43 protein-coding genes and 1 tRNA gene are annotated in these 45,760 nt (G+C 42.1%); 30 read left to right on the forward strand and 14 right to left on the reverse strand.

Going from position 1 to position 45,760, the window contains the following annotated elements; all coding sequences use genetic code 11:
- Window positions 1-241: 241 nt before the first annotated feature.
- Entirely contained in the window at window positions 242-2,908 is a 2,667-nt protein-coding gene (locus KXD93_RS29475; RefSeq protein WP_258141151.1) for an outer membrane beta-barrel protein, read from the reverse strand.
- Between the two features lie 250 nt (window positions 2,909-3,158).
- Between KXD93_RS29475 and KXD93_RS29480 the strand changes: the two genes are divergently transcribed.
- Window positions 3,159-3,710 carry a pyridoxamine 5'-phosphate oxidase family protein gene (locus tag KXD93_RS29480; RefSeq protein WP_258141152.1) on the forward strand — a complete coding sequence of 184 codons (552 nt, stop codon included), beginning with the start codon at window positions 3,159-3,161 and terminating at the stop codon, window positions 3,708-3,710.
- Between the two features lie 11 nt (window positions 3,711-3,721).
- Here KXD93_RS29480 and purU read toward each other — a convergent pair whose 3' ends face one another.
- On the reverse strand, window positions 3,722-4,549 hold the full coding sequence (purU, locus tag KXD93_RS29485) for a formyltetrahydrofolate deformylase (protein ID WP_258141153.1): 828 nt from the start codon (window positions 4,547-4,549) through the stop codon (window positions 3,722-3,724).
- Between the two features lie 188 nt (window positions 4,550-4,737).
- On the opposite strand from purU, the gene KXD93_RS29490 reads away from it, so the two are divergent.
- The 8 genes from KXD93_RS29490 (at window position 4,738) to KXD93_RS29525 (ending at window position 12,558) form a co-directional block, all read left to right on the forward strand.
- Window positions 4,738-4,938 carry a YqaE/Pmp3 family membrane protein gene (locus KXD93_RS29490; protein ID WP_258141154.1) on the forward strand — a complete coding sequence of 67 codons (201 nt, stop codon included), beginning with the start codon at window positions 4,738-4,740 and terminating at the stop codon, window positions 4,936-4,938.
- 121 nt (window positions 4,939-5,059) lie between these two features.
- Window positions 5,060-6,157, forward strand: coding sequence for a sensor histidine kinase (locus KXD93_RS29495; RefSeq protein WP_258141155.1), 1,098 nt, complete (start codon window positions 5,060-5,062; stop codon window positions 6,155-6,157).
- A gap of 205 nt (window positions 6,158-6,362) precedes the next feature.
- Window positions 6,363-6,713 carry a DHCW motif cupin fold protein gene (locus KXD93_RS29500; protein ID WP_258141156.1) on the forward strand — a complete coding sequence of 117 codons (351 nt, stop codon included), beginning with the start codon at window positions 6,363-6,365 and terminating at the stop codon, window positions 6,711-6,713.
- A gap of 141 nt (window positions 6,714-6,854) precedes the next feature.
- Window positions 6,855-8,186 carry a Gfo/Idh/MocA family protein gene (locus KXD93_RS29505; RefSeq protein WP_258141157.1) on the forward strand — a complete coding sequence of 444 codons (1,332 nt, stop codon included), beginning with the start codon at window positions 6,855-6,857 and terminating at the stop codon, window positions 8,184-8,186.
- Between the two features lie 173 nt (window positions 8,187-8,359).
- Window positions 8,360-9,709 carry a sigma-54-dependent transcriptional regulator gene (locus tag KXD93_RS29510; RefSeq protein ID WP_258141158.1) on the forward strand — a complete coding sequence of 450 codons (1,350 nt, stop codon included), beginning with the start codon at window positions 8,360-8,362 and terminating at the stop codon, window positions 9,707-9,709.
- Window positions 9,710-9,779: 70 nt separating this feature from the next.
- A complete protein-coding gene (locus KXD93_RS29515) occupies window positions 9,780-10,883 on the forward strand; it encodes an acyltransferase family protein (RefSeq protein WP_258141159.1) in 1,104 nt (367 codons plus the stop codon).
- Between the two features lie 62 nt (window positions 10,884-10,945).
- Complete coding sequence (locus KXD93_RS29520) at window positions 10,946-11,452, forward strand: hypothetical protein (RefSeq protein ID WP_258141160.1); 507 nt, start codon at window positions 10,946-10,948, stop codon at window positions 11,450-11,452.
- 149 nt (window positions 11,453-11,601) lie between these two features.
- Entirely contained in the window at window positions 11,602-12,558 is a 957-nt protein-coding gene (locus KXD93_RS29525; RefSeq protein ID WP_258141161.1) for an acetyl-CoA carboxylase carboxyltransferase subunit alpha, read from the forward strand.
- A gap of 203 nt (window positions 12,559-12,761) precedes the next feature.
- Here KXD93_RS29525 and KXD93_RS29530 read toward each other — a convergent pair whose 3' ends face one another.
- Together KXD93_RS29530 and KXD93_RS29535 are read right to left on the reverse strand one after the other, a co-directional pair.
- Entirely contained in the window at window positions 12,762-13,418 is a 657-nt protein-coding gene (locus KXD93_RS29530; RefSeq protein ID WP_258141162.1) for a hypothetical protein, read from the reverse strand.
- A gap of 60 nt (window positions 13,419-13,478) precedes the next feature.
- Window positions 13,479-14,648: a helix-turn-helix domain-containing protein gene (locus KXD93_RS29535; protein ID WP_258141163.1), complete on the reverse strand. Its 1,170-nt coding sequence runs from the start codon at window positions 14,646-14,648 to the stop codon at window positions 13,479-13,481.
- Between the two features lie 175 nt (window positions 14,649-14,823).
- On the opposite strand from KXD93_RS29535, the gene KXD93_RS29540 reads away from it, so the two are divergent.
- The 10 genes from KXD93_RS29540 to KXD93_RS29585 all read left to right on the forward strand — a co-directional run bounded on the left by KXD93_RS29540 (window position 14,824) and on the right by KXD93_RS29585 (window position 26,737).
- Window positions 14,824-14,894: transfer RNA gene (locus KXD93_RS29540), tRNA-Gln, on the forward strand.
- Between the two features lie 146 nt (window positions 14,895-15,040).
- Window positions 15,041-15,985 (forward strand): ribose-phosphate pyrophosphokinase, encoded by a 945-nt coding sequence (locus KXD93_RS29545; RefSeq protein ID WP_258141164.1) that lies wholly within the window; start codon window positions 15,041-15,043, stop codon window positions 15,983-15,985.
- Between the two features lie 146 nt (window positions 15,986-16,131).
- Window positions 16,132-16,716: a 50S ribosomal protein L25/general stress protein Ctc gene (locus KXD93_RS29550; protein WP_258141165.1), complete on the forward strand. Its 585-nt coding sequence runs from the start codon at window positions 16,132-16,134 to the stop codon at window positions 16,714-16,716.
- A 176-nt stretch (window positions 16,717-16,892) separates the two neighbouring features.
- Window positions 16,893-17,453: an aminoacyl-tRNA hydrolase gene (gene pth / locus KXD93_RS29555; protein WP_258141191.1), complete on the forward strand. Its 561-nt coding sequence runs from the start codon at window positions 16,893-16,895 to the stop codon at window positions 17,451-17,453.
- Between the two features lie 164 nt (window positions 17,454-17,617).
- Window positions 17,618-18,040: a DoxX family protein gene (locus KXD93_RS29560; protein WP_258141166.1), complete on the forward strand. Its 423-nt coding sequence runs from the start codon at window positions 17,618-17,620 to the stop codon at window positions 18,038-18,040.
- Between the two features lie 154 nt (window positions 18,041-18,194).
- The gene (locus KXD93_RS29565) at window positions 18,195-20,657 is read left to right on the forward strand and encodes a TonB-dependent receptor domain-containing protein (RefSeq protein ID WP_258141167.1); all 2,463 of its coding nucleotides are present in this window, start codon (window positions 18,195-18,197) and stop codon (window positions 20,655-20,657) included.
- A gap of 148 nt (window positions 20,658-20,805) precedes the next feature.
- A complete protein-coding gene (locus KXD93_RS29570) occupies window positions 20,806-23,238 on the forward strand; it encodes an outer membrane beta-barrel family protein (RefSeq protein ID WP_258141168.1) in 2,433 nt (810 codons plus the stop codon).
- Window positions 23,239-23,250: 12 nt separating this feature from the next.
- Complete coding sequence (locus tag KXD93_RS29575; protein ID WP_258141169.1) at window positions 23,251-23,601, forward strand: Spx/MgsR family RNA polymerase-binding regulatory protein; 351 nt, start codon at window positions 23,251-23,253, stop codon at window positions 23,599-23,601.
- Between the two features lie 219 nt (window positions 23,602-23,820).
- On the forward strand, window positions 23,821-25,872 hold the full coding sequence (locus tag KXD93_RS29580) for a M1 family metallopeptidase (protein WP_258141170.1): 2,052 nt from the start codon (window positions 23,821-23,823) through the stop codon (window positions 25,870-25,872).
- Window positions 25,873-26,038: 166 nt separating this feature from the next.
- Window positions 26,039-26,737, forward strand: coding sequence for a peptidase associated/transthyretin-like domain-containing protein (locus KXD93_RS29585; RefSeq protein ID WP_258141171.1), 699 nt, complete (start codon window positions 26,039-26,041; stop codon window positions 26,735-26,737).
- Window positions 26,738-27,081: 344 nt separating this feature from the next.
- On the opposite strand, the gene KXD93_RS29590 is transcribed toward KXD93_RS29585, so the two are convergent.
- The 3 genes from KXD93_RS29590 to KXD93_RS29600 form a co-directional block, all read right to left on the reverse strand.
- On the reverse strand, window positions 27,082-28,836 hold the full coding sequence (locus tag KXD93_RS29590) for a DUF885 domain-containing protein (protein WP_258141172.1): 1,755 nt from the start codon (window positions 28,834-28,836) through the stop codon (window positions 27,082-27,084).
- An 11-nt stretch (window positions 28,837-28,847) separates the two neighbouring features.
- On the reverse strand, window positions 28,848-29,390 hold the full coding sequence (locus KXD93_RS29595; RefSeq protein ID WP_258141173.1) for a hypothetical protein: 543 nt from the start codon (window positions 29,388-29,390) through the stop codon (window positions 28,848-28,850).
- 96 nt (window positions 29,391-29,486) lie between these two features.
- Complete coding sequence (locus tag KXD93_RS29600) at window positions 29,487-30,011, reverse strand: hypothetical protein (RefSeq protein ID WP_258141174.1); 525 nt, start codon at window positions 30,009-30,011, stop codon at window positions 29,487-29,489.
- 422 nt (window positions 30,012-30,433) lie between these two features.
- Here KXD93_RS29600 and KXD93_RS29605 point away from each other — a divergent pair, with 422 nt between their 5' ends.
- Window positions 30,434-31,276 (forward strand): oxidoreductase, encoded by an 843-nt coding sequence (locus KXD93_RS29605; protein ID WP_258141175.1) that lies wholly within the window; start codon window positions 30,434-30,436, stop codon window positions 31,274-31,276.
- A 267-nt stretch (window positions 31,277-31,543) separates the two neighbouring features.
- A complete protein-coding gene (locus KXD93_RS29610; protein ID WP_258141176.1) occupies window positions 31,544-31,669 on the forward strand; it encodes a hypothetical protein in 126 nt (41 codons plus the stop codon).
- A 148-nt stretch (window positions 31,670-31,817) separates the two neighbouring features.
- On the opposite strand, the gene KXD93_RS29615 is transcribed toward KXD93_RS29610, so the two are convergent.
- Window positions 31,818-32,267 carry a lipocalin family protein gene (locus KXD93_RS29615; protein ID WP_258141177.1) on the reverse strand — a complete coding sequence of 150 codons (450 nt, stop codon included), beginning with the start codon at window positions 32,265-32,267 and terminating at the stop codon, window positions 31,818-31,820.
- Between the two features lie 315 nt (window positions 32,268-32,582).
- On the opposite strand from KXD93_RS29615, the gene rpsL reads away from it, so the two are divergent.
- The 4 genes from rpsL (at window position 32,583) to rpsJ (ending at window position 36,230) form a co-directional block, all read left to right on the forward strand.
- Entirely contained in the window at window positions 32,583-32,996 is a 414-nt protein-coding gene (gene rpsL / locus KXD93_RS29620; RefSeq protein WP_073405808.1) for a 30S ribosomal protein S12, read from the forward strand.
- A gap of 19 nt (window positions 32,997-33,015) precedes the next feature.
- Window positions 33,016-33,483: a 30S ribosomal protein S7 gene (gene rpsG, locus KXD93_RS29625; protein ID WP_258141178.1), complete on the forward strand. Its 468-nt coding sequence runs from the start codon at window positions 33,016-33,018 to the stop codon at window positions 33,481-33,483.
- Window positions 33,484-33,628: 145 nt separating this feature from the next.
- A complete protein-coding gene (fusA, locus tag KXD93_RS29630; protein ID WP_258141179.1) occupies window positions 33,629-35,740 on the forward strand; it encodes an elongation factor G in 2,112 nt (703 codons plus the stop codon).
- A gap of 184 nt (window positions 35,741-35,924) precedes the next feature.
- Complete coding sequence (rpsJ, locus tag KXD93_RS29635; protein ID WP_022830652.1) at window positions 35,925-36,230, forward strand: 30S ribosomal protein S10; 306 nt, start codon at window positions 35,925-35,927, stop codon at window positions 36,228-36,230.
- Between the two features lie 275 nt (window positions 36,231-36,505).
- Here the strand turns inward: rpsJ and KXD93_RS29640 are convergent, their stop codons facing one another.
- Complete coding sequence (locus KXD93_RS29640) at window positions 36,506-36,802, reverse strand: hypothetical protein (RefSeq protein ID WP_258141180.1); 297 nt, start codon at window positions 36,800-36,802, stop codon at window positions 36,506-36,508.
- A 152-nt stretch (window positions 36,803-36,954) separates the two neighbouring features.
- Between KXD93_RS29640 and KXD93_RS29645 the strand changes: the two genes are divergently transcribed.
- Complete coding sequence (locus KXD93_RS29645; RefSeq protein WP_258141181.1) at window positions 36,955-38,373, forward strand: S41 family peptidase; 1,419 nt, start codon at window positions 36,955-36,957, stop codon at window positions 38,371-38,373.
- A 75-nt stretch (window positions 38,374-38,448) separates the two neighbouring features.
- Window positions 38,449-39,597: an acyltransferase family protein gene (locus KXD93_RS29650; RefSeq protein WP_258141182.1), complete on the forward strand. Its 1,149-nt coding sequence runs from the start codon at window positions 38,449-38,451 to the stop codon at window positions 39,595-39,597.
- Here KXD93_RS29650 and KXD93_RS29655 read toward each other — a convergent pair.
- The 4 genes from KXD93_RS29655 to KXD93_RS29670 all read right to left on the reverse strand — a co-directional run bounded on the left by KXD93_RS29655 (window position 39,584) and on the right by KXD93_RS29670 (window position 42,115).
- Window positions 39,584-40,180 (reverse strand): pepsin/retropepsin-like aspartic protease family protein, encoded by a 597-nt coding sequence (locus tag KXD93_RS29655; protein ID WP_258141183.1) that lies wholly within the window; start codon window positions 40,178-40,180, stop codon window positions 39,584-39,586. The genes KXD93_RS29650 and KXD93_RS29655 overlap by 14 nt on opposite strands.
- Window positions 40,181-40,248: 68 nt before the next feature.
- Window positions 40,249-40,872, reverse strand: a complete 624-nt coding sequence (locus KXD93_RS29660; protein WP_258141184.1) for a hypothetical protein — start codon at window positions 40,870-40,872, stop codon at window positions 40,249-40,251.
- A 64-nt stretch (window positions 40,873-40,936) separates the two neighbouring features.
- Window positions 40,937-41,383 carry a hypothetical protein gene (locus KXD93_RS29665; RefSeq protein ID WP_258141185.1) on the reverse strand — a complete coding sequence of 149 codons (447 nt, stop codon included), beginning with the start codon at window positions 41,381-41,383 and terminating at the stop codon, window positions 40,937-40,939.
- 12 nt (window positions 41,384-41,395) lie between these two features.
- A complete protein-coding gene (locus KXD93_RS29670; RefSeq protein ID WP_258141186.1) occupies window positions 41,396-42,115 on the reverse strand; it encodes a hypothetical protein in 720 nt (239 codons plus the stop codon).
- 130 nt (window positions 42,116-42,245) lie between these two features.
- On the opposite strand from KXD93_RS29670, the gene KXD93_RS29675 reads away from it, so the two are divergent.
- The 3 genes from KXD93_RS29675 (at window position 42,246) to KXD93_RS29685 (ending at window position 44,176) form a co-directional block, all read left to right on the forward strand.
- A complete protein-coding gene (locus tag KXD93_RS29675; RefSeq protein WP_258141187.1) occupies window positions 42,246-43,505 on the forward strand; it encodes a prephenate dehydrogenase in 1,260 nt (419 codons plus the stop codon).
- Between the two features lie 118 nt (window positions 43,506-43,623).
- Window positions 43,624-43,878 (forward strand): type II toxin-antitoxin system Phd/YefM family antitoxin, encoded by a 255-nt coding sequence (locus tag KXD93_RS29680; protein ID WP_258141188.1) that lies wholly within the window; start codon window positions 43,624-43,626, stop codon window positions 43,876-43,878.
- Between the two features lie 19 nt (window positions 43,879-43,897).
- A complete protein-coding gene (locus KXD93_RS29685) occupies window positions 43,898-44,176 on the forward strand; it encodes a Txe/YoeB family addiction module toxin (RefSeq protein WP_258141189.1) in 279 nt (92 codons plus the stop codon).
- 29 nt (window positions 44,177-44,205) lie between these two features.
- Here KXD93_RS29685 and KXD93_RS29690 read toward each other — a convergent pair whose 3' ends face one another.
- Entirely contained in the window at window positions 44,206-45,621 is a 1,416-nt protein-coding gene (locus tag KXD93_RS29690) for a C45 family autoproteolytic acyltransferase/hydrolase (RefSeq protein WP_258141190.1), read from the reverse strand.
- Window positions 45,622-45,760: the final 139 nt, after the last annotated feature.

The following is a 45,760-nucleotide window of genomic DNA, read 5'->3' on the forward strand; positions in this document are numbered from 1 at the left end:
GAAAAATAAACAATCTAAAAGCAAATATCGAACCTTTTCTAACTTTAAACCAGCGTATTAGGCCCTTAACTTAATGACATTGACCTCCGGCACGCTAAATAATTCGTATTGGTTTTTTCTACCAATATTTTGCTCTTAAAGGAGCAGAGGAAAATATTTTTCGTCAGTCAGTTTGCTTGGCTGTTTTCCCCGATAATCAGAAATTATCTAAAAAAATCCTTTTAATCCCTAAATCCCGGTCTTATTTAAACTGCTTCAAATGATACGTATACGTAAGCAAAATATACCGCTTCAATACCTGGTTTTGAATATCGGTTATGGTATTGCCTACAACGTAATGGGCTGCTGATACATTTTGATTCAACAGATCGTAACATACAATTCCAATCTCGCCACGCCCTTTTTCCTGGATCCGCTTTGCGAACGTGAAATTAAGCAGGTTTGAATTTTTGTCGAATCCCGGAGCTACTATCGGGTTATATTTATACATGTAATTTGCCCGCCATGTAAAGCTTTCGGGCAATCTTATGGTTACATCCAAGCCGGCTCCCTGGGTGGTGTAGTTGGTGTTGGGATAATTAACCTGCTTAAATTGCGTAGTAGCAAAATTAATGTTGTAATAAGGCCGGATATTAACCGCATCGTTCCAGTCAAAATCAATGTCCTGTGTTATGTTGACATTTTGCGTGTTTTGATAACCGTCCTGCCGGTTTACTATAAAAAAGTTATGCCCTACCGATCCGTTTAGCTGGGTGGTCAAATAGACCTGGAATTTGTTGTGCTTTTTAAAGCCCTTACTAAAATAGCTGTTTAAATAAGAAGTAAACCTGCCGTTCCTGTTTATGGGCGAGGTTATGGTGGCACCCTCTGCATTAATGGTTTGCTCGCTCACCACGGTATTCTTTTCAATTATTACCCGGCCGTTTACATTAAAGTTTAAGCCCTTCTGAAAATTGTATTTATGATAACTCAAAGTGATATTATGTAAATAAGTAGGCTTCAGGTTCGGGTTGCCGATAAAAGTATGCAGCGGGTCGTAAATAATGGTGATTGGCTGCAGGTTGTTTATGGATGGCTGTTGCACCGTCTCGTTATAGCTTAACGTAAGGTCCTTTACGTGCACCTCTGCCGACGGGAGCACATAAAAGAAATCCTGGTTAAGGTCATTAACAGTACTGCTGAAGTGGTTGCCGATTTGTTGCGTCATGGCAGTTAATCCACCCTTGATATAAATGTTATCCGTAAAATTATAGGTAAGCTGCGGGGTTGCGCTTTCGCCCCATAAATTGCGGATAAGGTTATTGCTCTGATCCGCTAAAAATATGGTGTACAAACCGGTTTTAAAATCTTCATCATAGGTAAGCAATTGGCCACGGTTATGATCATGAAGGCCTATGACAGAAAAATCAGCCGACCAGTGTTCACTGAGCGGATAATGATACGCCGCATTTAAAACCCCGGATACATCCCTGCTTGTATTTCTCGACGAACGCCGTAAAGTATCAGAAGCAAGCGTTGCGACGTACGAGATCAGATCGCTGGAATTGAAGTCAAGGCTATTGCTGGGTTGAATTCCTATTGTGTTCCCAATACTGATTGAAGCCCCTTTTTTATTAAGCCTGCGGTAATAGCTAAAATTATGGTGATAATCCAGGGAGTTATCGTGGCCGTGGTCGCTGCCGGCAATGGTGTTTACCAGCGGGACGTAGGTGTTTGACGTAGTGCTGTTATTACTGTTGTTGCTGTCATGATAATTATAACCTGCGTCAGGGTTAAATTTAATATCGGTAACCGAGTCAGGTTTCCATTCGGCCTCTACGTGAAGATCCTGCGTGTTTACGTGTGAATGCCTGATAGCCGTATTGAGTGTGCTGATGATGGTATCGCTTATGTTTTGTTGTACTTTGGAGGTGGTATTATCGTCATTAATGCCGTTGGTGAAGCGATATTCGATATGAAGTTTTGATTTTTTAGACAGGTCTTTGGTAAAGTCGAAATTGCCCGAGCTTGATTTCCTGATCCCGTATGTTGGAAAATTATAGTTTATAAATCCACCTGAGTTTCCCGAAAAAAGGCCCGTATTGCTGAGGTTATCTACACCCACTTTTGCGCTCAGTTGAAGATCGTCCTGGAACTTGGCTGCAAAGGCATCGCCTGCGTACCTGTCTTGTGTACCCGCAGCTCCCGCTAATGTGCTCAAAAAACCCTTGGCAAAGTTCTTTTTAAATTTCAAGTTGATGATCTTATTAACTTCACTTTCAGGCACCAGGTGGTCCGGGTCGTTGTCGCGGTCGTCATACACCTGTACTTTTGAGATCATATTAGCCTCCAATTGCCGGGTAGCAATGGTGGGGTCACTAATAAAAAAGTCCTTGCCATTCACTCTTATCTTCGAAATATTCTTGCCGTTTACAGTGATTTTTCCATTAAAATCTACCTGTATGCCCGGGAGCTTTTTCAACAGGTCCTCCACCAATGCATTTGGTCGTGTTTTAAAGGCTTCCGCATCAAATTCAATGGTATCCTTTTTTATGAGGATGGGAACGCGTTCGCCCTTTACCACAATTTCGTTCAGCATTTTGGCCGACATGTAGATCTTACCTAAATCAACACTGCCGTCCTTTTTAAATTTCAGGTTGATATGCAAAGTCTGGTAACCAACGTGCGAGATTAGTAAACGTGACGGCTCTTCATGTACATTGTGCAAAGTAAACGCCCCGTTTTTATCGGTAATAGTATAGGATACCAGCGATGAATCCTGTTGCTTTAAAATAGAAACGGTTGCTAAGGAAATAGGCTGATTAGTTAAAGTATCAAGGATCACAGCTTTAACGGTTCCGTGATTTTGCGCTCTTGCACCAATGGTTATGGTCGCCAGCAAAAAGAATAAGGCAGATAATTTTCGCATGTAAAAAGACAAGGTTAATGGTACTTCTCAACCGCCTAAAACCACTATTAGGCTCTTTGAAAGTACTGAAACGCTAACTTACTAAAAATGTAGTTAATCAACTATAATTATAGTTATGTAATAAGAAAATTACATATCCTATTGACATCGCATAATATCAGTTTGACGACGAAATAAACACTTGTAATTCATATAATATCCCGATGAAAATTAATTTAAATTTGTTCATTGTTAATTAGTTCAAATTATTATGGGGAAGTTTTTTAACGATATTTCAGATCAGCATAAATCATTTATTGAAAAGCAAAAGATCTTTTTTGTAGGCACATCACCACTCACAGCCAATGGCCACGTTAACTTGTCGCCAAAGGGGATGGATAGTTTCCATGTACTTTCGCCCAACAAGGTTGCTTATATGGATATAATTGGCAGCGGTAATGAAACATCCGCCCATTTATTAGAGAATGGCCGCATCACCATTATGTTTTGTGCCTTTGATGGCCCGCCAAATATTTTACGATTATATGGAAAAGGGTATACGGTGTTACCGGGTGATGCCGAATGGCAATCGTTAACCGCCCATTTTAAACTGGTGCTGGCAACAAGACAAATTATAGTTGCAACCATTAACGAAGTGCAAACATCATGTGGTTTTAGTGTACCTTATTATAGCTATGAAGGTGAAAGAGACCAGGCAGAAAAATGGGCATTAAATAAAGGAGAGCAAGGCCTGGAAGCATACAAAAAAGAAAAAAACCTGGTAAGCCTGGATGGCTTGCCAACGGCCCTGCATAAAAAATAATCCCGGACGGGTTATTCAAACACCACCGTTTTATTTTTATAAACAAACACCCTGTCTTCAAATACCAGCTTTAATGCCCGTGCCAGCACCGAAGTTTCGATTTCCTTGCCCGCTTTCACCATATCAGCGGCGGTAAAGGAGTGACTTACCGGGATGATCTGCTGCGCGATGATCGGGCCCTCGTCCAGTTCGTTTGATACAAAATGGGCTGTAGCGCCAATAAGTTTTACGCCACGTTCAAATGCCTGCCTGTAAGGGTTGGCCCCAATAAATGCCGGTAAAAAGGAGTGATGAATATTGATGATCCGCATCGGGAACTTTGCCACCAGCTTTGGCGACAGGATACGCATAAATTTGGCTAATACGATGTAGTCGGGGCTGTATTGATCGACGGTTTCCGCTATTTTATTCTCAAAATCCTCCTTCGTTATACCCTCGTGCGATATGGCATAAAAGGGCATATCAAAACGGTTACAAATATCCTGTAACACAGTATGGTTGCCAATAACGCATTGCACCGTGGCGCCCAGTGTGCCGAAATAGTTCCTGATCAATATATCAGCCAGGCAATGGTATTCCTTAGTTACCATTACCACCAGCTTTTTATCGGGGATGGGGTTTATTAAAACAATAGCATCCTCAGGTAATACCTTGCGTAATTGTTTTTCCAGCGTGGTTTCGTCGCCACCGATAGTAACCTGCAGGCGCATAAAAAAAAGATTATCTGCCTGGTCCACATGTTCGCGCAGTGAAACGATATTAAAAAGATTTTTTGCCAATATGGCGGATACGGATGCTACCAGCCCTGCACGGTCGGTACACTGAATTACGATGATCATACCCTGTAAATATATTGAATATGTCCGAAAATCGATGAGGTCTAAAAGCAGGAAAGAAGAAATTGTTTTTTTTGCGACGATTGCTTTGTAACAAAATGCAACGCTGATAATCAAATAATAAAACTTTGAGCAGCCAACAATTTCTGCTTTAAGCTGTTTGCTTTCACCTTTTAGCTTACAAAATGATTATGCGCTACTTTTTATGTTTTTTATGCCCCCCGATAGCCATATTAACTACCGGTAAGATTGGTGCCTTTATATTAAATATCCTGCTGACATTGTTTTTTTGGGTGCCCGGAATCATCCATGCCATATTGGTTACTACAAAATATTACGATGATAAACGTCATCGCCAATTAATGCGCGCAACAAGAAGAAGTTTTTATTAATTTTAACCAGCCAAAAATAAACGGGTAGTTGGTAACAAATTAGGTAAGTGTATTGGCATACTTACCCAAATTTCCTATTTTCACCCTCGATTTAAACGTGACTTACCCTAAGGTTTGATAAATGCTTATTAACAAGTTTTTTAGCCGGTATAGCTTTATGCTGGGCCTGATATTTCTCCTTTCACCAGGCTTTGCACAAACGGCAAATGACACCTCGTTACACAAATTGCAGCATCAAAAAAAATCAAGCGGTATCACTTCCAATAGCAATGGGCAAGCAAATTTGAGTCAGCAGCAGGCGGATAATATCCGGCTTGTTAACGAACTGAAGATTAAAGAACAGTCAATAGCATTTAGCAGGAAATTATTTTGGATCAGGAATGTGGCTGCTGTTATTGTAATTATCATTATAGTGCTGATCGTCAGGAACAACAGGCAAAAAACTGCGTTTAACAAGGTGCTGCAAAAGCAAAATGCCGACATAGCTTCTCAAAAAGCCGAGATCTTACAACAAAAGGAAACCCTGCATAAGCTAAATAATACCAAGGACAGGCTGTTTTCCGTGATTAGTCATGATCTGCGAAGCCCGTTTGCTGCTATTTTGCAGACCATGGACAGCTTTCGCGCCGGTGAGATCACGGCTGAGGAACAAAAGGAGATCATGAACAGCTTTTACCAGCAGGTAGGCCTGGTTAACCTTATGGTAAACAATATGCTGGTTTGGGCCAATGAACAGCAAACCGGGATTAAAACAGATGTGGTGGCGCTTGATATAGCTGCAGCTATGGAAGAGATAATTACCATATCAAATTTCCTTGCAAAAAATAAGCGCATCCGGCTTAATCATAGTTTTGACACTGACCGGTATGTGCTGGCGGATTTAAACCACGTTAAAATTATCTTTCAGAACCTAATCGGAAATGCCATAAAATTCACTCCTCATGGCGGCACCATCGAGGTGTTTTATGGTGGCGATGAGGATTACCAGGTAATTCATGTTAAGGATAACGGGATTGGAATATTGCCTCAAAAAATGGAAAAGCTATTTAAAATAACTGGCAAGGATATTTCAGGAAGTGGTACGAATAACGAGGCAGGAGCGGGAATAGGGTTAGGGTTGATCAAACAATTTGTGGATACCAACAATGGAAAACTGGAGGTGAAGAGCAAACCGGGCGAGGGTTCGGAGTTCATAGTTTACCTGGAGAAAGCCGGATAATAATAATCTCCGTTTTTAATAAATAGTGTCTTTTTACTTATGAATTGACATTTAGCTGGTAATATCTCATTTAAGTGTAAACCATGATTTTTATAAATAACTTATAATCAATCATATAAAAATTTAGTTTTTCAAAAGTGTAAACCTTTGTAAACCCAAATTTGCCTCACTATCGTTTAAAAAAATAACCAAGTCCATCACAAAAATGCAATCCTCAAACATCCCTTTTCAAACTATAAACTGGAGCGATATTGATAAGGTAATTCATCCGGGAACTACCGGAACAGCTTTATGGCGAACACTGCAATTTGATGGTTTACGGGTACGTATTGTTGAATACAGCGCCGGCTATTTGGCCGATCATTGGTGTCAAAAGGGCCATGTTGTACATTGTTTGGACGGCGAATTCACTACCGAACTGCAAACCGGCGAAAGCTTCAAGTTGACAAAAGGAATGAGCTATATTGTTTCAGACGATTTAAGCTCCCATCGTTCCATCACCGAAAACGGGGTTAAGCTGCTGATCATTGATGGCGATTTCCTGGGTGGGGCATAGCCTTTGATTTTTCCCAGGTAAATCATGTCACCCCATAATGGTATTTTGGATATAAAATGGCAGGATATAATTTATTTGCGCCCTGCAGATTGTTATATCTTTAAAATAACTATAAATTTAGCCAACCAATTACTTAACCCTATGAGTACCCGCAGAGATTTCTTGCAAAAATCCGCCATCGTAGCCGGCGGCAGCATATTAGTATCAGCCTTAAATAACCAGGCGTTTGCCATTTTTAAACCCGGTATGGCCCCAAGCGATCAATTAAACATTGGCGCTATTGGCATCAACGGCATGGGCTGGGCCGATGTACAGGCTGCCTTAAAAGTACCGGGCGTGAATTTGATAGCTGTTTGTGATGTTGACAGGAACGTGATGGATAAAAGGCTGGCTGACCTTGCTAAAACCGGCTACGATATCTCGAAGATCAGGAAGTATGACGATTATCGCCAGCTGCTCGACCAAAAGGATATTGATGCAGTTGTTATAGGCACACCTGACCATTGGCACGCAATGATAATGATGCATGCTGTGGAAGCAGGTAAGGATGTATACGTAGAAAAGCCAGTGGGCAATTCAATAGGGGAGTGTCGTGCGATGGTAGCAGCGCAGCAACGCTATAACAAAGTGGTACAGGCCGGCCAATGGCAGCGCAGCCAGCAACATTTTAAGGATGCTGTTGACTTTGTGCAAAACGGGCAATTAGGCAATATCCGTACGGTGAAGGTTTGGTGCTACCAGGGCTGGATGAAGCCGGGAGCGGTTGTTCCTGATACAGCGCCTCCTGCCGGCGTTAATTATGCTGCATGGCTTGGGCCGGCAAAAACGGTTCCGTTTAATGCCAGCCGTTTTCATTTCAACTTTCGCTGGTTTTGGGATTATGCCGGTGGGCTGATGACGGATTGGGGCGTGCACTTGCTGGATTACGGGTTGCTTGGTATGAAATCGCCCGTACCAAAATCAGTGTCAGCGCTTGGCGGCAGGTTTGCATACCCTGAACTATCAGAAGAAACGCCTGATACACTTACCACCCTGTATGAATTTGACGGATTTAACATGGTTTGGGATTCGGCAATGGGTATTGATAACGGTCCATATAACCGTGATCACGGGATTGCCTATATCGGCAACAACGGTACGCTCATTTTAAACCGTAACGGCTGGGAAGTTATAGAAGAACGGCAAAGTGGTAATAAGGTGAGTAAACCACTGGTATTAAAGTCTGATGACGGGCTGGATAAACATTGGGAAAACTTTGTGAGCGTGGTAAAATCGCGCAAAATGGATGACCTGCATTGCCCTATCCAGGCCGGCGCACATGTTGCAACCGTAGCACAGATGGGAAACATAGCCTATCGCAGCGGCAAAAAATTAGAATGGGATAATACAACACACGAGTTTACAGACAAGGCCATTAATAAGGAATACCTGATGAAGGAATACCACAACGGGTATAAGCTGCCGAAAGTGTAGGTCTATGTCGGATTGCGGATGTTCGATTTCGGAAGTATCTATGCCCAGGGTAAGAAGCATAAAAAATTTAATTTATTTAATTCGGCAATTTTTAAATTCTGCGTTAAATAAAATCCGAAATCGAACATCCGAAATACGAAATTCAAAATAATACCTCATTTTTGCATCATATCATGCAAAAAGATAAGCTGTTAATTATTGACGATGAAGAACGCCTGCGCAGCCTGCTTGCGCGGATTCTTCAGTTAGAGGGTTATGACGTGCTGGTTGCTGCAAACGGCAAGGAAGCATTGAAAAAAATGCAGCAGGAAATAATTCCTGTAGTCATCAGCGATGTTAAACTCCCCGATATTAACGGCATCGAACTTACCTCGCAGATAAAGGACAACTGGCCGGCTACAGAAATCATTGTACTCACAGCCTTTGGTACGATAAATGACGGCGTTAAGGCCATAAAGGGCGGGGCGTTTGACTACATCACCAAAGGCGACGATAACGAAAAAATAATCCCGCTGGTAAGCAAGGCGATGGATAAGGCGCTTTTGCAGCAAAAAGTACTTGAGCTTGAAAAAAAGCTGAACAGCAAATTTGGCTTCGAAAGGCTAATCGGTAAGTCAGCCGCTATAACTGATGTGATTAAGCTGGCTCAAAAGGTTGCGCTAACAGATACCACCGTATTGCTATTGGGCGAAACGGGTACCGGCAAGGAGATTTTTGCAGAGGCCATTCACCAGGCGAGCCCGAGGAATGCGAAATCATTTGTTGCGGTAAATTGCTCCGCTTTTACTAAAGAGTTGTTGGAAAGCGAATTGTTCGGTCATAAAGCCGGTGCATTTACCGGCGCAATAAAGGATAAAAAAGGGCTTTTTGAAGAAGCCAATGGCGGTACTATTTTTTTGGATGAGATTGGTGAACTGGATCACGACCTGCAGGCTAAGTTGCTGCGGGTGCTGGAGTCACAGTCGTTTTTAAAGATTGGCGATACAAAACCCACGCAGGTAAATGTACGCATCCTGGCAGCTACCAACCGTAATTTACAGGCTGAGGTTAACAAGGAGGGCTTTCGGTCCGATTTGTATTACCGTTTATCCGTGTTCCAGATTACCCTGCCTGCCCTGCGCGATCGTAAAAAGGATATCAAGCTGTTGGCGGAATATTTTATGAGCTACTTTGGCGCCAAGGTGAAAAAACAGTTTGCCGGACTAAGCGATAAGATGGTAGAAAAGTTGGAAGCCTATAACTGGCCCGGCAACATCCGCGAGTTGAAAAATATTATTGAACGCGCCGTTATCCTGGCCGATGATAATGTTTTGGACGAAAGCCTGCTCCCTTACGAAATGCAGGCTGCCCAGGCTACACAATTGGGAAATACCGCTTCGTCATTCGACCTGGCGTTTGTGGAAAAAATGCATATTCAAAGGGTGCTTACCCATACCCATGGTAACCGCGCCGAAGCAGCCAGGTTATTGAATATCGGGATTGCTACACTGTACAGAAAATTGAAGGATTACGGGTTGGAGTAATTATTATTTAGCCTGAATTTAATTTTATTATTTTTAAGACATTATTCGCTAAATAAATTCAGGTCCCGCAATGTCAGCTAAACAATCTGTAACCTTCACCCGTCTGCTCTCGCTCGACTTTCTTCGTGGATTGATCATGGTGCTGTTGGCAGTTGAATCAACCGGCATTTATGATTATTTGTATGAACATACGCATGGTACGGGTTTTAATATATTCATAACGCAATTTACCCATCATCCCTGGCACGGTCTTCATTTTTGGGACTTAGTGCAGCCGGCGTTTATGTTTATGGCCGGCGTTGCAATGGCTTTTTCGTTAAACAAGCAGTGGGCAAATGACGTTAGCTGGAACCAATCGTTTATAAAAACGCTGAAACGTTGCGGGTGGTTGTTTTTTTGGGGTGTGCTGGATTACGCTGTACGGCCCAAAGGGTTGTCGTTCGAATTGTGGGATGTGTTAACCCAGCTCTCATTTACTACATTGGTAGCATTTCTTATTTTTAGGTGGAGCTCAATCGCGCAAATTGGCGTTTGTATAGGTTTGCTGTTGCTTACTGAAATTTTATACCGGTTTACGCATGTTCCCGGTTTTAATCAGCCGTTTACCGACCAGCATAATTTTGGTAATTATGTTGATTTACTGCTGATGGATAAGATTAACGCGGGTGGTTGGGTTGCCATTAATTGTATCCCCACAGCCGTTCACACCATCGCCGGGGCGCTGGCTGGTAAACTACTTTTGAGCGGCAGTAATAAAACAAGGAACCTGATTCTCTGGGGATTCGCATGCCTGCTTATTGGCTATGGATTAGATTATTTAAATATAACCCCGATTATTAAGCGCATAGCTACAACATCATTCACCATAGCCTCCTTAGGCTGGTGTCTTTGGTTTTTGGCGCTTAGCTATTGGTGGGTTGATGTGACCGGGCATCGAAAATATTTAACCTTTTTTACCATCGTTGGCATGAATTCGATTTTCATTTACCTGTTTTTTGAAATCATTGGCGCCAGGTGGTTTAATGCTTATATATCTAGTATCAGCAATGGTATTTTAGGCTGGTTTAATGCCGGCGAATTTTTAAAGGTTATCATTGGGGCAATTTGTATTTTTGGATTAGAATGGTTGATTTGCTATTTTCTGTATCGCAAAAAGATCTTTTTTAAATTGTAATTGAATATTTTTCATTTTGTTGAGCTGATAAATTGAGCAGCTATCAATCTAAATGTGCCGATATGAGGATTTTCCTGTTTATACTTTTGACTTTACTTTTATCTGCTAATGCCCACGCCCAACCGCCTGCGGACAGTGCCATCGTCAAAAAATCACCCTTAAAAACAATAACTGACGAAGAATATACTGCTTTATTAAACGGCAGTGATCTTTACCACATGTCATTGGCTGCCGAGTTAAACCATTACCCATCGCCGGAGAAGGCGCTGAAATACAAAAAGGAAATAAGTTTAACCAAAGAACAGGAAGCCAAACTTAACCCGATTGTGAAGGAGCTGCACCGCAAGATCCTGGAAATGGGATTGATAGTCGTTCGTAACGAGCGCACTTTGGATAGTATTTTTAAATACAAAAACGTTGATAATGGCTCGTTGATATTTTATGCAAACCGTTACGGACTATACCAGGGCGAGCTCAGAAATGTTATTTTACAATCGTGCCTGGTTACAAAAAGTATCCTTACTCCGGTACAGATTAAGAAAATTGAATCTTTAGAAAAACGTAATTGACGGAAATGCCATTTGATTTCCGTAATTTAGCGCCCCCTAATTAAGTGTAAAAAACAATAGTGTGTTTTTAACACAAAATTGGTTTGAATTTGGTTATATAGAAGTACATCTCACTAATAATAAATTGCCATTAAAAACAAATTGATTTAATGAAAATTACTTTTGATTTTGAGAAACCGCTTGCCGAACTGCAACAGCAGATTGAAAAGGTAAAACAGGTTGAAGATAAAAATAAGCTGGACATGTCGGCAACGGTAGCGGAACTTGAGGGTAAGCTTGAAGCTGCCAAGAAGGAGATCTACTCCAACCTGACCGGCTGGCAAAAGGTACAGATTTCGCGTCACCCTGAAAGGCCTTATTCTCTGCAATATCTTGAGCTGATGTGCGACGATTTTATTGAACTGCATGGCGACCGTACTGTTGGCGATGACAAGGCTATAATAGGTGGTTTTGGAACCATTGGCGGACAAACGGCGATGTTCATAGGTCACCAAAAGGGCCGCAACACCAAAGAACGCCAGATGCGCAACTTCGGTATGGCAAATCCCGAAGGTTACCGGAAGGCATTAAGGCTAATGAAGCTTGCTGAAAAATTTAATAAGCCTGTTATTACTTTGATTGATACCCCCGGAGCATTCCCCGGCCTTGAGGCAGAGGAGCGCGGACAAGGTGAGGCGATAGCCCGCAACCTGCTGGAGATGTCGATATTGAAAGTGCCCATTATTTGCGTTGTAATAGGTGAAGGCGCATCAGGCGGAGCATTAGGTATTGGAATAGGCGACAGGGTGCTGATGCTTGATAATTCATGGTATTCGGTTATCTCTCCTGAAAATTGCTCAACCATTTTATTTAAAACCTGGGAACAAAAGGAAAGGGCAGCAGAAATGCTGAAGCTAACCAGCACCGAGATGCTAAAAAATAAGCTGATCGATGGTGTGATAAAGGAACCGCTTGGCGGGGCTCACCAGGATCCGGTTGCCATGGCTGCAATACTAAAAAAGCAGCTGTTAAAGGATCTGAAGGCATTAAAGGAACGTAATATTGATGAGCTGGTTACCGATAGGATTAACAAGTTCTGTAATATGGGCGTTGTGATAGAGGATTAAAAATATCATTATAAACAGGAAAAGCGGCATTAGCCGCTTTTCCTGTTTATAATTCTAACCCATTTGTCATTGCGAGGAGGAACGACGAAGCAATCTCGTCGCCAATTCATTTCCGTTTTGCAGGTTTTAAACTTTTCTGTTCGCCCTGCATAGTTACGAGGTTGCTTCGTTCCTCGCAATGACAATGATTTTTAATTGTTTGATTATTTCTTTTTAATCCAGTCATAATCCTTCCCATTCTCGTGTACCACAAACTTACTTACGGTACCATCGCCCCCTTTTACAAACTCAAGTGAGATCTCACCCAAATGAAAAAGAAATTTTGTATCAGTCACAGCATATAATTCCATTTTACCCGGTAAGTTGGTTTTGGAATCAGCCATAAGCTTGCCATTTTCTACGGTGATGGTTATCATGTGCTGATCGTCCATTGCGTACACACCCGGGTATTGTTTTAAAACGGATAGGTCGACAGCCGCAACGGCGGGCCATGAAAATTTGGTGTACACCGTGTTATCCAGAACCGATGAACGATCACTGCAGGCATCTGCGATAAGTTTTAACGATAGCTTGCCATCCTTGATCAGGAATTTATACTTTCCAATCACATCATTATTGCAATCGCTTTGGCCCTCTGTCTTTTTTAAGGTAAGGGTTGAGTCTGTGGTAGTAAAGGTCATGTTTTCAATACCTGCACCATTAGCAAAACGGGTGAGTTTTAAGGTGTCTTTGCCGAAGTCAAATAACGTGGGCACATCTTCGTCTATTTTAAGGATGCCTTTCCATTTGGTATTGGCCAGCTGTGCGTGGGTGTTAACTGCGGTAAATAATATGATTACCAGGGTGATTATCTTCTTCATAAATAGTGATTAAAAAATTTAGGCAATGATACCTGTTAATCGCATTGCAAAATACTCAAATCATGTTTTGAGCATTATTTTATCCCGGTTTTTATAAGCAGACAGGAATTGTTTTGGGGTAATTTGTTCCAGGTTTTTAAACGTACGCTGAAAGGTGGCAACCGAATTAAAGCCTGCTTCGAATGCGATACCGGCAATGGTGATATGGCTATTCTCCGGCTGCAGCATCATTAGCTTTACCTCATTTATCCGGTATTCATTAACAAATTCGCTGAAGCCTTTCTTTAATTCCCGGTTTAAAACGGCGGAGATAATGCGGGATGGGATTTCAAGCCTTGTTGCCAGTTTATTTACGGTAAGTTCCGGATCAAGGTAAAGCTTATCAATTTCCATCGCTTTTTTTACCAGGATAACATAATGCTGAATTTCTTCGGCAGGTAAGGTATCGGCATAAGTTTTATTGGCCTTTTGATCACTGATATAAACCACGCGGGTATGCTGATAACCCTTAAGCCCTATCCAATAAGTAAAAATAACCAGTATGATCTCGATAGGTGAAAAATAAGCAATGCCTTCGATGTTAAATAACAGCGAACCAAAAATGGTAGCCGTCCATACTGTTGCAATCAACGTCATCGCAGTAAGCAATACTTTCGTCCATTTGCTGATTAAGGTTTGTTCTGTAATTGCTGATACGGTAATTCCCGGTGTTTCCGTTTCCCGTTTTTTAAATTGACGAATAGCAGCAAGCAGATAGATCCAGAAGACGACCACCATCAGAACCTCAGCTATGGGTTGATATATGGCATCGATTTGCCCCGGGGTAACCTTCAATGAGAAGCTCCTTTTATAAAGAACGGCATAAGTAAGCAGGCAAATTCGAAATGCAGCATCAATTAAAACGGGCAGGTATGCTCTGAAAATTACTTTGCCGGGAATTTTACCCGGCGTGATAGTGGTTTGGATATAAAGATAAAGGCTTGGCCCTGCCGTAAAAACAACAGCATAAGGAAAAATAGCATCAAAGTAAGCCAGCCAGCCGAGGTTAAACCCCGAACTCCAGCAGAAGGTGCCAAAGCTATCATAAACCAGCATCAGCATAAAAGCTGCCAGGAAATACTTGTTTTGCCGTTTGTCCTGCCATGGAAACAGCAGCATTACGCTCAAAATAAGGCCCTGCAATGCGCCCAGAAGAACAATGATGTTAAACAGGTTGAAGTGAACGGTCATATTTAAGGCTTGCTGATCGGTATGACGGTGTTATAACTAAATAGTTTAACGGTTAAAAGCATAAAATGCGGCAATTTTAAGTAGTTCAATGTTTTTTTAAAAAAGGGTTTTGACTTCAAAAAAAACCTCCTATATTTGCATTCCTTTTTGGGATGGATAACAAACCTAAGGAGATTGCCTGATAGTATAATGGTAGTACGACGGTTTTTGGTACCGTTTGTCTAGGTTCGAATCCTGGTCGGGCAACAGTGATAATTCGGATTTCGGATGTTCAACTTCAGATTTACTCTGATTGAAATCGAAATCCGAATTGCTTTTTATAATAGCTGGTAATCAGGAAATTCGCTTTTCAAAACATCCGAAATCGAAAATCCGACATCCGACATCAAAACATGCCATTACAGTTTAACCCGGTAAAATTATTTGCAGGCTCAGCCACACAGGCTTTGGCAGCAGACATCGCTGAATCGTATGGCCGTGAATTGGGTGAAGTTGATATTTCGCGTTTCAGCGATGGGGAGTTCCAGCCGCATTTTAATGAGTCTGTTCGTGGTTGCGATGTTTTTTTGATCCAGAGCACTAACCCACCCACAGATAACCTGATGGAACTTTTGATGATGATTGACGCGGCCCGCCGTGCATCGTCACACTATGTTACTGCTGTTATTCCTTATTTTGGTTTAGCGCGCCAGGACAGGAAAGATAAGCCACGTGTTGCCATTGGTGCAAAGCTGGTTGCCAATTTATTGGTAGCCGCAGGCATTAACCGCATCATGACGATGGACCTGCACGCAGCGCAGATCCAGGGCTTTTTTGATATCCCGGTTGATCACCTGGATGCTTCTATAATTTTTGTGCCTTATATTAAGAGCCTGAAATTACAGAATTTAACTATTGCGTCGCCTGATATGGGCGGTTCATACAGGGCACGTACTTTTGCAAAGTTCTTTAATGCCGAAGTGGTGATCTGCGATAAACGCCGTAAACGCGCCAACGAAATTGAATCGATGACGCTTATCGGTGATGTTACCGACCAGGATATTGTGCTGATTGATGATATTTGTGATACCGCCGGCACATTGGCAAAGGCGGCCGGCTTAATTATGGAGCGTGGTGCACGCAGCGTTCGCGCAGTTTGTACCCACCCGTTGTTATCAGGCAAAGCTTACGAAACGCTGGAAAACTCGGTATTAACTGAATTGATAGTAACGGATACTATTCCGCTTAAGCATCAAAGCAGCAAGATTAAGGTATTAACCACTGCAAATTTGTTTGCAAGTGCTATAATGAATGTAAACGAACATGGCTCGATAAGCCAGTTGTTTAAAGTAGATTAAGAAGTTCATGGTTAATAGATCATGGTTCATTGTAAATGAAGCCTGGTCTTTAATCGGAACATGAAGATAAAATAGAAGATGGATAAGTGTTCTGCTATGAACAATGAACCATCAACTATGAACATAAAAACAAATAAATAATAAAAATGAAATCAATTGCTATTAGCGGTTCTCCAAGAGAGAACGTAGGGAAAAGAGACGCTAAAGAACTGCGTTACCAGAGTCTGGTGCCTGCAGTACTTTACGGTGGGCCAACCCAAACCCACTTTTCAGTGTCCGCAAGTGATTTGAAAGCCGTAGTTTATACGCCGGTTGTTCATTTCATCGACTTAGACATTGCCGGTAAAAAATCACAGGCGATCATTAAAGATCTTCAGTTCCATCCATTAACTGAGCAGATCATTCACGTAGATTTTTTACTTTTAGACGAGAAAAAACCGATCACTATCGAGATCCCTGTTAAATTAACCGGAACATCTCCAGGCGTTAAAGTTGGTGGTAAGCTTGTTCAGAAATTAAGGAAACTGCGCATCAAAGCATTGCCGAAGGATCATTTGGACGCTATTGAAGTGAGCATCGAAACTTTGGAAGTTGGTAAATCAGTAAAAGTTAGCGACATCAAACTTGAAAAGCTTGCTATTTTGAATGCCAAAGAAGATACCATAGTTTCTGTAACTACTTCACGTGCATTGCGCCAGGCTGAGCAGGAAGCTGCTTCAGGCAAAAAATAATAAGTGATTTCACCGATTATCGGTTGATTACACAGATTAACAGCGATGAGTTTAGGCTTATCGCTGTTTTTGTTTAAAAATAATATCTTCGCTTTTAATTGGTGCAAGTCAATAATTCACAGTCTCGATCAAAGACTATGGACTATGGACTATGGACTATGGACTATGGACTTGAAATGAAATATCTAATAGTAGGTTTAGGAAATATAGGGCCTGAATATGCCGATACCAGGCATAATATAGGTTTTATGGTATTGGATGAATTGGCAAAGCAGGAAAATGCGAAGTTTTATAACATGCGCCTAGCTTACTATACCGAAGTTACGCACAAGGCCCGCACCCTGTACTTGATAAAACCAACTACATTTATGAACAATAGCGGTAAGGCCCTTAATCACTGGATGAAGGAGCTGAAGATCCCTATTGAAAATGTACTGGTGATTGTTGATGATATTGCCCTGCCTTTTGGCACACTGCGTTTAAAGCCCAAAGGCAGCGCTGCCGGGCATAATGGCCTGAAACATATTGAGGCCACTCTTGGTAATAATGAGTACGCCCGCCTGCGCTTTGGCGTAAGCGACAATTTCCCCAAGGGCCGACAGGTTGATTATGTGCTGGACGGTTTTGACAAGGATGAAATTCCCGAACTGCCTGCGTTGATAGATCGTTGTATCGAAATAATAAAAAGCTTCGTTACAATTGGCACCGAACTTACCATGACCCGGTATAATAAGTGAGTGGACAGTTGAATACCCAAACTGGCCTGAGATTAACTCCCTCGTCCTCCCAGCCTTCTTGAAAAATTTACAATTCAGTTTACAATTTTTTACAATTGTTTTGGTGCATTAGCAAATGGGCTGTATTAGCTTCGGACTAAGTTATTCATTTTAAAAACCATTTTATGCTTAAGCAACTACTGTCTTCCAACGCTATTTTTAAAAATTGGCTAATCCTTATCAGGATCATAACCGGCATCATCATAACCAGGTATGGGTTTGAAATCTTTAACCATGACAAAATGCACGGAAATGTTGCATGGCTTACAGATATTCATTTACCTGCCCCGTTTTTTATGGCTCACCTTGGTAAGGCTACTGAGTTAATAGGTGGTGTTATGTTAATAGCAGGGTTATTTACCAGGTTGGTTGCAATTGCACTTGTTATTAATATGGCTGTAATTACATTTTTTATGGAAAAAGGCGACGTTTGGGGCGACGGCCAGCTACCTTTTTTATTATTGCTACTTTTTTTGACCTTCTTTTTATGCGGCGCCGGTAAATGGAGTTTGGATTATTTGTTATTTGACAAAAAAAATAAAATTTAAGAACAAGCAATAAAAAGACGGAACAGAGCTTCACTTCGCCACCTTTGGCAAATACATTAGTTGCAGCCCTGGGCGGATTTGTTAAAAAGTGTTAAATCTATTTTTCCTGGTAACACATGCATAGCCTGCTGCGTCTATTGCGTTAACGTAATATATGAAAAAACTTTTACTGCTGGCATTTTGCTGGTACCTGTCGGCCACAGTAATGGCCCAAACTACTCCTCAAATGCTAACAGTTAAAGGCGTTACCATTGATTCGGTAAGCAATAAGCCTGTTGGATACGTTACCGTTGTATTACTCGATGCGGTAACAAAGCAATCCGTCAAGGGCGGTTTAACAAAGGACGACGGTACATTTGAGTTTAGTAACCTGCCCGCTAAGGAATATCAACTAACTGTGGCTTCGGTTGGGTATAAAAATAAAACCGTAACAATAACCGGCGGGGCCAACGTAAATATTGGCAAACTGTTTATTTCTCCCGCCAACAATCAATTAAAGGAAGTTTCCATAACTGCCGTGAGGCCAATAATGAAGCAGGAGGTTGACCGCATCAGTTACGATGTGCAGGCCGACCCTGAGAGCAAGGCCATAACCGCTTTGGATATGATGCGGAAGGTTCCGCTGTTATCTGTCGATGCCGACGACAATGTTAAGCTGAAGGGCAGCGGTAACTATAAGATCCTGATTAACGGCAAGGAGTCGGCACTGATGGCGAAAAGTCCATCGGATGTTTTGAGGGCGATGCCGGCAACCAATATCGAGAAGATAGAGGTAATTACTACTCCACCGGCAAAATATGATGCTGAAGGACTATCCGGCATTATCAACATCATTACCAAAAAAAATGCGGACCAGGGGTATACAGCAAACATCAATAGCCGTTACAATACCATTTGGGGGCCGGGCGCAAACATAAATGCCAGTATAAAGCAGGGAAAACTGGGAGTCACCACCTTTTTCGGCGGTAACAGTCGGAACAGGCGCGATGCTGATTTTGGTAACACACAAATCTTTACTACAGGCGCCGTTACTACCCAGCGTGGTACCTACCATAATTTTGGCAACAACCAGTACGGCAATACCGAGATAAGCTACGAGATAGACAGTTTGAATTTGATAACCGGTTCATTCGAGATCTTCCATGGGTACAACAGCCAAAACAATGGCCAGTTTACCAACTCACAATATGCGGATGGCTCAGTTAACCAGCAGTATCAGCAGGCAACTACAGGTGATGAGAACCAACTTGGATTTGATGCTGCTGTTAATTACCAGTTGGGTTTTAAAAGGAACAAGGATCAGTTGCTAACCTTGTCGTACAAGTACAGCTACGCACCCAACACCCAGGACCTGGATAACGTATTTTCTGAAAGGGTAAACTTCCTTCAATCGCTTCAGCCTGATTTTACGCAATACAACCATACCGGCGACCGGGACCATACCATCCAGGTGGATTATGCAGAACCCTTTAAGGTTGTTACCTTAGAAGTAGGAGGTAAGGCAATTCTGCGGAACAACTTCAGTAATTTTAACCGATCGGACCGCGACTCAACTACCAGTCAATACAGCCTGAATCCAAAGTATACCAACAACTTTAACTATCACCAAAATATTTACAGCGTATACAATTCATACCAGGTGAAGTTTAGCGATTACACGGCCAAGGTAGGTTTGCGTTTGGAGCACACCAGTATCAATGCTGATTTTTCGTCGGCCAACGTAACGGTTAGCCCGAGTTACAATAACCTCATTCCATCGATATCCATCCAGCGCTCATTTAAAACCAGCAGTATTAACTTCGGGTTTACACAGCGCATTCAACGCCCGGGCATTGCCCAGCTGAATCCGTTTGTCGATAATTCAAACCCGTTGTTCATCAGCACCGGTAACCCTAATTTAAGGCCGGAACTGAACAATACATTTGAGTTTACTTATAGCAATTTTGCAAAAAACTCATTTAACGTAGGGCTCAGCTATGCATTTTCAAACAATTCCATTCAAAACGTAACCAGTTTGCGATCAGATAGCACTGCAGACCATAAGCTTGATACTGTAACCACGACCACCTATCAAAACCTTGGAAATAACCGCAGCCTCGGGCTGAATTTAAATACCAATATTGCTATCACCAAAAGAATAAACCTCAACTTAAACACACAGGTGTCCTATATATGGTTGAAAGGCAATTACAATGGTGAGGATTACCAGAACTCAGGTTTTAGGGGAGAGGCTTTCGGCAGCATTGGCTACAAATTCGACGGCGGCTATCGCTTCGGACTTGATGCCGGTTTTTTTAGCGGCGACGTAAACCTGCAGGGAAAATCGAGCAATTTTATTTTTAACTCGTATGTGCTTACCAAGGAGTTTTTGAAGAAAAAGGCCAACATATCATTGGTGGCCAATAATCCTTATTCTGAGTTCCATAACAATAGTTCAACTACAACAACACCGCAATTTATACAATCGTCATTTAACGAAAATCCGTACCGCAGCTTTGCTGTAAGGTTAAGCTATCGCTTCGGAAAACTAAACAGCGAGATTAAGAAAAATCGGCATGGCATTAATAACGATGATACAAAAAGCAGCGGCGGCAGTAATTCCGGTAATGGCTCATAATGGTAGAATTAGACACTATTATGACAAAGGTTGATGCGATAAAGTAATATTAGTGTTACGTAACTAAAATGATAGTTAATTTCTGCTAAATCATTTTTTTACTGCGTATAGAGGCAATATCTTCGCGCAAAATACCCAAACACCCTGAATGAAACATTTTTTACTTATCGCCTTGTGCTGCTTTCTCTCCATTGCAGCATTGGCCCAAACTACGCCGAAATCGTTAACTGTTAAAGGTACGGCTATCGATTCTGTTACGAATAAACCGTTAGGTTATGTCACCGTTGCCTTACAGGATGCCGCCACTAAAAAATCAGTACGTGGTGGCTTAACAAAAGACGATGGCACATTTGAGCTAAAGGCTGAACAGGGCAAGGCCTACCAGTTAACGCTTGCATCGGTAGGGTACAGGAGTAAGGTGGTAAAGGTAACCGGGCGCGATGAAGAGATAAATGTGGGTAACATTATTTTATTGCCTGCAAAAAATCAACTAAAGGAAATTTCTATTACGGCAGTAAGGCCTTTAGTGAAACAGGAGATCGACCGCATCAGCTATGATGTTCAGGCCGATCCCGAAACCAAAACACAAAATGTTTTAGACATGCTGCGCAAAGTTCCCTTAATAACGGTGGACGCAAGCGATAACATCCAACTGAAAGGTGAGGGCAATTACAAGATCCTGATTAATGGCAAGCCATCATCATTGGTGGCACATAACCCGTCGGATGTGTTTAAATCGATGCCCGCTAGCAGCATCCAAAAGATTGAGGTTATTACTACGCCACCTGCAAAATATGATGCAGAAGGTTTAGCGGGGATCATTAACATCATCACCAATAAAAAAATTGACCAGGGTTATAATGGCAGCATTAACATGCGCTATAATAGTCTTTTCGGTCCGGGTGCAGGCTTGCAATTAACAGTAAAACAAGGAAAACTGGGAATCTCGAATTATACCGGTTATGGCGACCAGATAAAACGTCGCGGATCGTCGCGCTCTACCCGTCAAACTTACGGAGATAGCGCAACCTATTTAACTCAGGCATCAACAAACGTAAACAGCGGCCGGTATATTTACACCAGTACCGAAATAAGCTATGAAATTGACAGTCTGAACCTGATTACAGCCGGGATAGACTATAACAACGGTCATAATAATGGTGAAAACGACCAGTTTTCTCAGCAATTCAATCATAACAACCTGCTTAACCAAAGCTACAGGCTAAGCAATACCAGTGCTTCAATTTATAAAGGTGTAGACTTCGGGATAAACTACCAGCTTGGTTTTAAACACAATAAAGATCGCTTATTAACACTGAGCTATAAATACTCTAATCAGCCTAATAGCAGTACTACAACCAATACCATTACCGATAGGTTTGATTATGCGCAGCCGGGGTATTTGCAACGCAATGATGCACGTACGCAGGAGCAAACTATCCAGGCCGATTACGTTCATCCGTTAAAGAAAATAACAATAGAGGGCGGCTTTAAGGCGATTTTAAGAAATAGCTCCAGCAATTTCGGGAACAGCAATTTTATCGACTCAACCCAAACGTACGTAGTTGATCCAGCCAGCACCAATAATTTTAAATACAACCAGGATGTGTATAGCCTTTATAATACCTACCAGTATAACTTAAATAACTGGGGGGTAAAGGCCGGCTTTAGGGTAGAGGCGACGGACATAACGGCACATTTTATTTCTGAGCAAAGCGATGTCGATCGTAATTACAGCAATTTTGTCCCTTCTATTTCCATCCAGCGTAAATTGAAGAATAATTCCAGCTTTACGTTCGGCTTTACCAACAGGATCCAGCGGCCCAATATTTACGAATTGAATCCTTTTATCGACAGAACAAATCCAAAGTTTATCAGTACGGGCAACCCCGATTTGAAACCCGTGCTTAACCATACTTTTGAGCTAAACTACAGCAAATTTTCAAAGGGCTCATTTAACTTTGGCATGTCGTATTCGTTCTCAAATAATGCGATTCAAAGTGTAAGCAGGTTGGTAGATACCGTTACCTATACCAGGAATGAAAACGTAGGCAGCAACCGCAACCTGGGTTTCAATATCAGCATGAACTATCCCATTACAAAAAAGCTTAACCTGAACATCAATACCCGTATTGCGCAGATTTGGCTTAAAGGTTATTTTGATAACCAGCTTTACAGCAATAACGGCTTGCAGGGAAATGTGTTTGGATATGCTGGCTACCGGATAACTGATACATGGCGCGCCGGTGTAAACGCAGGCTTCTCCAGCGCTTATGTTTCGCTGCAGGGTAAATCAAGTTCGTATGTGTTTACATCAGTTAGTACCTCCAGGGATATTTTGAACAAAAAGGGATCGATATTTTTCAACGTAAATAACCCTTTAACCAAATACCGTAAAACAAATAACTATACCCGCGATCCTGATTTTTACCAAACCAGTGTTTCTGAATTTCCGTTCAGATCATTTAATGTTGGTTTCAATTACCGCTTTGGTAAGCTCAAGGCCGAGATTAAAAAGAACCAGCGCGGTATTAATAACGATGATACCAAAGGCACCACTGCACCTGCCAGCGGAAAATAATATCTTTGATGCATGAAGGTATACGGAATAACAAACTGCAATACAGTAAAGAAAGCGCTCGACTGGTTAAAGGCTAATAATGTAGCCTATGAATTTCATGATTTTAAGAAACTTGGCATCAGCGAAGAAAAACTGGAAGAATGGGATACAAAGGCAGGCTACGAGAAATTTATGAACAAACAGGGCCTTACCTGGAAGCAGCTTGACCCCGCAATAAAGGAAAGCATCAAAACCAAAACTGATGCCCTTCACCTGCTACAGCAAAAAACCAGTATGATAAAACGCCCCGTTATTGAAAACGGCGATTTTTTATTTTTTGGTTTTGATGAAGGGGTGTATGAAAAAGAATTAGTGAAGGAGTGATTTAGTGAATTAGCGATTTAATGATTTAATGATGAAGTGGTATATGAACTTAACCAGTGAAATCAATCACTAACTCGCCAATTCACCAATTAAAAAATCAATCACTAATTCACTAACTCGCTAATTCACAATTCATAAAAAGGTAACAATTATTTTACGCGAATTGCCCATTGCGTAATTTATCCTATACTTGCTGTAAATAATAAACTGACCTCAAAGATGAAATTAAACCTGTTAGCCGGTTTCGCACTGGCTTGTATGGCTGTGACCACTGTTAGCCAGGCGCAGCAAACACCAGCCGGGCAAACGCCGCCGGCCAGTACAACTCCGCCGGCTGCACCTGTACCAGCCGCTCCGCCGGCATCCAACTATGATTATCACGACGCATTTGGCCCGTATTTTTATGGCAAAAATGGCTCTGAATACCGTGCTTCAGATGGTGAGCCCGGGCCAAAATATTGGCAAAACCGCGCCGATTACCAATTGGCTGCCACACTGAATGACCAAACTAACGAAATTACCGGATCAGAAATTCTTACCTATACCAATAACAGCCCGCAAAAGCTTGGCTATTTGTGGATGAATTTGGAGCAAAACCTCTTCAAACTGGATTCACGCGGAACTGCGATTGTGCCATGGGTAGGCACTAATCCTAAACAGGTAAGCCGTAACTGGGGCCGTGGGCAAGATTTTGATGCGGGCTATAAAATAAAGTCGATCAAGATGCTTGGCCTTAAAGGCGCCGAAACCGATGTGAAATTTTTGATATCGGATACACGGATGCAGGTTTATTTGCCTAAAGAGGTGATGGCTGCAGGTGGTCAGGTGAAGCTGAAGATAGAATATTCTTTTATATCGCCAATGTACGGTTCCGATCGTATGGGCATCCAGGACAGCAAGAACGGAAAGATCTTTCAAATAGCACAATGGTACCCACGCATGTGTGTGTATGACGATGTTTACGGATGGAACACAATTCCGTACAGCGGGCCCGGCGAATTTTACCTCGAGTATGGTGATTTCGACCTCAGTATTACTGCCCCTGCAAACCATATCGTTGTGGCATCCGGTGAGTTGCTTAACCCGCAGGAAGTTTATACCCCAACACAACTAAAACGCTGGGCTGAAGCTGCAAACAGCGAAAAAACTGTAGTTATCCGTTCAGCAAGTGAAGTTACCGATCCGGCATCACGTCCGGCCGGTAAAAAAACACTAACCTGGCACTTTAAAATAAAAAATGCCCGCGACGCCTCATGGGGATCGTCAGCAGCATTTATCATTGATGCTGCTAAAATGGACCTGCCAAGCGGCAAAAAATCTATTGCTATTTCAGCCTACCCGGTTGAAAGCGATGGCGTTGATGCCTGGGCACGCTCTACCGAGTACGTTAAAAAATCTATCGAATACAATTCGAAACAATGGTTTGAGTTTCCTTATCCCGCTGCTACTGCCGTTGCCGGTATAGTTGGTGGCATGGAATACCCTGGTATTGTTTTCTGCGGAGCGGGTGCTAAAAAAGGAAGCCTGTGGGGTGTAAATGATCACGAGTTTGGCCATACCTGGTTCCCAATGATCGTAGGCTCGAACGAGCGTATGTACGGCTGGATGGATGAAGGTTTTAATACCTTTATCAATACCCTGTCGACTGCTGATTTTAATAACGGCGAGTATTACAGAAAAGGCGGCAATATGCACCGTGCAGGCGCAGCCTTCACCGCCCCTGGCTTGGAACCAATGCTGAGTCAGCCGGCAAATCTTAAGGAAAGAAATACAGGTACCCTGCTATATTCAAAACCAGGCGCGGGCCTTACGATGCTGCGTGAGGTAATACTGGGACATGATCGTTTTGATTTTGCATTCAGAACATACATTGCTAAATGGGCCTTTAAACACCCTACACCTGATGACTTCTTCCGCACTATGGAAAATGCAGGCGGCGAAAATTTACAATGGTTTTGGAGAGGCTGGTTTATTAATAACTGGCGTTTGGATGTGGCTGTTCGCAGCGTTGACTATGTGGATAATGATCCGTCGAAGGGCGCGTTCATTACTATTGACAACCTGGAGAAAATGGCCATGCCTGTGATTCTGGAAATTAAAACGGTTAGCGGTAAAACAGATCGCGTAACATTACCGGTTGAAATCTGGGAACGTAACAACTCATGGAAGTTTAAATACCCATCGACAGAAGCTATCCAGTCGGTAACTTATGATCCGGATAAAGTATTGCCTGATTTTAATGAGGCAAATAATACGTGGACTAAACAATAGTTAATTAGAGACTAGATATTAGAAGGAAGCCCGGTGAAAGCCGGGTTTCTTGTTTTCTGCAGATATTAAACCATGAGCTTGTGCTTATACAGGCGTTTGTAAAATGTTTAAGTAAAAACTTTTATACAACCAAATAGGTTTATCTTAACAGAGTAATTCATCTGCCATGAAAATTAGATATATTTTGATCGTGCTGTTAGGGTTAATAGCCGGATCAGCAAGCGCACAGGACATTTTAAAGGGAACCGTTACCGAAAGCGGGAGCGGCAATAAACTGTCGAACGTTTTTATCAGGGATAACGCAAGTAAGCAATTGGGGCTTACGGATAAGGACGGAAATTTCAGTATTAAAACAGCGACAGGTCATCTAATTATTTTCGATTCGCCGGGTTATGTTTCTGATACATTATTTGTGGTGGACATGACTGCTAAAAAAATAGTGCTTACTACTAAGACAATTGCCTTACGGGAAGTTACCATCAACTCCACCAGGGCTGCCTTTGATCCGCACACGGAATATCCTGAGGTGTACGAAAAGAGCAAGCTGTATGTATTGTCGCCTACCACATGGTTTGGTAAGGACGCAAGGGACGCCCGCAGGCTTAAAAAGTATTTTAAAACCGAACAGGAACAACGCCAGGTTGATGCTGCATTTACGCGGACCTATGTGGGCAGTATTGTGCCACTAAAAGGCAGCGATCTGGATGATTTTATGGTGATGTATAGGCCCAGTTATGCTTTTATAAAAAGTAACGATGCCCGCTCATTGGCTGTTTATATTAACGATAGCTACAAGAAATTTGAGGCGCTGCCACCTGAAAAACGCAAGGTGCAAGCGCTTACCACCGGTCCGGTAACGAATTAAAGCGAGGAGGCGGGAGCTCGGAATCTGGAAGGAATAAGTACTTGTCTCACCGGTTGTATCCTGCCATTAATGCCAAAACAATTTCCAATTCATAGCGGTTATATCTAAAAAATCTACCACTATGAAAAAGAGAGTTATAACTATGATTTTACCTACCGCAGCGTGCGCAATAATAAGCACAAGCTGTGATCCGCCACGCCATTTAAAACCACCACCGCCGCCGCCGGGGGCTCATTAAGATGGGATTACACTGATTGGAGTATGATTACACCGATTGATAAGGAGGGATTAATCCTATCAACAATCGGTGTAATCACTTCCTCAAATCGGTGCAATCAAAAAACTTACATTACATCACCCCAGGTATTTTTATCTTTCAGCATAACTTCTCTCAATAGCCGTATTTGTGGCATTCCATGGTCTAGTACCTCGTCATGGAACTTTTTGAGAGAGAAATTTGACCCTTCCTGCTTTTCATAATCAGCACGTAGCTTCAGGATCTCCAGTTTCCCAATCGTATAAAATAAATAACCCGGATCAAAAGTGCCGCGCAGTGCCTCCTGACGGGATGGCTTATCGCCCTGGTACCAGTTGTCCATGAAAAATTTGGTGGCGTCATCCACGTTCATTCCCTGGCAATGGGTTTTTATAGATACGCATAAACGGCATAAACGTAATAATGCATCGCCCGATTGGGTAAGCCTGTATTTGGCCGCCTTAACCGTATCGCCGTTGTGGCCATAACCGGCATCTGCCATCATTTTTTCGCAGTAATGTGCCCATCCCTCTACGTAGGCATAGCTGTTGAAAATTTTCTCAACCCTTGTAGCCGAAGACGCATTCAGATGTAAAAACTGGGTATAATGACCTGGATATGCTTCGTGAATAGTGATATTATCAGTTGTGTAATAATCAAATTGACGCAGCCAGTCTTCCTTTTGTTTTGGTGTCCATTTCGGATCGACAGGGGTGATGTAATAAAATGCTTCGGTAGCTTTAGTTTCAAACGGGCCCGGATCATCGTTTGATGCCGTGCTGGTTGCCCGGGCAAATTGCGGGGTTTCCTCAACTTTTAAGTTAATTTTTCCAGGCATCGATACAATGTTTTTATCGGTGAGGAATTGGCGGATCGCTTCTACGTTTTTCCTTGCCTCCGGAATAAGGTTTTCGGCAGTTGGGTGTTCCTTTTGCAGATCATGATATACTTCTATCGGTTTTTTGTTGGGATCGATAGTTTTTGCAGCAGCGTTAAATACTACCTGTTCCTTTTTTAACTCAGCAAGGCCGATGGCAAGAATCTTTTCAGGTGTTAAAGTAATGCCCTCGCTGTAAAGCAGCATCTTTTTATAGCTGGCCTCGCCAATAGCGTATTTATTGGTTGCCTTTGGCAATTTTACCTTCTGGAGCCATGCAGCATAGCTGTTAATAGCGTCGATGGCATTTTTGTTAACTGTATTGAACACCTTCATCAGCGAATCGTTCTTTACGTCTTTTAAAGCCACCTTCAAATCGCCGCCTAAAAAATCTGTCGACCCATGTGCTATTTCTATAGCCGTCTCGATATAAGGTTTGGCAAGCGAATCTTTAAGATTAATTCTCGCTGCTGCAAATACATTGGGGGCATTTTTTTCGATGGCGATGATTGATTTTAGCCGATCTTCAAGGGGGGCGAAGTTGCGTTTTACATAAATGCTAACGTCAACAGCCCCGGCGTAGGTCATTGGGTTTTTATCGTACGTGCCCATATCCTCAAAATTGAAGATCTCATTCTTTATGGCCGACCGTAAAATGCGGAAATCGTAAAACTGTTTTGTGCTTAACGATGTGGTATCGGTCGCACTCATTTGCTGGTCAAAATCCTTTAGCCGGCCCAGCTCCTTACCCAGCGATTCTTTACTCAAATTTGTTACTTTACCATCATATTGGTGATAGCCCAAAGCCACACCCGTCGCCGGTCGCCATGCCAGGTATCCCGACAGGTAATTGTCAGCCAGTTTTTGAAATGTGGCATCGCCGGATACCGTCGGCGCCGCCGGCTGTGTCTTTTGTTCGCAGCTGAATAGTGCGACGAACGGAATGAGTATAAGGAGTTTTTTCATGCGTTAGATAATTAATTGGCCGTTACTTTTAACGACGATACGATTGATTCGGCCGTTTCCTTCCATTTAGGAAGTAGCTTTTCCGTGCAGTTAAAGCTTAGCAATAGTACCTTGCCGTCAAGGTCGGTAAAAAAGTAGTAGTTAAAAACTGTTTGATCCACGGCGTTACTAATGAATTTAAAATAGCCAACGTTTTTACCGTTAATTGCTCTAACTCCGTCATTCATCCATTTAGCGTCAGGATGCATTTTTTTTAATGAATTGATCTGAAAATCTTTAAATGCACCGATCTGCTCCGGTTTAATAGGCTGGGGGATCAGGCTTATTACAATATTTACTTCGGCATCCTCATCTGTTAATACCAAATTAGGTTTTTGATTTCGATTGGGATACTTTTTATCAAGCATTTCGGCGGACATCGGCTTAAAATCTGCAGGGACAGACAGTTCGATTTTATTATCTAAAAAGCCTTTTTTCTCCAGCTTTATTTGTGCCTTAAGGCAAACCGGGATAAATAGTATAAGTAAAAGAGATTTGAATAATGTGGATTTCATTTTTAAGATAAGTTATCAAGAGGTGGTTAAAATAGGAAAAATTTCTTCAATCATTATTTATTTGGAGAAAGGTTAAGCACGTTCAACGACCAATGCTTAGTTCAGATACTCTGCCGGGATTGGGTTGTTTTTCCTCTCTCCGTCATAGATCCAGCCCATGATCCAGAAGCGCGTGCCATCATAAAACAATTCGATACTGTTGATGCCGCGTTCAATTATTGGTCCGCCCGCTTCATTACGCGATTCATAGGTGCTCCAAACATGGTAAATGGCGCCGAATTTTTCAACCTTGCGCGAGATTTCCCGTTCATCAAAGCCGTCCTTTTCTAATGATGCATCAGACAACCGGTGGTATTCCTTGAGAGTAAGGTAATGCATTGCAGGCTTCCCGCTTTTTGAAACGGAAACGGCGCCAACCAGCACGCCCGGCCAATGGATCAGGCTATCGCGCTCAAAAAACACCTTGCCGCCCTTTTTAACGGTAACCACATCGTAGTAGGCTTTTATAATACCATCTAACGTGCTTACATTATCGCCGTATTTGGTGATAATTTGGGCTGATGTGTTAAAGTTCATCACCACGATCAGCAGGATGGTCAGGAGCAGGATTAATCTTCTCATTTGGTTTTGGGTTGATTATCAAAGATATTGAAAATGGTTCATTAGTTCATTGGTACATTGTGTTTGCTTTTGCTCCTCCGTTGCTGCCGGCTAAGGGGCGGGTAGCACGCCGGCACAGCGTTCCATTTTTGTAAGTGGAACACCCGGAACACTATGAAACATACTCATTATCTGTATGTTTCATTTTTTGAATTCCTTAAAATTACTGATTAATCCTGATTTGAGTTTACATTCGGTCTTGACGAGAGGGAGCATTTTTACCAGCATTCCATCCCGCAAAAAAAATACTTTCCAATATTAAACTCCCCTGACAAACATTCCTTTTGTTAACTGTTATTTTGCCGGTAGAAAGTCTACCTGTAATTGTCCACCCGGCTATTTAAACCCGGGTGGACAATTCATCAACTCAAAAACGTCTATTTATGAAAAACAAAGTTTGGTTTATAACCGGGTGCTCCACCGGGTTCGGCCGCGAACTGGCCAAAGAAGTTTTAACAGCGGGCTATAAGGCAGTAGTAACATCGCGTAAGATTAGCGATGTGGAAGATCTTACCAGGGATTATCCGGACAATGCAATCGCCCTGGCTCTTGACGTTACCAAAGAAGATGAAATTAAAGCAGCCGTTGAAACAGCTTTAAAGCATTTCGGACAAATCGATGTACTGGTAAACAATGCCGGCATCGGTTATTTTGGTGCGATTGAGGAAAGCGAAGAAGATGAGGTTCGCCGTATGTTCGAGATCAATTTCTGGGGATTGGCAGCGGTAACCAAAGCTGTATTGCCAACATTAAGGAAACAGCGCAGCGGGCATATTTTAAATGTAGCCTCTATCGGTGGCCTTGTTGGCTTCCCTGCAGTTGGTTTTTATAACGCGACCAAGTTTGCTGTCGACGGTTATTCTGATGCCCTATCAAAAGAGCTTGCACCACTTGGCATCCATGTTACGGTAATTTGTCCAAGCGGTTTCCGCACCGACTGGGCAGGAAGATCAGCCAATAACAGCAAAATAGTTATAGACGATTACAAAGCAACTGCGGAAGCAAACAAAAACAATATCCGCGGCTACAGCGGCAAACAACCCGGCGACCCGGAACGCGCAGCTAAAGCAATAGTAAAGGCTGTTGAAACGGAGAACCCACCATTGCACCTGTTGCTTGGTAAAGCCGCACTAAAAGGCGCCCGCAACAAGCTTGAGGTTCTGAAGAAGGATTTTGACGCCTGGGCAGATGTTACCGAAGGCGCTGATTTTCCTGAAGGAGAATAAATAGTCATTAGTCACTAATAGGGCGTCATTGCGAGGAACGAAGCAAACTCTACATAGGACAATCACGGACCTTTAATATGCTGAGACCTTACGGCCGCTGATCGGTTGCCACATTGTTTCCCTCCGGGATCTGTATAGTTTAGAGTTTGCTTCGTTCCTCGCAATGACGTTAGGAAATAATCCGCATACAATTAATCCTTTTCATTTTAAAGCTGTCGAACATACAAACACCCGCAGTTTGGGTGTCGACATTAAAAACTTAATATCATGAAAAAGACATTTGTTGCATTTGCATTATTAATAAGCGCTATAGTTACTTTAAGTACAGGTTGTTATGTTGAAGGTGGCGGTGGATACCACCATGGCTATCATCATCATTACCACGGTTATTAAAAAAGATTTTGGTTGGATAAGTGAGTTTGTGTGGAAAGCCCCGACGAAAGTTAGGGCTTTTCTGTTTTTGAGGATTGGGTTGGCCGGCTATAGGAGCACAGGCCATTGGTTTACAACAGCCTGTACCTGGGTTTAATTAATACACAGTTTACTTACTAAATTGCTGTGTTTCCGTTGTATGGTACAAACTGCCGTCCTGCGTTATATCGTCCTGGTAAATCATTACCAGGCGGGTACTGGTAATGGTCTTAACATCCAGGCTTTCACTAAAGGCAGTAGCAATAGAACCATCAGGATTATCAATTTCTGCAAAGTTGAAGGTTATCTTGTTATCACTAATAGTGTAGGTGAAGGTACGCGGGCCGTCGCTCCACACTTTGGTGCCCGTTCCGTCATTTTTAAATGTGAGCGAGATATAACCGGGGATAGCGTAAGTGTGCCAGGCAGCGCCGTCTTTTGTTATTATTTCGGTGTCTGCTTTAGCGGTCCATGTGCCTACAATGGCAACTTTCAGTTCAATCGGAGGTGTGGGTGAGTTCTTTTTGGAGCAGCCAACAATTATTAATGCGGTAACTGCGATAAGTAGGATTTTTTTCATGTAGCTAAAATAATATTAATTTAATTTTTTTGTCAAAAAGCCGCGAAATATCGAAAATTAATTTCGCAAAAACAGTAAATCAACTTCCAGACAACTGATCAATTTTTCGGCATCACAACCATTCAACAATCAAACCGTCAACCTTTCAACACCTCCAACATTTACAACCCTTTCAACCGCTACAACTTTTACAACAAACTTTTTTCAATAACCACTTGAAAATCAAAAAATAAGTCCGTACTTTTGCAGTCCCGAAAAACTGCCCGTCAATTGGCTGGCAGGGGATTAAAAACAAATAAAACAAAAAAAGGAAGAATGCCTACTATTCAACAATTAGTTAGAAAAGGTAGAGTAGCTCTGGTTGACAAGAGTAAGTCACCAGCGTTGGACAGCTGTCCACAGCGAAGAGGCGTATGCACACGCGTGTATACCACTACCCCTAAAAAACCAAACTCAGCAATGCGTAAAGTGGCCCGTGTGCGCCTTACCAACGGAAAAGAAGTTAACGCTTATATCCCTGGTGAAGGTCACAATTTACAGGAACACTCTATTGTTTTGATCCGTGGTGGTCGTGTTAAGGATTTACCAGGTGTACGTTACCACATCATCCGTGGTGCATTAGATACATCAGGTGTAGCCGGCCGTAACCAACGCCGTTCAAAATACGGAACTAAACGCCCTAAACCGGGTCAAGTAGCAGCAGCGCCAACAAAAGGTAAAAAGAAATAATTAAAGGAGGATAGTAATAATGAGAAAGTCAAAACCAAAAAAAAGAATCCTTCTTCCTGATCCAAGATTCAATGATGTTCTGGTAACCAGGTTTGTAAATAACATGATGTATGACGGTAAGAAATCAACCGCATATGCTATATTCTATAACGCTGTTGATATTGTTGAAAAGAAAACCAACGAAAGCGGTTTAGATACATGGAAAAAAGCACTGAACAATGTAATGCCTGCTGTTGAAGTAAAAAGCCGTCGTGTTGGTGGTGCTAACTTCCAGGTGCCTACAGAAGTTCGTCCTGAGCGTAAAGTAGCTTTAGGCATGAAATGGCTGATCAGCTATGCCCGTCGTCGTGGTGAAAAAACCATGATGGAGAAATTAGCAGGTGAGATCATCTCAGCAGCTAAAGGTGAAGGCGCAGCAGTGAAGAAGAAAGAAGATACGCACAAAATGGCTGAGGCTAACAAGGCGTTCTCACACTTCCGTTTCTAATTAGTGATTGAGTGAATTGGTGAATTAGTGATTTGGTAACATTTTGCTAATCAATGATTCGTTACTTCGCTCTTTCATTCAGACAATTAGTGTTTAGTGCATATAAAACTCACTAACTCACTAATTCACTAATTCAAAAATTAATATGTCAAGAGATCTAAGATATACAAGAAATATAGGTATTGCCGCTCACATCGATGCCGGTAAAACCACAACTACAGAGCGTATCCTGTACTACTCTGGATTTAGCCACAAAATTGGCGAAGTTCACGAAGGTGCAGCTACAATGGACTGGATGGCACAGGAGCAGGAGCGTGGTATCACTATCACTTCAGCTGCTACTACTATCGACTGGAAATATCGTGGCCACCAATACCACATCAACATTATTGATACCCCGGGACACGTGGATTTCACCGTTGAGGTGAATCGTTCATTACGTGTACTGGATGGTTTGGTGTTCTTATTTTCTGCCGTTGATGGTGTTGAGCCGCAATCAGAAACCAACTGGAGGCTTGCAAATAACTACAATGTTGCCCGTATAGGTTTCGTTAACAAAATGGACCGTAGCGGTGCCGACTTTTTAAATGTTGTAAAACAGGTAAAAAGCATGTTAGGCAGCAACGCTGTTCCGCTTCAGTTACCAATTGGTGCAGAAGAGAACTTTAAAGGTGTTGTTGATTTAATTAACTGGAAGGGTATTGTTTGGAATGAGCACGATAAAGGGATGACCTTTACAGAAGTGCCTATCCCTGAGGATATGATCGAAGAAGCAACTGAGTGGAGAGAAAAACTTCTTGAATCAGTAGCTGATTATGATGAGAGCCTGATGGAGAAATTCTTCGATGCTCCTGATACCATCACTGAGCGCGAAGTGCTTGACGCTTTACGTAAGGCAGTATTGGATGCTAAGATCGTTCCTATGGTTTGCGGTTCATCGTTCAAAAACAAAGGTGTACAAACCATGCTTGACTATGTGATGGAATTACTTCCTTCACCTATGGACGTTGAAGGTATTGTTGGTACAAACCCTGATACAGGCGAAGAAATTGTTCGTCAGCCATCAGAAAAAGAACCATTTGCTGCATTGGCGTTTAAAATTGCAACCGATCCTTTCGTAGGTCGTTTGTGCTTTATCCGCGTTTACTCAGGTAACCTTGAAGCTGGTTCATATATCCACAACATGCGTTCAGGTAACAAAGAGCGTATCAGCCGTATCTTCCAGATGCATGCTAACAAGCAAAACCCTATCCCTAACGTAGGTGCAGGTGATATTGCTGCGGTAGTCGGCTTTAAGGATATTAAAACAGGTGATACCCTTTGTGACGAGAAACACCCGATCGTTCTTGAATCGATGAACTTCCCTGAGCCGGTTATCGGTTTAGCTATTGAGCCTAAAACTCAGGCCGACGTAGATAAATTAGGTATGGCTTTAGGTAAATTATCTGAAGAGGATCCTACATTCCGTGTAAATTCTGACGAAGAAACCGGCCAGACTGTAATTTCAGGTATGGGCGAGCTTCACTTAGATATCATCATGGACCGCTTAAAACGTGAGTTTAAAGTGGAAGTTAACCAGGGTGCTCCGCAAGTTGCATACAAGGAAGCTATAACCGGTACTGTACAGCACCGTGAAACATACAAGAAACAAACCGGTGGTCGTGGTAAATTTGCCGATATCCAGGTTGTTCTTTCGCCGAATGACGAAGGTAAGGAAGGCTTACAGTTTGTGAATGAAATTTCAGGTGGTTCAATTCCACGTGAGTTTATTCCATCTGTTGAAAAAGGCTTTGCTGCTTCAATGGCAAATGGTGTATTGGCAGGTTATCCGTTAACCAGCTTAAAGGTTCGTTTGATTGATGGTTCATTCCACGCAGTCGATTCGGATGCGCTATCTTTCGAGTTAGCTGCTAAGATGGCTTACCGTGAGGCATTGCCAAAATGTAAACCGGTATTGCTTGAGCCAATCATGAAGATCGAGATCTTAACCCCTGAAGAAAACATGGGTGACGTTATCGGTGACATGAACCGTCGTCGTGGCCAACTGTTAGGTATGGATTCACGTGCAGGTGCACAGGTAATTAAGGCTACTGTACCACTTTCAGAAATGTTTGGTTATGTAACCCAGTTACGTACCATCACTTCAGGTCGTGCTACTTCAACCATGGAGTTTGATCACTATGCTGAAGCGCCACGTAACGTACAGGAAGAAGTAGTTGCCAAAGCAAGAGGCAAGAAAGCTGCTGCTAACGCGTAATTAAATTGATTACACCGATTGTAAAATGATTTCACCGATTTTAATCAGTGTAATCTTCCAAAGAATCGGTGTAATCATAAATAATAATAACGTCAATCCTAACAAATAGCTCTTAGGAGGGACAATCAAACAAATCGGTGAAATCATCAGTAAATCGGTGAAATCATCATAACAAAAAAACAAAATGAGCCAAAGGATCAGAATCAAATTAAAATCGTACGATTACAACCTGGTTGATAAATCAGCTGAAAAGATCGTAAAGACAGTAAAGCCGACAGGCGCTGTAGTAAGCGGACCGCTTCCATTACCAACTGAAAAGAAAATTTTCACGGTATTGCGTTCACCGCACGTAAACAAAAAGGCACGTGAGCAATTTCAATTATGCTCATACAAACGCTTATTGGATATCTACAGTTCAAACTCAAAAACTGTTGATGCTTTAATGAAGCTTGAATTGCCAAGCGGTGTTGAAGTTGAGATCAAGGTGTGATAGTACCGGAAGATCAGATATTTTAGAGAGGCCATTCTGTAAAGAGTGGCCTTTTTTGATTGGTTATAAACCATGCGTCATTGCGAGGAACGAAGCAACCTCTACGCAGGACATTCAAGGATTCTAGTGTTTATGGTGACCTGAATGTGGCTAATAGGTTGCCACAAAATTTTTGCTTCGTTGATTTGCATGCGTAGAGGTTGCTTCGTTCCTCGCAAGGACGAGTTTGTTATGGATGAAGAAAGTATTCATCTGCACCGTCCACGCAAAATCTTTCAATAAACCCCATCCGGTGCCTGGTAATCCAAAATAAATTCAGCAACCTGTTTCTGTTCGTCGCTGTTTAATTTATCACCTTTATATTCCCAGTATTCTTTGTCCTTATCTACAATTATTTCGCCTAAAAAGCTGGTGCCTTTTATGTCATGCGGCTCAGGTACAACTTCGCTGTCCTTGTTCATAAATCTTGCTGCAAATAAATGGTAGCTGCCATTTGCCCAATCGCCTTTTTCGTTAACTATTTCCAGCTCACGTTCGTTGGTAATATCTGTTCCTGTTTTTATAATAACCATGTGTTGTATTTATATACAAGGTAATACACGGATAACTATAACTTGTTTCAATAAATGGCGGTTAAAGGCACGCCCAGGTATATTTTTGCAAAAAAAGCTTCTTTCAGTCACATTCCATGCAACCAATAATTACGTTCAATCGTCTTAGCATCATGAAGTACCTTATAACCTTTTTACTCTTATCATTTATTTTTAGCGTTGAATTAGCAACGGCGTCAGCTATTGATACTGTGCCAAAGGAAAAACAGTATTCAAAAAAAGAACTTTCCGATGATGTAAGCTATCTCGTACATAGCATAACAGATGTACATCCGAACATGTACCATAGCATCACCCCAAATCAATATAAAAAACTAACGGATAGCGTGCTGGCAAACCTGCACGATGGCATGACGGCAAAACAAGCATGGCCATTAATAGGTCGCCTGATCGGGGCGCTTAATGAGGGACATAGCAGCCTTAATTTTCCGGAAAATTTAACAGCTACGCTTAAGGCCGGCAGGAATATTTTGTTCCCGGTATTGATCAGTGAGTTTGACGGGCAGTATTTTATAGTCCGGGCTGATGGTTCCGCGGAGGATGTTCTTTTAACGGGTGATAAGATAATCAGCATCAATGGTATAAGTTCGTCAAGACTGGTGGATCTGTTAAGCTCAAATACCGGCGGGCTTAAGCTATGGCGCAGTAATGATATTTGCCGTAATATGATCCCTTACCTCGAAATGTATAATATTCATGGCCCTTATCATATCACCTATACCAGGGGAGGCAAACTTGACAGCACAAGCTTAAAGGCAGTTTCGTTTCCCGATTACGTAGGCCATCTGAAGGCTAAGGCCGGCAAACTGCCTAAGGCGCCGGTTACCGCTGATCTTGCGTTTAATTACCTTGAGGGTAATAAAGCATATCTTGGTATCAATTCCCTTACAGCCGACACCGCTAAGTTTAAACATTTTCTTGATTCGGTATTTACCTCCATCAAGCAAACTAAACCAGCTTCATTGATTATCGATCTAAGGCGAAATGGTGGCGGCAACTCCGCATTAGGCGCAATGCTGTTAGGCTATATCACCGATAGACCCTTCCGCATGACCGGCGGCGTAAAATGGAAGGTAAGCCAGGAATATAAGGATGAGCTGAATAAGCGTTCGAATGGCGATGCGGCTAAGCAAATGGATTATTACTTCAGCAAGGCAAACGGATCCGTTCTGGAAGATGACGGGGTTGCCCCGCAAAAACCGGCAAAGAACGACCTGTTTTATAAAGGTAAGGTTATTGTGCTCATTGGGTCCAGAACTTTTTCGAGCGCCAATATGCTGGCTAACACCATACAGGACTATAAACTGGCAACGCTTGTGGGAGAGCCTTCGGGTGAACCGGCAAACGATTATGGCGAGCTGATCACCATAAAGCTTCCGAATACAGGTTTTACATTTACCACCTCGGTAAAGCAATTTGTACGGGCAAACGGCGATGCTAAAGATCCTCACCCGGTTTTACCTGCTTACACAATCCACGGTGCCCCCTTAACTCCGGCTGACGAGGTGCTTGAATTCGCGAAGAAATTGTAAGTCAGGGAGAATTCCTGCACCGGAGTTGTTGCGGGATTGATTTTGTAAGTTTACTTTGCGGGTCAATTACTGGCAGTGGGATACTTACAACGTCACAAGGAAAAATTATTTGCCGAAATAACCACTATTCCTGAGATAGTGCGGGGTTCGTATTTTCCTGCGCTTGACGGGCTTAGAGGCGTAGCTGTAATGATGGTAATCCTTTATCATTTCGGCGCGAATCGTTTTTTAAGGCCATTTCATATCCTCATCAATGGCGATATGGGGGTTGATATTTTCTTTGTGATCAGCGGGTTTTTGATCACAACCCTTTTGTTAAAGGAGAGGGTAATATATGGACGAGTCTCGTTGAAGCGCTTTTACATCCGGCGAGCCTTTAGGATAATACCCGCGGCGTACCTGTTTTTGATAGTCATGATCATCCTGGCCCTGTTTTTTAAATACGGGGTTTCCGCTTCAGATTTTATTGCTTCATTCCTGTTTTATAAAAATCTGCCCTATTGGGAGGAACCATACATGGGGCATTTTTGGTCGCTGGCGGCTGAGGTGCAGTTCTATCTTATCTTTCCCTTCCTGTTAACCTTAAATGTTAACCGCTACCTGGTGATTATCGGTTCGATAGTGCTGGTGATGCCATTAATATCGATCATGGGATATTACCATGCTGATTTTTTATTTAGCAATCATTTTATACAAATGATTACTAAAATCACGATGTACACCTTTTGGAAAGGACCGTTTATAATTTTGATCGGATCGCTGTTTGCTGTTTTGTTATTTAAAGGAGTTATAAAAATTAAAAAGCAGGGGGGGAATTACCTGTTAAGTTTTATCCTTTTAATTATTGCGATAACCATCAGTTCCACATCCTTTACCTTTTACACCAAATATGCATCGGAATACTTGTCGGCGATACTTATTGGCTGGGTAATTCTGCTTAACCTGGGTAAGCGTAATTTACTGTCGGCAGTTTTAGGAAGCCAGGTTTTGGTTAAAATCGGGGTGATATCCTATAGCTTATACCTATGGCAGCAATTATTTATAGGGAATAGGTTTCGCCTCCAATGGGTAACTCATTTGCACACTACCTTACCTGCCGTGCTAATACTTATTAAGCTGGCATCGCTTTTTATGATTGCCTTTGCATCTTATTATTTTGTCGAAATGAGATTTTTAAAGATCAAGTATAAATACGAACCCGGAGGGAAACCTAAATCCCTTTGAAATACATATACTTGAAATTGTATATTATTTCGTTGAACTTATTTGTAAAATCCTGGCCTATGTTACCGTAAAACCTTTCGCCGGGAGTGATTGGCTTTGTGAGGATGCTCATGCTATCAACATTTACACTTTTGTTCCCAACAGCCAGGTTGAATTTTGGAAGTATGTAAACCTCCTTCTTTTGTGCACCACCAGCTCCGCCAAACCCAACTGTTTTTTTAACCGCGCTTTTTATAATCTTGGCTTTATACTTTTGGAAGTAAGCAGCATAAAGCGTAGATGAACTGGCGCCGGAATCAAAATGAAAATCTAAAGTGTCGTTACCGGATTTTAAAGCGATAACCGGGTCAAGCCCGTCAAGGGCAAAATTATGCAAATCGCTTTTGACCGGAGTTAGCGGAATAGTCATATTTCCATTGTGGAAAATATGAACTTCCTGCAATTGCTCGATAACCGGGAAGCCAATAATTATATTCAGCTGGAATTTTATAGGTGCGATATAAAGGATACTGTCGGGCATCACCTGGAAAACTACATTCTTCACCAGCACGTCGCCAATGCGCAGGCTATCAGCTATTCCCATGCCGGTTTTAAACTGGATGCCGGTTGCGCCGCTCCCCTCGTTGTATGAAACATCAAGGATATGCAGGCCTAACTTTTAGCATAAGTTTGGGTAATAGACGAAATATTGGCCCTTGTATCAAAGATACCTTCAAATGTTTGCGAATTGGTTTTAAATGGTATTTCGATAAGGCCGATCTTGTCCTTCTTCCAGGGTATGGTAGTATTGCTTTTTATAATCGTTTGCTGCGCTGGTATATTTTTAAGTGCATTACGGATCAGCAGATCATTATTAATGTCGTCGATAACATCCTTGCGGAGGGCATGTTTGTAAAGTTTTAGTATGTTGCTATCACATTGTGCAGCCTTTGCATATTGATAGGTCTTAAAAAAGCTATCGCCCTGCAGCTGTTTTAAATTGGATTTTATTGAATCAGGAAATTGAGAACTCGTTTGTTTTAAAAGGGAGTCAACATCCTTTATGCATTCTTCATTGCGATTAAAGACATTATCGAGATATGATTTGAAATATAATCGATTACTATCGTCGAGGCTATCGGCCAATAACTTGAATTTTGCATCAAGCTTAAAATATTCGTTTTTATCCAGCAGATCTTTTAACTTTTTAACGGAGCCTGGATTGTTTGAAGGTCTGGTGCAGCCGGCAATACCCGCAACTATGGCGATAAGGAATAAGTGATATTTTGAGATCATAGTATTGCTTTGATTAAGCAATCCGACGTTTTGTTACAAGAGGAAGGATCGGTTTACCAACTACTTAAAGATTAAATTCGTCCTTTGTTCCCAAAAAATTGAGCCAAACGCCCTCTAATTCATCAACTATTTGTGGCCTGATGGATATGCCTGACGCTTGCGGCGTCCAGTTTTGCTCAGCAAGGTTGCCGGTTTTTAAAATATCCATACTAAGTATCGACTCTTTAACAGGGTTGAGTAAAACATCAAGCGCAATTGTAATGCGGTAATAATGCCTGCCATTACGATACGCCGGGTACGGTGCAGATGCTATAAAGCCCGACGCGAAAATTCCTCTCGGCTCAACACCCAGCCGTATCATATAGGCCCTGTCGCCGGGTTGTATGCTTTTGTGGCTGATTACGCTCCAGTTATCTTCCAGCTTACCGGTTGTTTTAAGTTTTTGGATATCATCATCCAATTCCCGCCATTCCCATTTAACGGGGTTCCATCCAAACAGGTAAGCCTTCATACAAGGTGGATATTATGATCTCCCCATTAGTTCATCTACCTTGTTGCGTTCGGTTTGCAGTTCGCGGGCAAGCTTCTTTTCCTTCTCGTTGGCTTTCGCTTTGTAGGTTTTAAACTCTTCTTCCAACTCGTTGTATAAGTTTATCCTGTACCTTGCTTCGCGGCTGTGGCTGCCTGAACGTAAAATTACTACTGCAGCTGTAGCGCCCAATACAATCACCAGTCCCCACATAATGAGGTTGTAAACTGATTTATCGATGTAAATTCCTAAAAAATTTACAGAATTAACCCTTGCATTTGATTGTGCAAGCGATTTTTCTTTTTCAGTTACATTACTTTGCAGGTCGTTAGCAGTTTTTGTTTGAGCGGCAAGCTTTGCTTCAGCTTCTTCCCGTTTACGGCGCTCAACATTTATTGTATCCTTTAAATTTTTATAAAATGAAGTAATAAAAGGTTCCTGGACGTGATATGTTTTAATTAAAAGATACTTGTACTGTCCGCTTATTGATTTATCACGCATAAGGATCGTATCTTCCTTGGTTGGCTTGCGAAATTTGAAAGTTCTTACCTGTGGTGGTTTAACCTGTACAGGTGCAGGTTTAACAGCAGGCGTTTGCACAATGGCTTTATTTATAGGCGTAAAAGCTTCAATGCCTTTAGAAAAGACCGGTGCAGTTCCCAAGGAAATCAGCGTTATAATGGTGAATAATCTTACAATAAAAAGGTTCTTCATAGTATAAATTTGGTTCAACAATATTAACAAAACAGGTCTTTTAAGGTTTTTATTGTCTTAAAAGGCCCTTTTATAAAAGCGAATGTAAGGTTTAGTACGGAATTTTGCTACTCATACTTATATTAGCAGCATGAATATAGGCATTATTGGCTTAGGTGATATGGGGCGGTTATACGCCAAGGCGTTTGCCGATGCCGGCTACCCGGTATGCGGCTGCGACCTGCCCGAAAACCGCGCCCGGCTTGAAGAAGAGCTCGATCCATACCATATAAAAATTATGGATAGCGGCATGGATGTGTCACGAATCAGTGACCTGATCATCTATTCAGTTGAGGCTGATAAGATGTTGCAGGTAGTAGCTGAATGCGGCTCATCTACTAAATATGGCGCTATAGTAGCGGGCCAAACTTCGGTTAAAACCCCGGAAATAGAGACATTCGAAAAATACCTGCCTGCCGATGCGCAGATCGTTACCTTTCACGGGATGCACGGGCCGGGCTTTAAGCCTAAGGGGCAAACGCTCATACTGATTCGTCACCGTGCTGATGACGAGGCCTACCAGCGAATGCTGGACCTGTTTGCCGCCATAGGCTCTGAAATTGTTGAAATGGCCGATTACCATGAGCACGATAAAATTGTAGCCGATACGCAAGCGGTAACCCATGTTGGGTTCGAAAGCATGGGCACCGCATGGAAGGCAGCCGGATTTTTCCCCTGGGAAAACGCATCGTATATAGGTGGCATTGATAATGTAAAGATCCTGACCACGCTGCGCATCTTTAGCTATAAGGCACACGTGTATGCAGGGCTTGCTATTCTTAACCCTTATGCAAGGCAGCAGGTTAAGCGCTATGCCATATCCGAGTCGGAACTGTTTAAGCTGATGATAAAGGAAGAGGAAGAGGAGTTTAGATCAAGGCTTTACCGTGCCCGCGATTTTGTGTTTCATGAAAGCCGCAAACCAATTATGCTGAGTGATAAAGTAATGAAGGAGTTTTCACTGTCACAACACCACGAACTGCAAAAGCCAAACTCGCACCTTAGTATATTAAGTATGGTTGATGCATGGTACCATTTAGGCGTAAATCCTTATGATAACCTGATTTGCCAAACCCCGCCATTCCGCCTGCGTTTAGGCATTGCGGAATATTTGTTTAAAAACGAAGAGTTGCTGGAAGAATCATTGGAGACGGCTCTATACGATAAAACCATCCGCGGGGACGATTTGGAATTCCATTCGGCGGTGCGGGAATGGTCGTCAATTATCGGGCATGGCGACATGCAGGGCTATAAGAAGCAGTTTAATGAAGTTCAAGCTTTTTTCCAGGGCAGGCTTGAAGAAGGTAATAAACAGAGCGCTGAACTGATAAGAAGGTTGATGACTGAATAAACCGATGATTATTTATGATTGAATGGTTTCATAATTTATTATGCTGACTAGCGAAATGAGATTTATAAAATAATAGTGTAGATTTGTACGTTATAAGGTACATTTAAAAGTACAAACAATGAAAGCGATCACTATATCATCTTTAAGAACAAAAATGAAGGCTTACTTTGATGGAGTAAGCCGTTCGCAGGATGTTATTGTTATACCCAGAAATAATAACGACGATGACGCCGTGGTGATCATTTCGATAAAAGAATACAACTCCCTAAACGAAACCGCCCATCTGCTATCTACGGCTGCGAACCGGAAAAGACTGGAGGAATCTATAGATCAGCTTAATTCCGGAACCATGGTTCCCTACTCTTTTGATTGAGATTTGAACAGGAGTTGGGATGAATACAGAGTTTACAAAAAACGGGTGGGAGGATTTCGAATACTGGATAGAAAATGATCCGGAAACGGTTAGCAAAATTCGCGATCTGATCAAATCAATTAAGCAGACACCATTTGTTGGTTTAGGAAAACCAGAACCCTTAAAGCATGGGCTCAAAGGATTCTGGTCGAGAAGAATAACAGGAGAACATTGGTTGGTCTATCAAATCTCAGGCACAAAAGGCCTCGATCAAAAATGCTCTATTATTCAATGCCGGTTTCACTACAGCGATAAGTAAACCGCACTTCATCAATATCATCAGTCAAATCATTTACCTGCCGCTGCAAACAACGTCCAAGGATATGCCTTCATATCCCTTAAATATTTACCCTGGGTTTTAAAATATTCCGGATGTTTTTTGAAGAACGGTGTTGCTAAGAAATCAGCACCGCCCGGATGTCCCATGTGTGCCCATAGCTGCATTTTATTGGCTAAATTGGTGGTAGTTACTTTCCCTTGCACAGCGCCCATCGGGAAAAAAGCCGGTTCATTAAATTCCCTGCATCCCAAAGGATCTTCTTCTACGTGGCCATCAATAACACAGCGGTCATACGCATTTTTGTTGTTTAACGCATCATAAGTATCTCCCTCAATGGTTTTGCCGGTAGTGTCAGTCAGTTTGCCTTTATAATCTGTATAAACTAATTTTTCCATACGCTTCCTGCGTGCATTTGGCGAGGTAGTTTTATCATTTACATCAAAAGTGGTTTCTTCCTTGATCAGTTTGGGGTCGATAGCGAAATTTGAACCAATGATAGCAGTATCTTTCGAGCGCCATACCTTAAAGTTCTTGAGCCCGAGTTCCAGTTTCGCAACCTCATTTGTTTTGGTGTCACCAATCAGCCAGTCATTGGCATAGCCACCATTGTTGTCGGTTGTCATAATTTTTACAAAATCATCAATGCTGTTGGCGTACTGGGCGGCCCTGCGGGCACGTACAAATTCAGCTGTTTTTGTAGTATCATAGCCTTTAAATTGAGTTATGGTAGTTTCGGTGATCAATACACCGCTTTTGCTTACTACAAAATCGTCTCCGCTGTGAATAAATCCCGGGCCGGTGTCCATTAATATTTCATAACCTTTCTCAGGTTTTATATCAACTATTTCATTCCAGCGTTCACCGACAATATAATCGGTCCAGTTATTATGGGCGATCACAATTTTATGATCTTTTGTAAAACTGCCGGTTGCGATAAAGGCGCTGCAATTGCCGGGTGCCCGGTTGTCGCCGCTGCCGGGTTTAATTTTGTTCATTAAGGTAGGCACATAATATCCCGGAAGCTCATAATAAGCATTCAACGCGGTAACATCAAGCGAATCATATTTAAAGCCTTTAGCCTGGAGGCCCTCGGCAATTCCCTTCATTTCATCCTGGTATTCCTTATCAATTTTTTTCCATAAAAACCTGGCGGAAGCGCCACGATAAAATTCCCAGGTTTTACCGCTGCTGGTTGGCAGGTAATATTGCAGCACCTTAATTAAGGTATCTATTTCTTTTGCCGAAAGGAAGCCGTGCTGATAACCAATATCGGCAGGTGAGCCGGCCAGGTGCAGGTAGATCCAGCCGTTCTTGTCTTCGCGGGTGGCGCTGCCAAGGCGGTCGTGTTTTTTAGGAGTTTCTTTACAGCTGAAAAGTGTGGTTGCTAATAATATAGCAATAAGGATTTTTAAAGTGGATTTCATTTTGAGTCAGTTAGTTAGCGATGGCTGAATTTAAGAAAACTTGTGAAGTTTTCAAAACTTCGATTTCTATGATCTATGCAAGTAATTTATGATAATTATTTTCGTATGCTCGATTTTGATTAACGCAGGCAAAAACACG

It is taken from the genome of Mucilaginibacter phenanthrenivorans (assembly GCF_024721155.1).
In the GTDB taxonomy this organism is placed as follows: domain Bacteria; phylum Bacteroidota; class Bacteroidia; order Sphingobacteriales; family Sphingobacteriaceae; genus Mucilaginibacter; species Mucilaginibacter phenanthrenivorans.

Bases quoted from the DNA above. Each gene is read 5' to 3' on its own strand.
- KXD93_RS29670 (WP_258141186.1), bottom strand. From the start codon at position 42,115: ATGAAGAACCTTTTTATTGTAAGATTATTCACCATTATAACGCTGATT.
- purU (WP_258141153.1), bottom strand. From the start codon at position 4,549: ATGATCATCGTAATTCAGTGTACCGACCGTGCAGGGCTGGTAGCATCC.
- KXD93_RS29550 (WP_258141165.1), top strand. From the start codon at position 16,132: ATGAAATCAATTGCTATTAGCGGTTCTCCAAGAGAGAACGTAGGGAAA.
- KXD93_RS29595 (WP_258141173.1), bottom strand. From the start codon at position 29,390: ATGAAATCCACATTATTCAAATCTCTTTTACTTATACTATTTATCCCG.
- KXD93_RS29520 (WP_258141160.1), top strand. From the start codon at position 10,946: ATGAGGATTTTCCTGTTTATACTTTTGACTTTACTTTTATCTGCTAAT.
- rpsL (WP_073405808.1), top strand. From the start codon at position 32,583: ATGCCTACTATTCAACAATTAGTTAGAAAAGGTAGAGTAGCTCTGGTT.
- KXD93_RS29580 (WP_258141170.1), top strand. From the start codon at position 23,821: ATGAAATTAAACCTGTTAGCCGGTTTCGCACTGGCTTGTATGGCTGTG.
- KXD93_RS29590 (WP_258141172.1), bottom strand. From the start codon at position 28,836: ATGAAAAAACTCCTTATACTCATTCCGTTCGTCGCACTATTCAGCTGC.
- KXD93_RS29565 (WP_258141167.1), top strand. From the start codon at position 18,195: ATGAAAAAACTTTTACTGCTGGCATTTTGCTGGTACCTGTCGGCCACA.
- rpsG (WP_258141178.1), top strand. From the start codon at position 33,016: ATGAGAAAGTCAAAACCAAAAAAAAGAATCCTTCTTCCTGATCCAAGA.
- KXD93_RS29675 (WP_258141187.1), top strand. From the start codon at position 42,246: ATGAATATAGGCATTATTGGCTTAGGTGATATGGGGCGGTTATACGCC.
- KXD93_RS29560 (WP_258141166.1), top strand. From the start codon at position 17,618: ATGCTTAAGCAACTACTGTCTTCCAACGCTATTTTTAAAAATTGGCTA.
- KXD93_RS29615 (WP_258141177.1), bottom strand. From the start codon at position 32,267: ATGAAAAAAATCCTACTTATCGCAGTTACCGCATTAATAATTGTTGGC.
- KXD93_RS29480 (WP_258141152.1), top strand. From the start codon at position 3,159: ATGGGGAAGTTTTTTAACGATATTTCAGATCAGCATAAATCATTTATT.
- KXD93_RS29510 (WP_258141158.1), top strand. From the start codon at position 8,360: ATGCAAAAAGATAAGCTGTTAATTATTGACGATGAAGAACGCCTGCGC.
- KXD93_RS29570 (WP_258141168.1), top strand. From the start codon at position 20,806: ATGAAACATTTTTTACTTATCGCCTTGTGCTGCTTTCTCTCCATTGCA.
- KXD93_RS29660 (WP_258141184.1), bottom strand. From the start codon at position 40,872: ATGATCTCAAAATATCACTTATTCCTTATCGCCATAGTTGCGGGTATT.
- KXD93_RS29655 (WP_258141183.1), bottom strand. From the start codon at position 40,180: ATGGGAATAGCTGATAGCCTGCGCATTGGCGACGTGCTGGTGAAGAAT.
- rpsJ (WP_022830652.1), top strand. From the start codon at position 35,925: ATGAGCCAAAGGATCAGAATCAAATTAAAATCGTACGATTACAACCTG.
- pth (WP_258141191.1), top strand. From the start codon at position 16,893: ATGAAATATCTAATAGTAGGTTTAGGAAATATAGGGCCTGAATATGCC.
- KXD93_RS29645 (WP_258141181.1), top strand. From the start codon at position 36,955: ATGAAGTACCTTATAACCTTTTTACTCTTATCATTTATTTTTAGCGTT.
- KXD93_RS29500 (WP_258141156.1), top strand. From the start codon at position 6,363: ATGCAATCCTCAAACATCCCTTTTCAAACTATAAACTGGAGCGATATT.
- KXD93_RS29545 (WP_258141164.1), top strand. From the start codon at position 15,041: ATGCCATTACAGTTTAACCCGGTAAAATTATTTGCAGGCTCAGCCACA.
- KXD93_RS29490 (WP_258141154.1), top strand. From the start codon at position 4,738: ATGCGCTACTTTTTATGTTTTTTATGCCCCCCGATAGCCATATTAACT.
- KXD93_RS29680 (WP_258141188.1), top strand. From the start codon at position 43,624: ATGAAAGCGATCACTATATCATCTTTAAGAACAAAAATGAAGGCTTAC.
- KXD93_RS29475 (WP_258141151.1), bottom strand. From the start codon at position 2,908: ATGCGAAAATTATCTGCCTTATTCTTTTTGCTGGCGACCATAACCATT.
- fusA (WP_258141179.1), top strand. From the start codon at position 33,629: ATGTCAAGAGATCTAAGATATACAAGAAATATAGGTATTGCCGCTCAC.
- KXD93_RS29665 (WP_258141185.1), bottom strand. From the start codon at position 41,383: ATGAAGGCTTACCTGTTTGGATGGAACCCCGTTAAATGGGAATGGCGG.
- KXD93_RS29575 (WP_258141169.1), top strand. From the start codon at position 23,251: ATGAAGGTATACGGAATAACAAACTGCAATACAGTAAAGAAAGCGCTC.
- KXD93_RS29515 (WP_258141159.1), top strand. From the start codon at position 9,780: ATGTCAGCTAAACAATCTGTAACCTTCACCCGTCTGCTCTCGCTCGAC.
- KXD93_RS29505 (WP_258141157.1), top strand. From the start codon at position 6,855: ATGAGTACCCGCAGAGATTTCTTGCAAAAATCCGCCATCGTAGCCGGC.
- KXD93_RS29685 (WP_258141189.1), top strand. From the start codon at position 43,898: ATGAATACAGAGTTTACAAAAAACGGGTGGGAGGATTTCGAATACTGG.
- KXD93_RS29610 (WP_258141176.1), top strand. From the start codon at position 31,544: ATGAAAAAGACATTTGTTGCATTTGCATTATTAATAAGCGCTATAGTT.
- KXD93_RS29690 (WP_258141190.1), bottom strand. From the start codon at position 45,621: ATGAAATCCACTTTAAAAATCCTTATTGCTATATTATTAGCAACCACA.
- KXD93_RS29525 (WP_258141161.1), top strand. From the start codon at position 11,602: ATGAAAATTACTTTTGATTTTGAGAAACCGCTTGCCGAACTGCAACAG.
- KXD93_RS29530 (WP_258141162.1), bottom strand. From the start codon at position 13,418: ATGAAGAAGATAATCACCCTGGTAATCATATTATTTACCGCAGTTAAC.
- KXD93_RS29585 (WP_258141171.1), top strand. From the start codon at position 26,039: ATGAAAATTAGATATATTTTGATCGTGCTGTTAGGGTTAATAGCCGGA.
- KXD93_RS29495 (WP_258141155.1), top strand. From the start codon at position 5,060: ATGCTTATTAACAAGTTTTTTAGCCGGTATAGCTTTATGCTGGGCCTG.
- KXD93_RS29600 (WP_258141174.1), bottom strand. From the start codon at position 30,011: ATGAGAAGATTAATCCTGCTCCTGACCATCCTGCTGATCGTGGTGATG.
- KXD93_RS29640 (WP_258141180.1), bottom strand. From the start codon at position 36,802: ATGGTTATTATAAAAACAGGAACAGATATTACCAACGAACGTGAGCTG.
- KXD93_RS29535 (WP_258141163.1), bottom strand. From the start codon at position 14,648: ATGACCGTTCACTTCAACCTGTTTAACATCATTGTTCTTCTGGGCGCA.
- KXD93_RS29605 (WP_258141175.1), top strand. From the start codon at position 30,434: ATGAAAAACAAAGTTTGGTTTATAACCGGGTGCTCCACCGGGTTCGGC.